General features: G+C 66.1%; 54 protein-coding genes and 1 tRNA gene (1 of these 55 cut by a window edge). 26 read left to right on the forward strand and 29 right to left on the reverse strand.

Annotation, left to right across the window (positions count from 1 at the left end; translation table 11 throughout):
• Both HUW43_RS02575 and HUW43_RS02580 read left to right on the forward strand, forming a co-directional pair.
• Positions 1-142 carry the final stretch of a putative bifunctional diguanylate cyclase/phosphodiesterase gene (locus tag HUW43_RS02575; RefSeq protein ID WP_188235948.1) on the forward strand. The gene continues 2,213 nt to the left of window position 1, outside the view, so the window shows 142 of its 2,355 coding nt (coding positions 2,214-2,355); the start codon falls outside the window, past its left edge; the stop codon is at positions 140-142.
• 340 nt (positions 143-482) lie between these two features.
• On the forward strand, positions 483-1,067 hold the full coding sequence (locus HUW43_RS02580) for a CHAP domain-containing protein (RefSeq protein WP_188235949.1): 585 nt from the start codon (positions 483-485) through the stop codon (positions 1,065-1,067).
• A gap of 104 nt (positions 1,068-1,171) precedes the next feature.
• Here HUW43_RS02580 and HUW43_RS02585 read toward each other — a convergent pair whose 3' ends face one another.
• From HUW43_RS02585 to HUW43_RS15910, 3 genes are all read right to left on the reverse strand, one after another.
• The gene (locus tag HUW43_RS02585; RefSeq protein WP_188235950.1) at positions 1,172-1,474 is read right to left on the reverse strand and encodes a DUF3297 family protein; all 303 of its coding nucleotides are present in this window, start codon (positions 1,472-1,474) and stop codon (positions 1,172-1,174) included.
• Positions 1,475-1,528: 54 nt separating this feature from the next.
• Positions 1,529-2,005, reverse strand: a complete 477-nt coding sequence (locus HUW43_RS02590) for a hemerythrin domain-containing protein (protein ID WP_188235951.1) — start codon at positions 2,003-2,005, stop codon at positions 1,529-1,531.
• 136 nt (positions 2,006-2,141) lie between these two features.
• Positions 2,142-3,002: a helix-turn-helix domain-containing protein gene (locus tag HUW43_RS15910; protein WP_188235952.1), complete on the reverse strand. Its 861-nt coding sequence runs from the start codon at positions 3,000-3,002 to the stop codon at positions 2,142-2,144.
• A 154-nt stretch (positions 3,003-3,156) separates the two neighbouring features.
• Between HUW43_RS15910 and HUW43_RS02600 the strand changes: the two genes are divergently transcribed.
• Positions 3,157-3,930: an SDR family oxidoreductase gene (locus HUW43_RS02600; RefSeq protein ID WP_188235953.1), complete on the forward strand. Its 774-nt coding sequence runs from the start codon at positions 3,157-3,159 to the stop codon at positions 3,928-3,930.
• Positions 3,931-3,950: 20 nt separating this feature from the next.
• On the opposite strand, the gene HUW43_RS02605 is transcribed toward HUW43_RS02600, so the two are convergent.
• From HUW43_RS02605 to HUW43_RS02630, 6 genes are all read right to left on the reverse strand, one after another.
• Complete coding sequence (locus HUW43_RS02605) at positions 3,951-4,505, reverse strand: pseudouridine synthase (RefSeq protein ID WP_188235954.1); 555 nt, start codon at positions 4,503-4,505, stop codon at positions 3,951-3,953.
• Between the two features lie 157 nt (positions 4,506-4,662).
• A complete protein-coding gene (locus HUW43_RS02610; RefSeq protein ID WP_223181210.1) occupies positions 4,663-5,337 on the reverse strand; it encodes a hemerythrin domain-containing protein in 675 nt (224 codons plus the stop codon).
• Positions 5,288-7,120 carry a translational GTPase TypA gene (typA, locus tag HUW43_RS02615; protein ID WP_188235956.1) on the reverse strand — a complete coding sequence of 611 codons (1,833 nt, stop codon included), beginning with the start codon at positions 7,118-7,120 and terminating at the stop codon, positions 5,288-5,290. Before typA ends, HUW43_RS02610 begins: the two co-directional genes overlap by 50 nt.
• 53 nt (positions 7,121-7,173) lie before the next feature.
• Positions 7,174-8,085, reverse strand: a complete 912-nt coding sequence (locus HUW43_RS02620; protein ID WP_188235957.1) for a hypothetical protein — start codon at positions 8,083-8,085, stop codon at positions 7,174-7,176.
• Between the two features lie 17 nt (positions 8,086-8,102).
• Entirely contained in the window at positions 8,103-9,026 is a 924-nt protein-coding gene (locus HUW43_RS02625) for a tetratricopeptide repeat protein (protein WP_188235958.1), read from the reverse strand.
• A 64-nt stretch (positions 9,027-9,090) separates the two neighbouring features.
• Positions 9,091-9,741, reverse strand: a complete 651-nt coding sequence (locus tag HUW43_RS02630) for a 5'-methylthioadenosine/S-adenosylhomocysteine nucleosidase (protein ID WP_188235959.1) — start codon at positions 9,739-9,741, stop codon at positions 9,091-9,093.
• Between the two features lie 140 nt (positions 9,742-9,881).
• On the opposite strand from HUW43_RS02630, the gene HUW43_RS02635 reads away from it, so the two are divergent.
• The 3 genes from HUW43_RS02635 (at position 9,882) to HUW43_RS02645 (ending at position 12,874) form a co-directional block, all read left to right on the forward strand.
• Positions 9,882-10,841 carry a bile acid:sodium symporter family protein gene (locus HUW43_RS02635; protein ID WP_188235960.1) on the forward strand — a complete coding sequence of 320 codons (960 nt, stop codon included), beginning with the start codon at positions 9,882-9,884 and terminating at the stop codon, positions 10,839-10,841.
• Between the two features lie 76 nt (positions 10,842-10,917).
• Positions 10,918-12,129, forward strand: coding sequence for a toxic anion resistance protein (locus HUW43_RS02640; protein WP_188235961.1), 1,212 nt, complete (start codon positions 10,918-10,920; stop codon positions 12,127-12,129).
• Between the two features lie 16 nt (positions 12,130-12,145).
• Complete coding sequence (locus HUW43_RS02645) at positions 12,146-12,874, forward strand: hypothetical protein (protein WP_223181211.1); 729 nt, start codon at positions 12,146-12,148, stop codon at positions 12,872-12,874.
• Here the strand turns inward: HUW43_RS02645 and HUW43_RS02650 are convergent.
• The 4 genes from HUW43_RS02650 to HUW43_RS02665 form a co-directional block, all read right to left on the reverse strand.
• Positions 12,865-13,188 carry a hypothetical protein gene (locus tag HUW43_RS02650; RefSeq protein ID WP_188235963.1) on the reverse strand — a complete coding sequence of 108 codons (324 nt, stop codon included), beginning with the start codon at positions 13,186-13,188 and terminating at the stop codon, positions 12,865-12,867. The two genes, HUW43_RS02645 and HUW43_RS02650, sit on opposite strands and share 10 nt — an antisense overlap.
• Positions 13,185-13,733: an RNA polymerase sigma factor gene (locus HUW43_RS02655; protein WP_188235964.1), complete on the reverse strand. Its 549-nt coding sequence runs from the start codon at positions 13,731-13,733 to the stop codon at positions 13,185-13,187. The genes HUW43_RS02650 and HUW43_RS02655 overlap by 4 nt, the downstream gene beginning before the upstream one ends.
• Positions 13,720-14,325 (reverse strand): hypothetical protein, encoded by a 606-nt coding sequence (locus HUW43_RS02660; protein WP_188235965.1) that lies wholly within the window; start codon positions 14,323-14,325, stop codon positions 13,720-13,722. Before HUW43_RS02660 ends, HUW43_RS02655 begins: the two co-directional genes overlap by 14 nt.
• Positions 14,326-14,585: 260 nt before the next feature.
• Positions 14,586-14,659 (reverse strand) — tRNA-Gln (locus HUW43_RS02665).
• A gap of 155 nt (positions 14,660-14,814) precedes the next feature.
• Between HUW43_RS02665 and HUW43_RS02670 the strand changes: the two genes are divergently transcribed.
• Positions 14,815-16,119, forward strand: a complete 1,305-nt coding sequence (locus HUW43_RS02670; RefSeq protein WP_188235966.1) for an FAD-dependent oxidoreductase — start codon at positions 14,815-14,817, stop codon at positions 16,117-16,119.
• On the forward strand, positions 16,116-16,529 hold the full coding sequence (locus HUW43_RS02675; RefSeq protein WP_188235967.1) for a DoxX family protein: 414 nt from the start codon (positions 16,116-16,118) through the stop codon (positions 16,527-16,529). The genes HUW43_RS02670 and HUW43_RS02675 overlap by 4 nt, the downstream gene beginning before the upstream one ends.
• Positions 16,530-16,542: 13 nt before the next feature.
• On the opposite strand, the gene HUW43_RS02680 is transcribed toward HUW43_RS02675, so the two are convergent.
• Entirely contained in the window at positions 16,543-17,802 is a 1,260-nt protein-coding gene (locus tag HUW43_RS02680; protein WP_188235968.1) for a dipeptidase, read from the reverse strand.
• Between the two features lie 95 nt (positions 17,803-17,897).
• Between HUW43_RS02680 and HUW43_RS02685 the strand changes: the two genes are divergently transcribed.
• Complete coding sequence (locus HUW43_RS02685) at positions 17,898-18,086, forward strand: hypothetical protein (protein ID WP_188235969.1); 189 nt, start codon at positions 17,898-17,900, stop codon at positions 18,084-18,086.
• Positions 18,087-18,107: 21 nt separating this feature from the next.
• Positions 18,108-19,283 carry an acyl-CoA dehydrogenase family protein gene (locus HUW43_RS02690; RefSeq protein ID WP_188235970.1) on the forward strand — a complete coding sequence of 392 codons (1,176 nt, stop codon included), beginning with the start codon at positions 18,108-18,110 and terminating at the stop codon, positions 19,281-19,283.
• Here the strand turns inward: HUW43_RS02690 and HUW43_RS02695 are convergent.
• Both HUW43_RS02695 and HUW43_RS02700 read right to left on the reverse strand, forming a co-directional pair.
• The gene (locus HUW43_RS02695; RefSeq protein ID WP_188235971.1) at positions 19,280-19,876 is read right to left on the reverse strand and encodes an HAAS signaling domain-containing protein; all 597 of its coding nucleotides are present in this window, start codon (positions 19,874-19,876) and stop codon (positions 19,280-19,282) included. The two genes, HUW43_RS02690 and HUW43_RS02695, sit on opposite strands and share 4 nt — an antisense overlap.
• Complete coding sequence (locus HUW43_RS02700) at positions 19,873-20,199, reverse strand: PadR family transcriptional regulator (RefSeq protein ID WP_188235972.1); 327 nt, start codon at positions 20,197-20,199, stop codon at positions 19,873-19,875. Before HUW43_RS02700 ends, HUW43_RS02695 begins: the two co-directional genes overlap by 4 nt.
• A gap of 76 nt (positions 20,200-20,275) precedes the next feature.
• On the opposite strand from HUW43_RS02700, the gene HUW43_RS02705 reads away from it, so the two are divergent.
• Together HUW43_RS02705 and HUW43_RS02710 are read left to right on the forward strand one after the other, a co-directional pair.
• Positions 20,276-20,911, forward strand: coding sequence for a ferric reductase-like transmembrane domain-containing protein (locus tag HUW43_RS02705; protein WP_188235973.1), 636 nt, complete (start codon positions 20,276-20,278; stop codon positions 20,909-20,911).
• A gap of 82 nt (positions 20,912-20,993) precedes the next feature.
• Entirely contained in the window at positions 20,994-22,199 is a 1,206-nt protein-coding gene (locus HUW43_RS02710) for a M20 family metallopeptidase (RefSeq protein ID WP_188235974.1), read from the forward strand.
• A gap of 41 nt (positions 22,200-22,240) precedes the next feature.
• Here the strand turns inward: HUW43_RS02710 and nadB are convergent, their stop codons facing one another.
• Together nadB and HUW43_RS02720 are read right to left on the reverse strand one after the other, a co-directional pair.
• Positions 22,241-23,827, reverse strand: coding sequence for an L-aspartate oxidase (nadB, locus tag HUW43_RS02715; protein ID WP_188235975.1), 1,587 nt, complete (start codon positions 23,825-23,827; stop codon positions 22,241-22,243).
• Between the two features lie 99 nt (positions 23,828-23,926).
• Positions 23,927-24,850, reverse strand: coding sequence for an ABC transporter ATP-binding protein (locus tag HUW43_RS02720; RefSeq protein WP_188235976.1), 924 nt, complete (start codon positions 24,848-24,850; stop codon positions 23,927-23,929).
• Between the two features lie 101 nt (positions 24,851-24,951).
• On the opposite strand from HUW43_RS02720, the gene HUW43_RS02725 reads away from it, so the two are divergent.
• The 14 genes from HUW43_RS02725 (at position 24,952) to HUW43_RS15995 (ending at position 37,597) form a co-directional block, all read left to right on the forward strand.
• Positions 24,952-25,512, forward strand: a complete 561-nt coding sequence (locus tag HUW43_RS02725; protein WP_188235977.1) for a DUF4402 domain-containing protein — start codon at positions 24,952-24,954, stop codon at positions 25,510-25,512.
• 138 nt (positions 25,513-25,650) lie between these two features.
• Positions 25,651-25,848, forward strand: coding sequence for a zinc-finger domain-containing protein (locus HUW43_RS02730; RefSeq protein WP_188235978.1), 198 nt, complete (start codon positions 25,651-25,653; stop codon positions 25,846-25,848).
• Positions 25,849-25,938: 90 nt separating this feature from the next.
• The gene (locus HUW43_RS02735; RefSeq protein ID WP_188235979.1) at positions 25,939-26,496 is read left to right on the forward strand and encodes a DUF4402 domain-containing protein; all 558 of its coding nucleotides are present in this window, start codon (positions 25,939-25,941) and stop codon (positions 26,494-26,496) included.
• A gap of 64 nt (positions 26,497-26,560) precedes the next feature.
• The gene (gene tldD, locus HUW43_RS02740) at positions 26,561-28,003 is read left to right on the forward strand and encodes a metalloprotease TldD (RefSeq protein WP_188235980.1); all 1,443 of its coding nucleotides are present in this window, start codon (positions 26,561-26,563) and stop codon (positions 28,001-28,003) included.
• 213 nt (positions 28,004-28,216) lie between these two features.
• Positions 28,217-29,452, forward strand: coding sequence for a hypothetical protein (locus HUW43_RS02745; protein WP_188235981.1), 1,236 nt, complete (start codon positions 28,217-28,219; stop codon positions 29,450-29,452).
• Positions 29,453-29,532: 80 nt separating this feature from the next.
• Positions 29,533-29,931 (forward strand): hypothetical protein, encoded by a 399-nt coding sequence (locus HUW43_RS02750; RefSeq protein WP_188235982.1) that lies wholly within the window; start codon positions 29,533-29,535, stop codon positions 29,929-29,931.
• A 99-nt stretch (positions 29,932-30,030) separates the two neighbouring features.
• Positions 30,031-30,603: a DUF924 family protein gene (locus HUW43_RS02755; protein ID WP_188235983.1), complete on the forward strand. Its 573-nt coding sequence runs from the start codon at positions 30,031-30,033 to the stop codon at positions 30,601-30,603.
• A 28-nt stretch (positions 30,604-30,631) separates the two neighbouring features.
• On the forward strand, positions 30,632-31,198 hold the full coding sequence (locus tag HUW43_RS02760) for a pyridoxamine 5'-phosphate oxidase family protein (RefSeq protein WP_188235984.1): 567 nt from the start codon (positions 30,632-30,634) through the stop codon (positions 31,196-31,198).
• Positions 31,198-31,410: a DUF2007 domain-containing protein gene (locus tag HUW43_RS02765; protein WP_188235985.1), complete on the forward strand. Its 213-nt coding sequence runs from the start codon at positions 31,198-31,200 to the stop codon at positions 31,408-31,410. The genes HUW43_RS02760 and HUW43_RS02765 overlap by 1 nt, the downstream gene beginning before the upstream one ends.
• Positions 31,411-31,570: 160 nt before the next feature.
• Positions 31,571-32,269 carry an endonuclease/exonuclease/phosphatase family protein gene (locus tag HUW43_RS02770; protein WP_188235986.1) on the forward strand — a complete coding sequence of 233 codons (699 nt, stop codon included), beginning with the start codon at positions 31,571-31,573 and terminating at the stop codon, positions 32,267-32,269.
• Positions 32,270-32,535: 266 nt separating this feature from the next.
• Complete coding sequence (locus HUW43_RS02775; RefSeq protein WP_003043080.1) at positions 32,536-32,874, forward strand: P-II family nitrogen regulator; 339 nt, start codon at positions 32,536-32,538, stop codon at positions 32,872-32,874.
• 18 nt (positions 32,875-32,892) lie between these two features.
• Positions 32,893-34,257, forward strand: a complete 1,365-nt coding sequence (locus HUW43_RS02780) for an ammonium transporter (RefSeq protein ID WP_188235987.1) — start codon at positions 32,893-32,895, stop codon at positions 34,255-34,257.
• Between the two features lie 299 nt (positions 34,258-34,556).
• Entirely contained in the window at positions 34,557-36,917 is a 2,361-nt protein-coding gene (locus HUW43_RS02785) for a TonB-dependent receptor (RefSeq protein ID WP_188235988.1), read from the forward strand.
• Between the two features lie 473 nt (positions 36,918-37,390).
• The gene (locus HUW43_RS15995; RefSeq protein WP_188236007.1) at positions 37,391-37,597 is read left to right on the forward strand and encodes a winged helix-turn-helix transcriptional regulator; all 207 of its coding nucleotides are present in this window, start codon (positions 37,391-37,393) and stop codon (positions 37,595-37,597) included.
• A gap of 38 nt (positions 37,598-37,635) precedes the next feature.
• On the opposite strand, the gene HUW43_RS02795 is transcribed toward HUW43_RS15995, so the two are convergent.
• The 11 genes from HUW43_RS02795 to HUW43_RS02845 form a co-directional block, all read right to left on the reverse strand.
• The gene (locus HUW43_RS02795; RefSeq protein ID WP_188235989.1) at positions 37,636-39,231 is read right to left on the reverse strand and encodes a GMC family oxidoreductase; all 1,596 of its coding nucleotides are present in this window, start codon (positions 39,229-39,231) and stop codon (positions 37,636-37,638) included.
• 112 nt (positions 39,232-39,343) lie between these two features.
• Positions 39,344-40,258, reverse strand: a complete 915-nt coding sequence (locus tag HUW43_RS02800) for a sterol desaturase family protein (protein WP_317450804.1) — start codon at positions 40,256-40,258, stop codon at positions 39,344-39,346.
• The gene (locus HUW43_RS02805; protein WP_188235991.1) at positions 40,251-40,655 is read right to left on the reverse strand and encodes a hypothetical protein; all 405 of its coding nucleotides are present in this window, start codon (positions 40,653-40,655) and stop codon (positions 40,251-40,253) included. Before HUW43_RS02805 ends, HUW43_RS02800 begins: the two co-directional genes overlap by 8 nt.
• A complete protein-coding gene (locus tag HUW43_RS02810; RefSeq protein ID WP_120220836.1) occupies positions 40,652-41,086 on the reverse strand; it encodes a TIGR01244 family sulfur transferase in 435 nt (144 codons plus the stop codon). The genes HUW43_RS02805 and HUW43_RS02810 overlap by 4 nt, the downstream gene beginning before the upstream one ends.
• Positions 41,087-41,229: 143 nt before the next feature.
• The gene (gene recQ / locus HUW43_RS02815) at positions 41,230-43,005 is read right to left on the reverse strand and encodes a DNA helicase RecQ (RefSeq protein WP_188235992.1); all 1,776 of its coding nucleotides are present in this window, start codon (positions 43,003-43,005) and stop codon (positions 41,230-41,232) included.
• A 161-nt stretch (positions 43,006-43,166) separates the two neighbouring features.
• Positions 43,167-44,807 carry a YbaL family putative K(+) efflux transporter gene (gene ybaL, locus HUW43_RS02820; protein WP_188235993.1) on the reverse strand — a complete coding sequence of 547 codons (1,641 nt, stop codon included), beginning with the start codon at positions 44,805-44,807 and terminating at the stop codon, positions 43,167-43,169.
• Positions 44,808-44,867: 60 nt separating this feature from the next.
• Positions 44,868-45,542, reverse strand: a complete 675-nt coding sequence (locus HUW43_RS02825; protein WP_188235994.1) for an aquaporin — start codon at positions 45,540-45,542, stop codon at positions 44,868-44,870.
• A complete protein-coding gene (locus HUW43_RS02830; RefSeq protein ID WP_188235995.1) occupies positions 45,539-46,048 on the reverse strand; it encodes an arsenate reductase ArsC in 510 nt (169 codons plus the stop codon). The genes HUW43_RS02825 and HUW43_RS02830 overlap by 4 nt, the downstream gene beginning before the upstream one ends.
• 1 nt (position 46,049) lies before the next feature.
• A complete protein-coding gene (locus HUW43_RS02835; RefSeq protein WP_188235996.1) occupies positions 46,050-46,529 on the reverse strand; it encodes an ArsI/CadI family heavy metal resistance metalloenzyme in 480 nt (159 codons plus the stop codon).
• The gene (locus tag HUW43_RS02840; RefSeq protein ID WP_188235997.1) at positions 46,526-46,870 is read right to left on the reverse strand and encodes an ArsR/SmtB family transcription factor; all 345 of its coding nucleotides are present in this window, start codon (positions 46,868-46,870) and stop codon (positions 46,526-46,528) included. Before HUW43_RS02840 ends, HUW43_RS02835 begins: the two co-directional genes overlap by 4 nt.
• A gap of 119 nt (positions 46,871-46,989) precedes the next feature.
• Positions 46,990-47,326: hypothetical protein (locus tag HUW43_RS02845; protein ID WP_223181213.1), on the reverse strand; the 337-nt coding region annotated here is incomplete at its 5' end.

Consider the following 47,326-nt stretch of genomic DNA (forward strand, 5'->3'; position numbering starts at 1 on the left):
CGAAACCGAGCTGGAAGTCGAAACGCTGCGCAGCTTCGGCTGCTCGAACATCCAGGGCTATTATTACGGACGCCCGATGCCCGCGGACGACGTGCTGGCGTTGTTCCGCCGTCCCGACGACGTGGCGATCGCCGCCGCCTGACCCGGCTCTCCCTCCCCCTGATGGGGAAGGATAGAAAGGCTTATCGCGAAACGTTCAGGCGACGTTGGATAGGGGTGAGGGTGCGTCCTTGCATCGCCGTCTCAGGCCGGGAGCGCCCCCACCGCTGCGACTGGCCAGCAAGTTGGCTGGTTTCGCTGCCTCCCTGTCAAGCGGGAAGCGCCGACGGATCGAGGCCTTTGCGCGCCGAATCGAACGCCCTGTCAAAAGGTTCCCCCATCCACCGCATCCGTGGCGCGGCTCATCGCTGGACGGGTGGTGGATGCCGTCCGGCGTGGCAAAGACGCTCCCACGCTTGAAAACAAGCCGGGGGTCGCATTCCATGTTCCAACGCCGCTTTCTGACTGCCGCGCTTGCGTCGGCGCTGACGCTTGCAGGACTGTTCGCCAGCGCCCCCGCCGCGGCCAGATCCTATTTGCAATGCGTCCCCTTCGCCCGCGCCGAATCGGGCGTCGATATTCGCGGCAATGCCAAGACCTGGTGGGCGCAGGCGGCGGGCAGCTATGCGCGCGGCAGTGAACCGCGGCCGGGCGCCGTCATGGCCTTTGCGGGCACGCGCGGGATGCCGATGGGCCATGTCGCGGTGGTCAAAAAAATCGTCAGCGATCGCGAAATCCTGATCGACCATGCGAACTGGTCGCCGATAGGCGGCCGCCGTGGCCAGATCGAGCGCGGGGTTCGCGTCGTCGATGTCAGCGACGCCGGCGACTGGAGCCTGGTGCGCGTGTGGTACGCGCCGATCGGCGACCTCGGCCTGCGCGCCAATCCGGTGCAGGGTTTCATCTACGCCGACCGCGAACCGGGCGGCGCAAATCCGGCGCCGAGTTTCGAGGCGCCGGTCTGGGCGCAGCAGGACTGGAAACCCGGCAACGGCCTTGACGTCGTTGCCGCTTCGCTCGGCAACTGAGCCTCCCCCCCCACCTCCAAGGGCTCGACGAGCGACGAAACCATCCGGGGCGGCTCGCCGCTCCGGGTGGTTTTTTCTTTTGAGGCTGAAAGGATTGGCGTCGGTCAGTCGGCGACGGCGTCGCCTTCACCGTTGCTGTTGGCGTCGCCCTTGCCGGCACCCTTACCCGCCACATCCTCGAACCACGCCTCGACCTCGCCCGACAGCTTGATCGTCATCGGCTGGCCAAAGCGATCCTTCGATTTTCCCGCGGCAACGCGGATCCAGCCTTCGGATATGCAATATTCCTCGACGTCGGTGCGTTCCTTGCCCTTGAAGCGGATACCGATGCCACGTTGCAGCACTTCCAGATCGAAATGGGGCGAGCGCGGATTGGTCGACATGCGGTCGGGCGGCGTATCGGTCATGGACAATTTTCCCGTAAAATGATGCGCGGCCCTAGCGGGGTCGAACCGCCACCGTCAATCGCCAAGACGCGCCGCGCCACGGTTCCGCGCCGCAGCCGATGTCGGCGGCAACGCCGACGGCGCTGCCGAATAAAGTTTGTCGGCGAGCGGATAAAGCTCGCGCTCCTCGCGCTCGACGCGGCGCCCCAGCAGGTCAAAGATGATCCGCGTCTCGCGGCAAAAGCCCGCCCAGTCGGCCGCAACGCGCGTAGCGGTCCATTTTTCGTCATAAGCGGTGAAATTGTCGGCGAGATCGCCCATTTCGAGTTCGAATGCACGGGTAAGGCGAACAAGTTCGGGCTCGCCGCTCGCACGCAGGCGCGGATACAGCGCCCAATCCTCGCACTTCAGATGGCGGACCAGTGTGGCGCGCAGCGCCGAGCGGGCCGATGCCAGATCGGCGGGACGCAGCGGCGCGGGATCGTCGATCATCGCCCGGATGACGCGCGCCAGCGCCATCAGCGCCGCATGTTCAGCGCGCAGTCGATCCATTTCCCGGCTCGTGGCCATAATGGTTCCCGCGGCGCGAGCGGTCCCTCGTGTGCGAGCATAGATGGGGAGCGTGAACGGACCGTAAACTCTCTGCCCGCCCGGCGGCGACCGGAACGCCGCCCGCGCGGACGTCCGGTCAGGTCGCACGCCGCCAGCTCGACGGGGGTGCGCCGAAGCGGCGGGCGAAGGCGGTCGCGAAATGGCTGGGCGTCGCAAAGCCCGTGGCGAGCGCGATTTCGGTCACCGGATCGTCGCCCGCGCGCAGCATCCGCGCCGCCGCGTCGAGCCGCGCGCGCAGCACATATTGCCAGGGCGTGACGCCGAACGCCTCGCGGAACGCGCCGGTGAAGCGCCGCACGTCCATGCCGACGAGCGCCGCGAGCGTATCGAGGCTGTGCCGCGCGTCGGGCGCGTCGCGGATCGCCGCGACCAGCTGCACCCGCTGCGATGCCGACAGCGTGCGCCGCGCCCCATGCCGGAAGCGCGATCCATAACGCGCGCGCAGGTGCAGTTGCAACGTATCGCCGATCGCGTGCGCCGCCATGTCGGCCAGGTCGCCGCCCGGCCCGCGCACCAATTCGGCCAGCCGCGCCGCCGATCCGAAGAGAAAATCGTCGCGGTGCCGCACCCGCGCCGCAAGCGGAACGTCGCCGACGAGCGCGGTGGGCACGCGCAGCTCGACAAACTCGGCCCGTCCGCCCTCGGCGAGCGCGGCATAGCGGCACGCCGCGGGGATGATCCATATATCACCGCGCGCCGGCGGTAACGGCCCAGACGGCCCGACCGCAAACTCGCACACGAGCCGGTCGATCCGCCCGCCCAGATGCACGACGATGGTGTGATGCGCCTCCTCGAACGTCCAGTCGGTCGGGCGGTCGAGCCGTTCGGTCGCGGCGACGACGCCGATCGGGCCGATCGCCGTTTCGCGGCGCGCGAGGAGCGTCCGCGGTCGCAGCGGCCGGATGCCGTCCCACACGCCCCACGCCTGCTCGTTCACTCGTCCTCCTCTTCGGCCACTCGACTCATGCGCCGGAGGGAGAAAGCTGCGCCGGAATTGAAAAGCGGGCAAGCCGGAACACGCCTATCATCGGCACGACAGCGCCGCGGCGACCGTCCCGGCGTGCCTCACAGCGTTGCCAAGGAGACCAGCAATGACAGACCACAGCATCAAGGGCAAAGTTGCGCTTATCGCGGGCGGCGGCAAGAATCTGGGCGGCCTCGTCGCCCGTGACCTTGCCGCGCATGGCGCCAAAGCAGTCGCGGTGCATTACAACAGTCCCGCCTCCGCCGCCGAGACCGACGAAACGCTCGCCGCCATCCGCGCTGCGGGCGCCGAGGCCGTCGCCTTCCAGGCCGACCTCACGTCGGCGTCGGCGATGGAAAAGCTGTTCGCAGACACCATCGCGGCGGTCGGACACCCAGACATCGCGATCAACACGGTGGGCAAGGTGCTCAAAAAGCCCTTCACCGAAGTCAGCGAGGCGGAATATGACGAGATGACCGCGGTGAACAGCAAGAGCGCCTTTTTCTTCCTGAAAGAGGCGGGCAGGCACCTCAATGACAATGGCAAGATCTGCACCATCGTCACTTCCCTGCTGGGCGCCTACACGCCCTTCTACGCCGCCTATGCGGGAACCAAGGCGCCGGTCGAACATTTCACCCGCGCCGCGTCGAAGGAGTTCGGCCAGCGCGGCATTTCGGTGACCGCGATCGGGCCGGGCCCGATGGACACCCCCTTCTTTTACCCTGCCGAGGGCGAGGATGCGGTCGCCTATCACAAGACCGCCGCCGCGCTGTCGCCCTTCACCCCCACCGGCCTGACCCATATCGAGGATATCGTCCCGTGGATCCGCATGCTGGTGTCGGAAGGCTGGTGGATGACCGGCCAGACGATTCTGGTCAACGGCGGCTACACGACCAAGTGAGCGCGGCTGGCGGGCGGCCGTCAGGTCGTCCGCCACGCCCCCGGCGCCAGATCGCCAATCTCCCACCCGCCGATCCGCCACCGCACCAGCCGCAGCGTCGGATGGCCGACCGCTGCGGTCATGCGGCGGACCTGGCGGTTGCGGCCTTCGGTGATGGTGAGTTCGATCCATGCGTCGGGCACGCTCTTGCGGAATCGCACCGGCGGGTCGCGGTCCCACAGCTTGGGCGTCCCGATGCGGCGGACGGTTGCGGGGCGGGTCGGACCGTCGTTCAGCGCGACACCGCGGCGGAGCGCGTCGAGCGCGGCGTCGTCGGGTTCGCCCTCGACCTGCACGAGATAGGTTTTGGGCATCTTGTGCTTCGGCGATGAAATCCGCGCCTGCAACGCGCCGTCGTCGGTCAGGACCAGCAGGCCTTCGCTGTCCCTGTCCAGCCGCCCGGCGGGATAGACGCCCGGCACGTCGATATAGTCGGACAGCGTCGCGCGCGGGCCGCCGGTCCCTTCCCCGCTGCCGCGATCGGTGAATTGCGACAGGACGCCGTACGGCTTGTTGAACAGGATCAACCGTCCCAACGCCTGGACTCCCACAGAATGGAAATGCGTCAGCTGATGCGGAGGACTGACGCGCATCGGACCGGAGCGGCGGACGACTCCTCGCTGCTGGCGCTCCGCCCTCATGCGCTTCGCCGGGCTTCAATTCAAGCCATCGTTGGCCGTCCGCCGACGGAGGTCAAAAGGTGGACGGTTGCGCCGTCGCGCCTGTATCGTGGCTGCTGCCGGAGCGCCCGCCTTGGGCATTGACCGCCTCAACGGTCAGCGCCAGCGGATACAGCCCCCCATCCTCGCGCTCGATGCGCGCGGCAAGCGCTTCCAGGATTTCCCTGGTCGCGGCGCAATAGCCCGCCCAATCGGCAGCGAGCGCCTCGGGCAGCCACTGGCGGCTATAATCGGTGAATGCCTCGGAAATATGCCCCATTTCGTCAATATAGTTCTGCGCGGTATTCGCCAGCTCGTGGTCGCCGCTGGCGAGAAGAGAGGGATATAGCACCCAGTCCTCGCGCTTCAGATGTGCGATCAGCTCTGTACGGAACCGCGTGCGCACCGCGTTGAAATCCGCCCACGCTTTTGCATCGCGCGGAGAAGCGCCCGCAATATAGCGCCCCAGATGATCGGCAAGCACGAGCAGCCGACGATGTTCGTTCCTGAGCCGTTCGATTTCCGCGCGCATCATCATCGCGATCTCTCCATGGGCAGGGAGACCGAAGCTATACGGTTCGCGTGAAGAAAGCATTGAACCGCCGGTAACGCCGCGTTCACAAAAAAATGCGGCGTGTCCGGGGCGGTCGCGGCGTGCGTTACGCCGCTTCCTTCTTCCGCGACGCCTTCTTGCGTTCGTGCGGATCAAGGATCGCCTTGCGGATGCGGATATTCTTGGGCGTCACTTCGACCATCTCGTCATCGTCGATATAGGCGATCGCCTGTTCCAGCGTCATGCGGCGCGGCGGGGTCAGGCGGATCGCGTCGTCCTTGCCCGTCGACCGGAAGTTGGTGAGCTGTTTCGACTTCATCGGGTTGACCTCAAGGTCTTCGGGCTTGGCATTTTCGCCGATGATCATCCCCTCGTACAGCGCCTCGCCGGGCGACACGAACAGGATGCCGCGCTCTTCCAGCGGGCCGAGCGCATAAGCGACGGCTTCGCCATTGCCGTTCGAGATCAGGACGCCATTCTTGCGCCCCTCGATCACGCCTTTGTACGGGCCATATTTCTCGAACAATCGGTTCATGATCCCGGTGCCGCGCGTGTCGGACAGAAACTCGCCATGATAGCCGATCAGGCCGCGCGACGGGCCGCTGAAGGTGATGCGCGTCTTGCCGCCGCCCGACGGGCGCATGTCGATGAGGTCGGCCTTGCGCATCTGCATCTTCTCGACGACCGTGCCGCTATGCTCGTCGTCGACGTCGATGACGACGGTTTCATAGGGTTCGGTGCGCTGGCCGTTTTCGTCGGTCTGATAGAGGACGCGCGGGCGGCTGATGCCGAGCTCGAAACCTTCGCGGCGCATCGTTTCGATGAGCACGCCAAGCTGAAGCTCGCCGCGGCCCGCGACATCGAAACTGTCCTTGTCGGCGCTTTCGGTGACGCGGATCGCGACATTGGTTTCGGCCTCGCGGAAAAGGCGGTCGCGGATCATGCGGCTCGTCACCTTGCTGCCCTCGCGCCCTGCCATCGGCGAATCGTTGACGGCAAAGCGCATCGACAGCGTCGGCGGGTCGATCGGCTGCGCGGCGATCGGTTCGCTGACGCTGGTATCGGCGATGGTGTTCGCGACGGTCGCGTTGGTGAGGCCCGCGATCGCGACGATGTCGCCCGCGCGCGCTTCGTCGACGGGAACACGGTCGAGCCCGCGGAAGGCCAGCAGCTTCGACGCGCGGCCGGTCTCGATCACCTTGCCGTCCATGTCGAGCGCATGGATCGGCTGGTTGACCCTGACCGTGCCCGACTGGACCCGACCGGTCAGGATGCGGCCGATGAAATTGTCGCGGTCGAGCAGCGTCGCGAGGAAGGTGAAGGGCGCATTCTCGTCGAGCCCCGGCGCGGGAACATGGCTGACGATCGTCTGGAACAGGGGTTCGAGCGTGCCTTCGCGCGCTTCGGGGTCGGGCGAGGCATAGCCGCCGCGGCCCGAGGCATAGAGGATCGGGAAATCAAGCTGTTCGTCATTGGCCTCGAGCGTCAGGAACAGCTCGAACACTTCGTCGAGCACTTCGGCCGCGCGGGCGTCGCTGCGGTCGATCTTGTTGACGACGACGATCGGTTTCAGGCCGAGCGCGAGCGCCTTGCCGGTGACGAACTTGGTCTGCGGCATCGGCCCTTCGGCCGCGTCGACAAGCAGGATGACGCCGTCGACCATGGACAGAATGCGCTCGACCTCGCCGCCGAAGTCGGCGTGGCCCGGCGTGTCGACGATGTTGATCCGCGTCGCCTTGTCGCCCTCCCCCCATTCGACGCTGGTGCATTTCGCCAGGATGGTGATCCCGCGTTCCTTCTCCAGGTCGTTGGAATCCATGGCCCTTTCCTCGACACGCTGGTTGTCGCGAAAGGTGCCCGACTGGCGGAAGAGCTGGTCGACCAGCGTGGTTTTGCCGTGATCGACGTGCGCGATAATGGCGATATTGCGAAGCGACATGGAAAAAGAGGCCTTTTGTGGAGATGAGCGGCAGCGCCGTGGCTGCCGCGCCCTTAGCGATTATCCTGCTGCGGCGCAACAAAAGCGAGGTTGGCCGGATTGTAGAGGGATCGCGCCTCGTGGCGGCGCAGCCGCTGTGCCAGGCCATTCTCGAACCCTGCCCGCCACGTCGAAAGCGCAGTCGTGAAACCGTCCCCATCGGCCGCTTTTCCGTCCAGATCCGCCAGCGCGCGCGAGGCCGCCAAAAGGTCGCGCCGCTCGGCGCCGAACGGCGGGGCCGGATAGCGTTCGGCGATCAGCCCAAGCTGATGGCGCGCCGCGGCCAACAGCGCGCGCGCCGCCGCGGCATCGCCGCGCCGCGCCATGCCGATCGCGCCGCGCAGCGCAGAAACGGTCAGCCGCAGCTGATCGTCGAGCGCGCGTCGAACGGGCGGGTCGCCATCGGGACAGGGGGCGATCGCGCGCACATAGGCGGCAATGGCGGCAAGCATCGCCGGTGTCGGTTCGCGGCCGGCAAACTCGTCAACAATCAGGGCGCGGACAAAGGATTCCAGCGCTCCGCCGGCCGAATCGCGCGACACCTTGCCCGGCCGCGCCAGGTCGGGGATGGCGACGGGGTCAAAGCGGCCATTGCCGCGCGCCGCGCCAAAGAAACTGTGCGTCACATCGGCCGTGCCAGCCCGATCCGAAACGGCTGCCATCAGGAAATGTGCATTGTCGCGCCCGTTGACGTGGCAACCGGCGCAGCTCAGCCCGGCTTTGGCGGCCTGGCCGCCCAGCAGTCGCGGGCTGTTGAACAGCGCCTCTCCCGCCTGTATTTCGACCGAAGCGGTGCCCAGGCATGCCGCGGGCTGGGTCGTAAGGGCGGCAAGCTCGGCTCCCGGCGCCGTCCAGCGCAACGTCTCGAACGGCGGCGGCGCGGCGGCAGGGACGGCGGGAACGGCCAGAGCCAGCGCGCCCGCCACGCCGCCGGTGCACCGGTTCAGCCTGCCGATGGCGCTTTCTCCTCGATCCAGCGTCGCAGTTCATCGGCTTCGTTGCAGCCGAATCCGCAGATCGCATCGAGTCGCGCCAGATGCGCCCTCGCCCCGGCAAGGTCGCCCCGTTCGAGCTTCAGTTCGCCATAATATTCGATCGCGCCGCGGTGCGTCGGCGCGATCGCAAGCGCGTCGCGATAATAGGCTTCGGCGGCGTCGTGACGCCCGAGCTTGCGGTTCGCGAAGCCAAGATAGGTCAGCACATCGGGGTGTGGCCCCGCCGCCCACAGCGCCGCATCGAGTTTTGCGATCGCCGCTTCGTAACGGCCTTCGTTGATGAGCGCGACGGCCGCGACATAGATCGGATCGAGCGCGGCAGCGGATGGCAGCCGCATATCGGGCGCGACCGCGGCCCGCGCCTGCGGTCCCGCAGCGATCGCGGCTTCCAGCCGGGCGATCGCATCGGCAAGCTTTGCCGCATCGGAGCAGCCGACCGCGCACTGTTCCTGCATCATCCTGAGCGCTTGCAGCTCCCTGTCGGCCTTGTCGGCCTTGCCGAGCCTTGCCTGCACGACGCCAAGATCGCGACGCGCCTCGATCATTTTTCCGTCATGGCGCACCGCTGTTTCGAGCGGTTTTACCGCGCGGGAATAATCGCCCTGCGCCAGATGGCTGGCGCCGAGCAGATAATTGGCCTGCGGGTTCCTGGGGACGGCCGCGACAACCCTTTTCAGCGCCTTCGCCGCCTCGGCATAGCGGCCAGCGGCAAAGGCTTCGGCACCCTTTTTATAGTCGATCGTCGGGTCATAGCTGCTCTGGCTCGGCGGCGCGCCGCCTCCCCCACCGCCGCCGCCCGCCGCAAGAGCGACAGGCGCCGCCAGCGCCGCGCAAGCCGCGAGCAGGGACAAGGATGACCGGTAGTACCGCATGGCGTGTCGCTCCTCTGTCCGGAGACGGATCAGTCTACCACAGAAGCGACCGGGGCGAAACGGATCAAAGCATCGCGACCAGTCGCTCAATCTCTTGCCCCGCGGCGCGCGCGGCGCGAGCAAGGTTCGCCTGGAAATCGCCGCCGCTGTCGCCATTCGCCTCGTCGGTCACCGCCTTGATCGCCGCCCATGGCTTGCCGAGCCGCATCGCCGCCTGCGCGGCCGCGCCAACCTCCATATCGACGAGCGTAGCGCCAAGCGATTTGAGGTCGGCGGCGACTTCGGGCGAGGCGATGAAGCTGTCGCCGCTGGCGATGCGGGCGTGAGGCAGGCCGAGGCCGGGGTCGGGCGCGGCGACGAAATGCGCTTCGCCCGGCTCGCCCATCGGCCAGTCGCCCGCACGATACCGCCGGAACGAGCCGGGATGCGCCGCGCCATAATCATGCTGCAACGCTTCGCTGATCCAGTAAACCCCCGGCGCCGCGCCAAGCGCGCCGCAGGTGCCGGTCATCAGAATGAGGTCGGCGTCGCCGCCGAGCACGCCGGCGGCGAGCGCGGCGTTGACCTTGCCCAGCCCGCAGGTGGCGATGGTGAGGCTGTGGTTCGCCGCGGTCAGGCGACGGACGGCGAAGGGGCCATCCACCCGGTCCCCGATGCCGGGGAACAAGGCGTCGCTCTCTTCGGCAAGTGCGGCAAGGATCAGAACAGCGTTCATCGGTTTCCTTTAGCGTCGGCGCGCGCGGATGGAAAATTATTGCGAATAGCCGGTCGAATGCGGTCAATAGCTGCCCTCGCACCAAGCGGCGCGATGGTCCGGCCCTTGCCAAGCGCCGCCCTCCTCGCCATCGCTCCTCCATGCTCGCGCGCCTCTTGCCCGACCGTTTCCTTCTCCTGCTGCTCGCGACGATTCTGTTCGCGAGCCTGCTGCCGGTGCGCGGGGCGGCGGTTCCGGTCGCAGAGGCGTTGTCGACGGCGGCGATCGTCCTGCTCTTTTTTCTGAACGGCGTCCGCCTTCCGCGCGACGAGGTGCTGCACGGCGTGCGCAACTGGAAACTTCAGGGCGCAGCGCTTCTTTTCTGCTTCGGCGTCATGACCTTGCTGGGCCTCGCCGCGCAGGCGGCTCTTGTCCCTCTGCTGCCAGCGACGCTCGCACTCGGTTTCCTGTTCCTCGGCATCCTGCCCTCGACCGTTCAGTCGGCGACCGCGGCCACGTCGATGGCAGGGGGCAATGTCGCCGCGAGCGTCGTCGCCGCGGCGCTGCTCAATCTGATCGGCGTCGTCCTGTCACCGCTACTCTTCGCGCTGCTCGCGGGCAGCGCGGGCGCGATTCAGGGCGCGGCGGTGCTGCGCATCGTGGCGGTCCTGCTCCTTCCCTTCCTGGTCGGGCAGCTTTTACAGCGCTGGCTTCGTCCCTGGGCGCTCGCGCACCGCGGACTTGCGACCGCCATGGATCGCACGGCGATCGCGATCGCCGTCTATGTCGCCTTTTCGGCCGCGGTTGTCGCGGGCATCCGGGACCAGCTCGACCAGCGTGAAATCGCCATCATTCTCGGCGTCACCGCGTTGATGCTGGCGCTGTCCTTCGGGGGGGCCTGGACGCTGGGCGGACTGCTGAGGCTTGCGCGACCCGACCGCATCACGCTGCTCTTTGCGGGCGCGCAGAAAAGCATCGCGGTCGGCGCGCCGCTGGCAGCGACGCTGTTCCCGCCCGCAATCGCCGGCATGGTGCTGGTGCCGATCCTCGTTTATCATATGGCGCAACTGATCGTGTCGGCATGGATTGCGCCGGGATTGAAAAGGACCGGGCAAGTGTAATGCTTGTATAATACAGTGCCGCATGCCATATAGGCGGGCGGCCCTGAAATCTCTCTTGGGGCTGGAAGGAAGACGAATGAGCGAAGTGACCGCAACGGCGACCGCGACCGACGAGCTGAAACTGACGCCGCCCGAACCCGTGCCCGCCGTAACGCCCGACAAGGCGGCGGGCCTCGTGCCGCTGTCGACCGAGCAGAAATCGAAGCTGGAGGAGCGTGTCGATGGCTTCATCGACGATCTGGTTGCGCAGGACGTCAATTCGCCCGCCTTCGGGCAAAAGGTCGACCAGATCACCAATATGGGCCGCAAGGAAATGCTGGAGGCGGCGAACCAGTCGAACCGTTTCCTCGACCGCCCGATCAAGGCGATGGACCGTGACACCGACATCGGCCAGAATCTGATCGAACTGCGCAACACGGTCGAGCGGCTCGACCCGTCGGCGAACGGCAAGCTGATTTCCAAGCGCGGCCTGCTCGACAAGATTTTCGGCAGCAGCGTCACCAATTATTTCGCCAAATATCGCAGCGCCCAGTCGCATATCTCGAGCGTGCTGACCGCGCTCGCGAACGGCAAGGACGAACTGTTGATGGACAATGCCGCCATCGACGTCGAGCGGCGGAAATTGTGGGAAGCGATGGGCAAGCTGGAACAGATGGTCCACATCGCCCAGACGCTCGACCGCAAGCTGGAGGAAAAGGCGGCCGAACTCGACGGCGTCGACCCCGCGAAGGCCAAGGTGCTGCGCGAAAATGCGCTCTTCTATGCGCGCCAGCGGACGCAGGATCTGCTGACGCAGATGGCGGTGACGGTGCAGGGCTATCTCGCGCTCGACCTGGTCAAAAAGAATAATATCGAGCTGGTGAAGGGCGTCGAGCGCGCCAGCACCACCACCGTCGGCGCGCTGAAAACCGCGATCACCGTCGCACAGGCGATGACCAACCAGAAGCTGGTGCTCGAACAGATCACCGCGCTCAACACCACCACCGCGAACATCATCGACGGCACGTCGAAGATGCTGAAGGACAATAGCGCGCGCATCCACGAGCAGGCGGCGTCGAGCACGATCCCGATGGAGACGCTGCAGCGCGCGTTCCAGAATATCTACGACACGATGGATGCGATCGACACATTCAAGCTGAAGGCGCTCGACAGCATGAAAACCACGGTCAACACGCTGGAAAGCGAAGTCGCCAAGTCGAAGGGCTATATCGCGCGCGCCGAGGGCGCCGCCCAGGCGCAGGCGAGCGTCGGCGGCGGCGACAGCCCGCTTGCGGCGATCGAAGGGTGACGGCCGACCGATGAGCATGAGCGAGGTCGACAAGATCCGCCTTTCGGCCGAAGCCGCGATCGAACGGTCGCGCGAGCGACAGCGACCGATCGGCACCAAAAGCGTCGCGCTGCGCCGCCAGCATCTTTACAAAAAGCTCGGCCGGATGCTGATCGCGGGGGGCGTGCTGCTGCTTGGCGCCGCACTGTTCGGCGCGCTGATCCAGCCGCTCGGCTTCACCGGACTGCTCGCGCTGTTCGTCCTGCTGATCGGCGTCGCGGTGCTTTTCGGCAAATGGCCGCCCTTCCCCGAACCGCGACAGGCGGACCTGCCGAAAACCGACCTGAAACAGCTCGCCGGGCGCACCGAAATCTGGCTGGAAGCGCAGCGCCCGGCGCTCCCCGCGCCCGCGCGCCAGCTGGTCGACGGCATCGGGGTGCAGCTCGACCTGCTTGCGCCGCAGCTCCAGACGCTCGATCCCGCGACGCCTGCCGCCGCGAACATCCGCAAGCTGGTGGGCGAAGACCTGCCCGAACTCGTCGCGGGTTATCAGCGCATCCCGGCCGGGCTGCGCAAGGAAGCGCATGCCGGACGCACCCCCGACGAAACGCTGCTTGGCGGCCTGAAAATGCTTGAAATCGAGATCGGCAATGCCGCGCGCAGCCTTGCCGCGGGCGAACTCGACAAGCTGGCGACGCGCGAACGCTATCTCCAGCTCAAATATCAGGGGATCGACGACGAACCGGCGCCGGGCGGTCAGGCCTGACGCCAGCGCTGCGTGCCGAGCCAGAGCAGCAGCACAAGCAGCAGCGGCGGCGCGAGCTTCCACTCGCCCGGACCGGCCAGCGGCGCGAGCAACGGTGCCGACGACAGGAGCCAGAGCGCGGCCAGCAGCGCACCCGCCGCGGCCACTTCAAACACAAAGCTGCGCCAGAAACGCCCGCGCGCCCGCTTGTACGCCGCCTGCGCGTCAATCGAACGGTCGATGCGCTGCACGAACCCCCGGTCGCCCGGCCGATCGGGCGGCGCCAGTATCGCCGCCAGAAGAGTGTCGGCGTCGGCTTCGCTTGGCTGTGTCATGGCGTCGATTCTCCGGCGATCATTTTCTGCGCCTTCGCGCGGCCGCGCAAGACAAGCGATTTGAGCGTGCCCAGCGGCACGCCCAGGATCGCCGCGGCCTCGCCATGCGACCAACCGTGGCCGAAACATAAGGTAAGCGCCGCGCGCTCCTGCGGCGACAGCGCCGCCAGCAGGCGGTCGGCGTCGACGGCCGCGTCGCTGGCCGACCGCGGGTCGGTCGACGTCGCGCGCGCTTCGTCATCGCGTGCAATGGCGGCGCGCCGCCGTGCGGTGCGCCGCTGGTCGAGGAACAGGCGCCAGCCGATTCCCATGACCCAGGCCGCATAACGTCCCTGCCCCCGATACTCGCCCGCCCGCTGCCACGCGCGAACGAACGCCTCCTGCGCCAGATCGTCGGCGTCGCATCCCGCGGCCCGCGCCAGGAACGCCCGCACCCGCCCCTCGTGCCGCAGCACGAGGAGCTGGAATGCGGCGCGATCGCCCATCGCGACACGCTGGCTGAGCGCCCAATCTTCATCGGCCTCTCCCCCGTCACGCAGCGGCACGCTCCTCGGCAGCGGCGCTGCGCGCCAGACGGCGACGGATCAGCAGCGCCGCTCCGACAAAGGCAGGGAAAAGCGCGGCGCCCGCCGAAATGCGGATCAGTTGCTCGTGCCCCTGGATCAATCCGAAACCCGCCATCGCGAGACCGATCGCGATCAGGACCAGCGCGTTTCGGTCGTCGCCGGGCGCATCGGTGCGCTGGCCGCCCAGATGCTCATATGGCTTGTTGAGCTTGTCGATCAGCGGGTTCACGGCCTCCGATTTGGCATCGAGCGCCCGGTGGATCGAGCGATGGAGCATCCACGCATGAATCAGCCGCGCCAGCAGGAAAAATCCGACGATGAAAAGCGCAACGAACGTCGCATTCTCGACGGTGTTGAAAAAACTGTCGCTGATCGCCACCAATTCGGTGGTCGGCGGCGGCGGCGGCAGAAAGGCGGCTATATCCCGCGGGTCGATATAGGCCGCGACATCGGCCGGGCTGATTGACTGTGCGCCGGCGACAGGCACGGCAACGGCTGGGGCGGGCGGCGCGGCGGCCGACATGGCGGGGGCGCTCGACGCCGTGGCCGCGGTGGTGATCAACTGGTCCATCAACGCATATTCTCCTTAACACCGGACAGTGTGGCGAAAACGGGTGGCGGCCCGCGCCGGGGCACGGATGTTCTGCACCGGGGAGCACAGCTTCCATGACCGCGCAAGGCCGCCGCCCGGATCGGCAAGCGCGCCAATCATCGACTGGACGGTGCGGCCACGCGTTTCGGATGCACCTGGGCGGGATTTTTTTGCAAGATCACGGCGCACCTGCATACCGCGAACGGCGGCAGGATCGGGGCTGGCCTGTCAGGAGATAATGGATGCCCCGCGAGGATTCGAACCTCGATAGACGGAATCAGAATCCGTAGTCTTACCATTAGACGACGGGGCAAAGAGGGGCGCGCAATATGATCCGGCGCGCGGGCTGTCAAGGCCGCTGCGCCCATCGGCAACAGTCTGCTTGCCCTGCGGCATTTCGCCGCTAGCATCGCCCGCATAACAAGGGGGCCGCGCCCCGGCGCAGGCGCCCGCATCTGGAGTGGGCTGATGCGTCATGTCGCGATCGTCGGGTCGGGTCCGGCGGGCTATTATACCGCCGAAACATTACAGAAGGCGGACGACATCGCGGTCGATGTCATCGACCGGCTGCCCGTCCCCTATGGCCTGATCCGCACCGGCGTCGCGCCCGATCATCAGTCGATCAAGGCGGTGTCACGCCGTTATGAGGGCGTCGCGCTGACCGACAATGTCCGTTTCGTCGGCCATGTCGCGGTCGGCACCGACGTCAGCATCGACGAGCTGATGGCGCTATACGACGCGGTCGTGCTGGCGACGGGCGCACCGAACGACCGACCGCTCGACATCGCCGGCGCCGACCGGCCCGGCGTGATCGGCAGCGCGGCCTTCGTCGGCTGGTATAATGGCCACCCGGACTTCGCCGACCTCAACCCGCCGCTCGACGCCCCCGGCGTCGCGGTGATCGGCAACGGCAATGTCGCGCTCGATGTCGCACGCATCCTTGCCAAGACGCCCGCCGAGTTCGCCGGTAGCGACATCGTCGCGCACGCGCGCACCGCGCTCGCCGCCAGCGGCGTGCGGCATATCCACATCCTCGGCCGCCGTGGCCCCCACCAGATCGCGATGACGCCCAAGGAACTGGGCGAACTCGCACATCTGGAGCGCGCCAGCCCGCGCGTCGACCCCGCCGACCTGCCCGACGAGGGCGACGACGCGCTGCTCGAACCGGGAATGCGCAAGTCGGTCACGCACCTGCGCAGCTTCGCTGCCAATCCCGTCGCCAAGCCGGTGACGATCGATTTCGACTTTTTTGCCATGCCGGTTGCGATCGAGGGCAGCCAGGAAAATGGGGGGCGCGTCCAGCGCGTGATCGTCGAAAAGACCGCGCTCGACGCCGATCTGCGCAGCCATGGCACGGGGGAAACCTATGCCATCGACGCGGGACTGGTGATCAGTTGCATCGGTTATCAGACGCCGCCGATCCCCGGCGTGCCGTATGAACATGGTCGCGGCCGCTTTGCGAACGACGAGGGGCGGATTTTGCCCGGCCTTTATTGTGTCGGCTGGGCGCGGCGCGGCCCGTCGGGGACAATCGGCACCAACAAGCCCGACGGCGCGCGCATCGCCGAAATGGTGCTGGACGACATCGGCCGCGGCGCGGGCAAGGCGGGACGGCCGGGGCTCGACGCGCTGCTCGCCAGCCGGGGCGTCGCACCCGTCACCTTTCGCGACTGGCGCCGGATCGAAGCGGCGGAAGTCGCGGCGGCGCTCGACGGCAACCCGCGCGAAAAGTTCACCAGCGTCGAGGCGATGCTCGCCGCGATCGGGCGGTGACCGGGCGCATCCGCACCGCGCTGCGCTGGCTGCTCGCGCTTGCCTTCGGCTATGCGGGCTGGCGGCATCTGACGACACCGGAACCTTTTGTCGCGATCACGCCGCCGTGGGTGCCGCGGCCCGATCTGGTCGTCGCGGCGACCGGGATCGCCGAGATCGCGGGCGCGATCGGGCTGATGGTCCCCGCCACCCGCAAGGCCGCGAGCTGGGGCCTCGCGCTCTATGCGCTGTGCGTCTGGCCCGCCAATTTCCACCACGCGCTCGCCAATGTCGCGATCGGCGGCGAAACGTTCGGCTGGTGGTATCACGGCCCGCGCCTCGCCGCGCAGCCGCTCATCATCTGGTGGGCGCTGTGGGCGGGCGGTGCGGTCGAATGGCCGTTCGGGAAAATGAAAGCGCCTCGCCCTTGATGGGGGATGGCTGTTATTTCGCTGCCGGTGTCTCGACCGGCGGCTGCGCCTTCTGGCTGGCCGCATAGGCTTCGACCGCCTTCAGCACGCGCAGCATGTTGCCGCTCGCGATCTTGCGAAGCTCGCCTTCGCTATAGCCGCGCCGCGCCAGTTCGACGAACAGCGCCGGATAGCCCGCGACATCCTCCATCCCCACCGGCGCCGAATCCATGCCGTCATAGTCGCCGCCAAGCCCGATATGGTCGACGCCGATCGTGCGTTTCAGATGGTCGATATGGTCGGCGACCTTGGCGATCTGCGTTTTCGGGGCGGGGTTCGCGTCGTCCCATGCCTTCAGCATCGCCGCGGCCGCCGCGGGATCGCCGGGATACATGGCCTTCAGCCGTGCCTCTTCGGCAGTGCGGCGAAGGCCGTGCGCGCGGACATCGGCATCGAGGAAGCCGGGCAGGAACACGACCATCACGATCCCGCCGTTCGCCTTGACCGCGGGCAGCACGCTGTCGGGGACGTTGCGCGGATGATCGTTCACCGCGCGCACGCCCGAATGGCTGAACATCACCGGTGCCTTCGACGCCGCGAGCGCGTCCTTCATCGTCGCCTCGCTGACGTGGCTCAGGTCGACGATCATCCCGATACGGTTCATCTCCTGCACCACCTGACGCCCGAAATCGGTGAGCCCGCCGTGCTGCGGCGCGTCGGTCGCGCTGTCGGCCCATGGCACATTCCTGCCGTGGGTCAGCGTCATGTACCGCACCCCCATGCCGTACATTTCGCGCAGCACCGCAAGGCTCGATCCGATCGAATGGCCGCCCTCGATCCCCAGCATTCCGGCGACCTTGCCCGCCTTCATTGCCTGTTCAAGCTGGGCGGAATTGTCAGCGAGCATCAACTGGGCGGGATAACGCGCGACCAGCCGCCGCATCACGTCGATCTGTTCGATCGTCTGCTGCACCGCTTTGGCTTCATCGGTGGTCGAGGGGACATAGACCGACCAGAATTGCGCGCCGACATGCCCGCGGCGCAACCGGTTGAGGTCGGTGTGCATCGCGATCCGGCCGCCGGTCGCGGTATCGGTCGTATCGACGAAATCGAAATCGTTGATGACGTTATCGACACGCACGCGCAGCGCCCACGGCACATCATTATGCCCGTCGAACACCGGCGCCTTCTGGAGCGCGGCCTCGGCCACCGCCTCGGGCGAGCTCTGCGCGGCGGCGGGAGTGGCGACAAGGGCGAAAGCGGCAAGGCCGGCGAGCAGGGAGGCTTGGTTCATGGCGCGTGACCCTAACCACTTGTTTGCGCAGCGCAAGCGTGCGGCCGCAAGGTCGCGCCTGATTGTCCCGCGCAAAGGCACGAACAAGCAAGGGAATGGCGATCTCGCGCGAAGATACAGGGCGCGCAGCGGACGAAAATGCCGACCGGGCAAGCATCGGCGCGACGCGCCATACGGGTCGCCTGCGGCGACAGAATATTGTTCGCACGCGTTCATTGCGTCCTTCTTCAGGATTTTTTGCTTCGCCGCGTCTGGTGACCAAACGCGCCTTGACGTTCACGTAAACCCCGCGCAGCATCGCCCCCATGACAGCTTTCGACGACTGGCGCGCCCGTTCGCCCTATTATGACGAGACCCACGACGCGCTGGCGCAAAGTGTCCGCCGCTTCGTCGAGCGCGAGATCGCGCCCGGCATCGACCGCTGGGAGGCCGAGGGCGAGCTGCCGCGCGAGCTGCACAAAAAGGCGGCCGAGGCGGGCATCCTTGGTCTGCGCTATCCCGAGGAATATGGCGGGCATTCGCAAGGTTTCGACATATTTCACGGGCTTGTCGTCACCGAAGAACTCGCCGCGGTCGGCGCGGGCGGCCTCGGCGCGTCGCTGATGACGCATGGTATCGGGCTGCCGCCGATCCTTGCCCTGGGTTCGGAAGAATTGAAGCAGCGCGTTGCGCCGCCGGTGCTCGCGGGCGAGAAGATCATCGCGCTCGGCATCACCGAGGCGGGGGGCGGCAGCGACGTTGCGAATCTGAAGACGACCGCGCGGAAGGACGGCGACAGCTACATCGTCAACGGCGGCAAGATGTTCATCACGTCGGGCATGCGCGCCGACTGGCTGACCACGGCCGTCCGCACCGGCGGGCCGGGCGCCGGCGGCATCTCGCTGCTGCTCATCGACATGGATTCGCCAGGCGTCGAACGCACGCGGCTCGACAAGATGGGCTGGCGGTGCAGCGACACCGCCGCCATTCATTTCAGCGACGTGCGCGTCCCCGCCGCCAACCTGATCGGGCAGGAAAATGCCGGTTTCATCGGCATCATGCGCAATTTCAACAGCGAACGGCTTGGCATGGCGATGGGCTGCTGCGCCTATGCCCGCGTTGCGATGGCCGAAGCGGCGGAATGGGCGCGTGGGCGCGAAACATTCGGCAAGCCGCTGGTCGGCCACCAGTCGATCCGCATCAAGCTCGCCGACATGGAACGCCAGATCGAAGCGACGCAGGCGTGGGTCGACCTTTGCGCCTGGCAGGTCAAGGAAGGCAAGGACCGCCCCGCCGATTTTGCGATGCTGAAGGTGCAGGCGACACGGATGCTGGAGCATGTCGCGCGTGAGGCGGCGCAGATCCTGGGCGGCGCCAGCTACATCACCGGCAGCAAGGTCGAACGCATCTACCGCGAAGTTCGCGTCAATGCCATCGGTGGAGGCAGCGAGGAAATCATGCTCGACCTTGCGGGGCGGCAGTTGTTCGGGGGAAAGCGTTAGGGGGCCAGGCGTCGCGCGTAGCGATCGAGCCGCGCAAGCTGTGTCATCAGCACTGCGAGAAGCACCAATTCGACCAGCCCCGTTGCGACGATCAGCGCATGCGCCCTATCCTCGCTCGCGCCCTGAAATGCGCGCACCAAACTCGCCCCGACCGATAACGCCAGACTCCCGGCGGCGAAATGCAGCCAGCGGCGCACCGGCGCGATCCGGCGACGCGGTGCAATCCACCACGCCGCGCCGATGCACATCAGCGCCGCCAGCAACCCGCCGCGATCGAACCAGGTCAGCGGATCAGCGCTGCCCTGAATATCGAGGACGACCGTCCGCAGCCGCATCAGCAGCAGGGTCCCGCCGCCGAGCATGGCAGCGGCGACGCACGTGCGCCGCAGACGGTCGGGCAGTGCCGCCTCGGCATAAGCGCGCGCAATGTCGGCGGGCCGCCCGAAGCGCCGCACCGCAGCGGCCTCACCCACCCGGTCGGCGGTATCCCGGAGATGCGATTCGATCTCGTCGCGCACGCGGCGCGACAGGCTGGGGTCGAACGCCAGAACATCGTCGAGTTCGTTGAGATAGGCGGCGATCGGCCCGTTCATGCTCGCGCGCCCAGTACCCGGTCGATGCCGGTGGCAAAGCTTTGCCAGCCCGCGCGCCGTTCGACCAGCGAGCGGCGACCGCTGTCGGTTAGTGAATATACCCGGCGTTTGCGCCCACCGTCGGGCTGAACCCAGCGGCTCGCGAGCAGCCCGGCAAGTTCGAGCCGGTGCAGGGCCGGATAGATCGTGCCCTCAGGCAGGTCGAAATGGCCGCCGCTGCGCGCGCGGATGGCCTCGATGATCGCATATCCGTGCAACGCGTCATCGCCGATCGTGGCGAGCAGCACGGCATCGAGGTGCCCCTTGAGCATTTCGGCAGACATGTCGACCGATTTAGCTTTGCAACGCTAGGTATGCAAGTTATACCTAGCATTACTAGGCTTAAGGAAGGAGGATACGATGACCGCGACGACAAGCGGAAAACCGGCGACAACAGGCTGGACCGAGGGCTGGGGGCTGTTCTGGACGCTGACGCTGGCGCTCGCTGCGATGGCGCTCGCCTTCCTCGTCGCCATCGGCTGGGACACCGAAGGCTATCGGATGGTGATCCGCGCCACCGCGCGCACTTCGCTGGCGCTGTTCCTCGCCGCCTTTGCCGCGTCGGCCGCCTTCAAGCTGTGGCCCGGCCGCTTCACCCGATGGCTCCGTCGAAACCGCCGCCAGATTGGGCTTGGCTTCGCCATGTCGCACTTCATCCACGCGCTGGCGATCATCGCGCTGTGGAGAACCGATCCAGGCATGTTTTGGCTGCTGTCCAATCCCAGATCGATCGCCATCGGGGGCGCCGCCTATGTCGTTATTGCACTCCTAGCCGCAACATCGTTCGACCGCATGGCAACGCTACTCGGTCCCAAGCTGTGGTCGCGGCTGCACTGGTGGGGAGCGTGGATCGTCGCGCTCAGCTTCATCTTCACCAACGGCAAGCGCATCCCGGTGAGCGGTTGGTACGTGCTACCGGTCGCGCTGGTCGTCGCAATCATCATATTGCGCGTCAGTGCGGGACGAAAGCAGCGTGAAGCGGCGACGCCGGCCTGAACGATGGCTTCAGCGTCCGCGCGCTCGACTTCGCGGCGGATCGGCGGCAGAATGCCCGCCACCCCGGAATGAGAGGCCGCGCATGACGCTTAACACCACCAGTCCTTGGCCCGCCGAGGCCGAAACCCTCCTCGACGATCTTGTCGACCTGCGCCGCGCGATCCACCGCGAACCCGAACTGGGCCTGCAAAATCCCAAGACGCTGGCAAAGATCAAGCAGGCCCTCGCCGGGCTGCCGCTTGAATTGCGCGAGGGACCGTCGACCACGGGGCTGGTCGCGATCCTGCGCGGCCCGGCCAACGGGCGCACGGTGCTGCTGCGCGGCGACATGGACGCGCTGCCGCTGGTCGAGGAAACGGGACTTGATTTCGCCTCCGAAACGGCTGGCGCGATGCACGCCTGCGGGCATGACACGCATGTCGCGATGCTCGTCGGCGCGGCCAAGCTGCTGTGCGCGGCGCGCGATCGCTTGCCCGGCACCGTCATGTTCATGTTCCAGCCGGGCGAGGAGGGACATCATGGCGCGCGCTTCATGCTGGAGGACGGGCTGATCGACCCGCTACCCGATGCGGCCTTCGCGCTCCACATCATGCCCAACGCGCCGCATGGGATTTTCGCGGGGCGCGCCGGGCCGCTGCTCGCTTCGTCCGATGTGCTGTCGATCACCGTCAAGGGCGCGGGCGGCCATGCGTCGATGCCGCACGATGCGGTCGATCCGATCCCCGTCGCCTGCGCCATCGTCACCGCGATTCAGACGATGGTGACGCGCAGGGTTTCCGTTTTCGATCCCGCGGTCGTGACGATCGCAAAGATCGCGGCGGGGACGACGAACAATATCATTCCCGAAAGCGCCGCGATGCTCGGCACGATCCGCACCCTGTCGCCAGAGCGCCGGGCGATGGTGGCGCGCGAGCTGAAGCGCCTCGCCCCCGCGATCGCCGAAGCGCATGGCTGCACCGCCGAGGTCGCAATCGAGCAAGGTTTCCCCGTCACCATCTGCGACAGTCGCGCCGCCGCTTTCGGCCAGCGCGTCGTCGAGGATATGTTCGGCGAAGCGGCGTGGCTGACGATGGACAATCCGGTGATGGGCGCCGAGGATTTCGCCTACGTCCTCGAAAAGGTGCCCGGCGCGATGTTCTGGCTCGGCGCGAGCCAAGAGGGTAGCGACTGGCGCCAGTGCTGCGGCCTCCACAGCAACCGCATGATACTCGACGAAAAGGTGATGGCGCGCGGCGCGGCCTTGCACGCGGCGCTGGCCGAGCGGTTTTTGAATAAGGGGTTTGCGTAGATATATCTTACGCAAAGCCGCGAGATTTCCTTACGCCAACCTCATGGCACCAGCACCGTATCGACCGGCTCGGCCAGCATGCCGGGGTAATCGAGGGTATAGTGCAGCCCCCGGCTCTCCTTGCGGTGGAGCGCGCTCCGCACGATCAGTTCGGCGCACTGCAGCAGGTTCCTGAGCTCGATGAGGTCGGTCGTGACCCGGAAATGGCCGTAATAATCCTCGACTTCGTCGGTCATCATCTTGATGCGATGCTGCGCGCGCTCCAGCCTTTTCGTCGTGCGCACGATGCCGACATAGTTCCACATGAAGCGGCGGATTTCGGTCCAGTTCTGCTTGATGACGACCTCTTCGTCCGAATCGGTGACGCGGCTTTCGTCCCATGCGCGGATCGCGGGCGGCGGTTCGAGCTGGTCCCAGCGCGCGATGATGTCCTTCGCTGCCGCGTCGCCGAACACGAAACATTCAAGGAGGCTGTTCGACGCGAGGCGGTTCGCGCCGTGCAGCCCGCTTTCGGTGCATTCGCCCGCCGCATAAAGGCCCGGCAGGTCGGTGCGGCCCGCCAGGTCGATCAGGATGCCGCCGCACGTATAATGCTGCGCGGGCACCACCGGGATCGGCTGCTTCGTCATGTCGATGCCGAGGCCGAGCAGCTTTTCATGGATGTTGGGGAAATGCCCCGCGACGAAATCGGGATCCTGATGGCTGATGTCGAGGTGGACATAGTCGAGCCCGTAACGCTTGATCTGGTCGTCGTTCGCGCGCGCCACCACGTCGCGCGGTGCCAATTCGGCGCGCGGGTCGTAATCGGGCATGTAGCGGTGCCCGGTTTCGGGATGTTTCAAAATCCCGCCTTCGCCGCGCACGGCCTCGGTAATCAGGAAATTCTTGACCTCAAGGTTGAAGAGGCAGGTCGGGTGGAATTGCATCATTTCCATGTTGCCGACGCGGCAGCCCGCACGCCACGCCATCGCGATGCCGTCGCCGGTCGCGCCCCTGGGCGCGGTCGAGAATTGATAGACGCGCCCGGCGCCGCCGCTGGCGAGGATCGTCGCGCGGCCGACATGCGCACGCACCTCGCCGGTCGCTTCGTCGAGCGCATAGACGCCCCAGACGCGTCCCGACCCCGAATAGCGCGTCTCGTGCCGCCCGGTGATGAGGTCGATGCACGCCTGCCCCGGCAGCAGGGTGATGTTCGGATGCGCCTCGGCGGTCTTCAATAGCGCCGCCTGCACCGCCCAGCCCGTCGCGTCGTCAACATGGACGATGCGGCGGTGCGAATGCCCGCCCTCGCGCGTCAGGTGGAGCGCGCCTTGCTCCATGTTGAAGGGCACGCCCATCCGGGCGAGCCGCTCGATCGCCTGCGGCGCGTTTTCGATCACGAACTCGACCGTCTCGCGTCGGCTCAACCCCGCACCCGCGACCATCGTATCCTCGATATGATTTTCGAACGTGTCGCCGGCGTCGAGCACCGCGGCGATGCCGCCCTGCGCCCATGCGGTCGAGCCGCCGATGAGACTGCCCTTGGCGAGCACGAGCACGCGGCAATGGTCGGCCAGGCTGATCGCGGCGGTCAGTCCGGCAGCGCCGGAGCCGACGATGATGACGTCGTGGGAAAATTGTTCGGCCATCAAAACTCCGTTCGCATCGAGCGAAGTCGGGATGCCCCGCGACCTTGCCCTGTCCTTAGGGGTGTCTCGATTTCGCCCGGCACGAAGAGAAGCCGGGGTTCACCCATTGGCCGCGCGCGTCAGATTGAGGAACACATCCTCAAGGTCGGCCTCGCGCGTCGACACGTCGACGATCCCGTGCCCCATGGCGTTGACCGCAGCGAGCACCTCGCCCGCATTGGTGCGGTCCTTGTTGTAATGGATGGCCAGCCCCCGTTCGCCCTCGCGCTCGACCTTGTCGAAAGCAGGGTGCGACGGCAGTTCGGTCACGTCCGCATCCAGGGTCACCACGACGATCTTTTCGCGCGCCATATCGACCAGCTCGCGCGTCGGCTTGTTCGCGATCAACCGGCCATGGTTGATGATCGCAATCCGGTCGCACAGCTCCTCGGCCTCTTCCAGATAGTGCGTCGTCAGCACCACCGTGACGCCGCGGTCGTTCAAGGACTGCACATAATCCCAAAGTTGCTGCCTGAGCTCGATGTCGACCCCCGCCGTGGGTTCGTCGAGAACGATGATCGGCGGCGAATGCACCATCGCCTTGGCGACGAGCAGGCGCCGCTTCATGCCCCCCGACAGCGTGCGCGCATAGGCGTCGCGCTTGTCGGACAGATGCACCGCGGCGAGCAGCTCGTCCGAAATGCGCCTCGCCCTCGGCACGCCATAAAGCCCCGCCTGATTCTCCAGCGTCTCAAAGGGCGTGAAGAAAGGATCGAAGACGATCTCCTGCGGGACGATGCCAATGGAGTATTTGGCGTTTCTGGGATCGGCGTCGATGTCGAAGCCCCAGATGCTCGCATGGCCGCTGGTCTTGTTGACCAGCCCCGCCAGAATGTTGATCAGCGTCGACTTGCCCGCGCCATTGGGGCCGAGCAGCCCGAAAATCTCCCCCCGCGGCACGTCGAAACTGACCTTGTCGAGCGCCTGCTTGCCGCCGGCATAGATTTTCGAGACGGCGTCGATGCGGATCGCGGCTTCGGTCATGGCCGCTTCCATAGCGGCGCGGCCGTGTCGACGAAAGGCGGCATTTGATACCGAACTTGCCGTTAACGATATATTGGAAACTCGCGGCTAGGAGCAGGGCTGTGAGGACCAGCCACATCTTTTGCCCGCTGCCCGTGCGGCGCGGCCTGACCGCCTTTGCGATTCTGATAGCGTCCGCGGCCGCACCGCCGGTTGCCGCGCAGACGGATACGCAGGCCGAGGCCGAAGCGATCGTGCTTCGTCCGCTTTCCTTCTTCAAGGTCAACGATCTCGACTTCGGCGACATCGTCCCGTCGGCGAGTGCGGGCACCGTGCGCATCCACCCCGACGGATCGCGCAGCCGCACCGGCGGCGTCACGCTGGCAGGCGATGGCGGCGAACCAGCGCGCTTTGCCGGGCTCGGCGGTTTCAACCGCCAGGTCAATATTTCGCTGGGATCGAACAGCATCTGGATCACCGGGCCGGGCACACGGATGCGCGTTCGCAATTTCGAGATTGGCAGCACGCCGACCGCGATCCTTTCGACTTCCCCCACACGCTTTCGGATCACCTCGCCACTGGGCAACTATAATTTCCCGGTCGGCGCGACGCTCGAGGTGGGGGCGAACCAAGCGCCGGGCGAATATAGCGGCACCTTTTCGATTACGCTCAACTATCTCTAGATTTTCTGTGGGGGGACGACGGCACCGGGGGACCACGGGCACCCGGACGGGGGCTTGCACCGGTGCCGTCATAGTCCTCCCCACGCGATGCGCGCAGCCGATTGCCCAGCCTTCGCGCGCTTGCTATGGGCGCCGTCGATGACCCAGCCCGCACCCGAAACCATCCGCACCCCCAGGACACGCATCGCCTGCGACGGCACCGGCGACGGCCTCGCCGATGCGGCGCTTGGCCATCCGCGTGTCTGGCTCGAAATCGACCCGGACACCGGCTTTGTCGATTGCGGCTATTGCGACCGCCGCTTCATCCTGATCGGCGGGGTCGCCGACCAGGCCTGATGGCCCAAGGGTAAAGACCCGCTTTACCAAAGCTGTGCATCACCGATGAACGCGCCGCTGGCATATTTGTGTCAGACAGGAGCAGAATCGGTGGGGATTCAAGGGACCAGGATTTTTGACAGGGCACGCTATATCCTGTCGGTCGCCGTTCTGGCCGCAACGGGCGCCATGTCGCCCGTTCCGGCAGCAGCGGCGAATGGCAACGCGATCGCCAACGCCGCGGTCGTCCGGCCGAACACGCTCATCAAGACCGACGATCTCGATTTCGGAACGCTGGTCAGTGGTCCGACGGGCGGGACGGTGACGGTCAACCCCGTCACCAACGCGCGCACCACTGGCGGCGGCGTCACGCCGGTCGGCGGCGGTGCGCATCGCGCGGCGTTTGTGGGGACCGGCGGACGGCTGCTGATCTTCGTATCGGGCAGCACGTCGGTCACGCTGACACGCGCGGGCGGCGGCGCGGCGCCGATGACCGCCAGCCTCGTCCGCGCCGCGACGACCAGCGGCGGCGGCGTCGCCCTGCTCGGCGCGACCTTGCTGCCCAGCGGGGTGCAGACCTATTATATCGGCGGCACGCTGACCGTGCCTGCCAACCAGCCGCCGGGCGATTACAGCGGGACGTTCACATTGACGGTCAATTATCTCTAGTCAGGGTCCGGGCCGAACCCGAACAGCCTTTGCGCCCACGGCGCGACGTCCCTATATCGGTTCGATGACAAGCCCGACCGACCCCCGCCGCTTCCTCTACCGCGCCGATGCGCTCGACCCCGATCTTGCGCAAAAACTTGCGCGCGAGGCCTTGGCCAAGGCCGATGATGGTGAACTTTACCTGCAATATCGCGCGACCGAGAGTTTCGGCTTTGACGACGGGCGGCTCAAGACTGCCGATTATTCGACCGACGCGGGCTTTGGCCTGCGCGCCGTGTCGGGGGAGATGACGGGCTTTGCCCACGCCAGCGACATCAGCGCCGGGGCGATCCGCCGCGCCGCGGAGACGCTTGCCTTGCTCGATCCGGCGAAACAGGCGCCCGCAGGTCCACCGCCGCGCACCAACCGCCATCTCTATGACGAGGCGAATCCGCTCGACCTCATCCCCTTTGCAAAGAAGGTCGCGCTGTGCCAGCAGGTCGACGCCGCCGCCCGCGCGCGCGATCCGCGCGTCGTGCAGGTATCGGTCGCGCTCGCGGGCAGCTGGTCGGTGGTCGAGATCGTCCGCGCCGACGGCTTCCTCGCAACCGACATCCGCCCGCTCGTCCGCCTCAACGTCTCGATCGTGGTCGAAGAAAATGGGCGGCGCGAAAGCGGCTATTTCGGCCTTGGCGGCCGCTACATGTACGATCATCTCTTCGCGGAAGCGCAGTGGAACCGCGCGATCGACGAAGCGCTCGCCCAAGCGCTCGCCAACCTGCGCGCGGTCGACGCGCCCGCGGGGGAATTGACCGTGCTGCTTGGCCCCGGCTGGCCCGGCGTGCTGCTCCACGAAGCGGTGGGCCACGGACTCGAAGGCGATTTCAATCGCAAGGGCACCAGCGCCTTTTCGGGACGAATCGGGGAACGCGTCGCCGCGCCCGGCGTCACCGTGGTCGACGACGGCGCGATGGAGAGCCCCGTCGGCGGCGGCCGCCGCGGCTCGCTCAGCATCGACGACGAAGGCACGCCGACGGGCGAAACGGTGCTGATCGAGGACGGCATTTTGAAGGGCTATATGCAGGACCGCCTCAACGCGCGGCTGATGGGGGTCGAACCCACCGGCAACGGCCGCCGCGAAAGTTTCGCGCATGCACCGATGCCGCGCATGACCAACACCTTCATGCGGGGTGGCGAGGATGATCCCGCCGAACTGCTGAGCCGCGTCAAGACCGGCATCTTTGCCAAGAGCTTCGGCGGCGGACAGGTCGACATCGTGTCGGGCAAGTTCGTCTTTTCCTGCACCGAGGCGTACAAGATCGAGAATGGCAAGCTGGGCGATCCGATCAAGGGCGCAACGTTGATCGGCGACGGGCCGAGCGTGCTGACCAGAGTGATCGGTATCGGCAATGATATGGCGATCGACGAAGGCATAGGCGTGTGCGGCAAGGCGGGCCAGAGCGTCCCCGCGGGCGTCGGCCAGCCGACCTTGCTGGTGAGCGGACTGACCGTCGGCGGGACGGCGTAGAGCCGATAATCTTTCGCCATGCCGGACTTGACCCGCCATCCAGGCAGCGGCAGCGTCGCGGACCCCGGATCAGGTCCGGGGTGACGAGATTGGGTTTTGCTTCCTGTGACCGCCTTCACTTGGCGTTCGCCCGTTCCGCGCATATAAAAGCCAGACAAGAACAGCTTTCGGTCGCATCATCCGCGGGAGCACCCCCGCAACAGGGAGGTTTGCATGCGTTCGAGTCTGCGTTTCGTCTCCGTCGCCGCCATCGCCGCGATGCTCGCCGCCGTTCCGGGGTCGGCGCAAAAAACCACCGGCCCCAGGGAACGCTATGAAATGGACGTTGCGACCGCGTCGGGCTTCGCCGCGATGACCGCGGGCGGACGCAAGCCCGGCGTCGGCGGGATGATGGGGATGATGTTCGGCGGCGGCCCCGAAAATCAGGTCGCGCGCACGATCGAACTGCGCCTGGGATCGTCCCAGCCGCCGACCAGGCCGCCTGTCCGTGCCGATCATTTTTTCCCGCCGCAGGCCAGGCTCGGCGCGTCGCTGCCGCTGTGGGGGCCGGAGCCGGGCCAGCCGCGCCCGCGCGAGGACGGCAACGAGATGCCGGACAATGTCGAGCGTCCGAAGGGCCGCCTGCTTCTTTATTGGGGTTGCGGCGCCAAGGCCGGGCCGGGCCAGCCCGTTGTGATCGACTTTGCCAAGGTCGCGGCGGGGCAGATGCCGCCCAATCTGTTCACCACCGCCGTGCCGCGCATCCGCGAGGTGATGGCGTCGAACAGCGCTTCCTATGCCGACTGGCCGAACCGTAAATCGTCGAAAGCCGTGCCGGGCGACAGTTCGCTGCTCGGCGCACACCGCATCGCGGGCAATGTCGGGCCAGAGATCAATTTTACGCTGACGCAGGATTATATGCCCGCACTGAATGCCTCGACCGCGATGCAGAGCGACGGATCGGTGATGATCCGCTGGAACGCGCTCCAGCCTGCGACCGGCTATGTCGCCTGGGCGTTCGGCGGCATGGACCGCGGCGGCGGCAATGCCGATATGGTGTGGTGGACCAGCAGTGCGTCGCAGCATTTCGGCGGCGGGCTGTGGGACTGGCTGCCCCCTGCGACGGTCGCCCGGCTCGTCGCGCAAAAAATCGTGATGCCGCCCGCCCAGACGAGCTGCCAGATCCCCGCCGAGGTCAAGAAGGCGTCGGGCGAAATGATGTTCGGCAACCTCAACGCCTTTGGCCCCGAAGCGAGCTTCGCCTATCCGCCCAAACCCGCAGGCAGCGCGGTCTGGAACATCGACTGGACAGCGAAGGTCCGCTTTCGCTCGCACACCATGCTGATGATCGGCGCCGATTTCGGCGGAATGGGCGGGATGAACGGTGACAGCGATGCACCCGCCGAAAAGCCGAAGAAAAAGAGGTGCAGGGGCCCGCTTGGCATCCCTCTCCCCGACGGGGCGTGCTGATCGCGCGGTCAGCGCCCGTTCACACCCGCTGCGCTAAACGAATCGGCGGTAGGGCCATGTTTGTAGACAGGAGTCGAACCATGCGTCATCTGATCCGGGCGCTGATCGCCGCCGCCGCGCTCGCGGCCACGCCCGCCGCCGCAGCCGAAAAACCCGACCCCGAAGCCAGGCTCGCCAGGCTGCTCGAAGGCCGCGTCGCGGGCGAACCGCAAAAATGCATCACGCTGTCGAACGTCAGCAGTTCGCAAGTAATCGACGAAACCGCGATCGTTTATCGCATCGGCAGCACCCTCTGGGTCAATCGCCCCGAAGGCGGGGCGGAGTCGCTCGACGATGACGATATTCTCGTCACCAGGACGATCGGCAGCCAGCTGTGCAATATCGACACCATCGAATTGCGCGATCGCAGCAGCCGGATGTATGCCGGTTTCGTCTCGCTCGGCGATTTCATTCCCTATCGGCGTCCAGCGACCAGATAGCCCGGTTCCGGCATCGCGGGCGCAGCAGACCGAAGGCGGCCGCAGGCGAACCAATCCAGGGTTGTGCAAACCGCTCGGCTTTGCTTCGCTGCGGTCGCCATGACGAACGATTCTGAAACCACTCCTCCCCCCGCCGACTGGGCGCGGCAACTGCTCGCCTTCTGGTTCGACAATCACACGATGGACGATTGGTATGGCGGCGGCCCCGATTTCGATGCCGAAGTCCGCGCACTGGCCGAAGACTGGCACCAGGCGCTGCGCGCGCAGCCGGCCGAAACCTTCCTGACCGATCCCGACACCGCGCTCGCCGCGACGATCCTGTTCGACCAGGTGCCGCGCAACATCTATCGCGGCCATGCCGATGCCTTTGCCACCGACAGCCTCGCTCGCGCGATCGCGCGCGGGATCGTCGAACGCGGCTGGCACCGGAATTGGCCCGACGAGCGCCGCCAGTTCGCCTGCCTGCCCTTCCAGCACAGCGAGGACATCGACGACCAGCGCGAATCGCTGCGCCTCTTTGCGCGCTTCGACGACCCCAGGTTCCAGGATTATGCGCAGAAGCATTTCGACATCGTCGAACGTTTCGGCCGCTTTCCGCACCGCAACGCGGCGCTCGGCCGCACGAGTCGGCCCGACGAGCAAGCGGCGATAGAAGCGGGCAGAAATTGGTGATAGGCAGGCCGCAACCGGGAGACAGGCCATGGCCGAATTCACCGATACGCTGACCGACAAGCATATCGCCTTCATCGAAAAGCAGCCGGTCTTCTTTACCGCGACCGCCGCAAGCGAAGGCCGCATCAACCTGTCGCCCAAGGGCTATGCCGACAGTTTCAGGATATTGTCCGAAAGCCAGGTCGCCTATCTCGACCTTGGCGGGTCGGGGAACGAAACGCACGCGCATCTCGTCGCCGACGGGCGCATCACGATCATGTTCTGCGCCTTCGACCGCACGGCGCTGATCCTGCGCATCTATGGCCGCGGGCGGCCGGTGCTTCCGCAAGACGCCGCGTGGGACGCGCTCGCGGCGCATTTCACCCTGCTCCCCGGCACCCGCCAGATTTTCGTGATCGACGTCGACAGCGTGCAGACGAGCTGCGGCTGGGGCGTGCCGATGATGGAATTGCAGGCCGAGCGCGAAACATTGCGAAAATATCATCGGCAGGCCGATCCTGTGCTTTGGGTCGAAAAGTTCAGCGAACACACCAAAAGCATCGACGGCCTGCCGACGCGTCCGACCGACCGCTTCATTGCCGGGGAGTCTGGCTGATGGCGCTGGTCGAGCTTATCCGCATGCCCAATGGCGCCGAGGCCGAATTGCTGCGCGGCCGCCTCGAAAGCGCCGGTGTCCACGCGGTCTGCTTCGACGCAGGCATGAACATCGCCGAAAGCGTCGGCCTGATGATCCCCGTGCGCATCATGGTGCTTGACGAGGATCTGGACGAAGCACAAGCGCTGATCACCGAGTTCGGGGTGCGCTGACGCAACCATGTCATTGCGAACGTGTCGAAGCGTTCCAGGCCGTGCGCGGACCGCCCTGGAATGCTTCGCTACGCTCGCGAGGACGCGGAAAAATGGGCAACCGAATCCGCCATTCGTTCGTCTGGAGCACGAAAAGACAAGGAAAGCCGCCATCTCTCCCATGTTCAAGGTCGCCAGCTATAATATGCGCAAGGGCATCGGGCTCGACCGACGCCGCGATCCCGGCCGCGTGCTTGCGGTGCTGCGCGAACTCGACGCCGACGTCGTCGCGCTGCAGGAGGCCGACCGCCGCTTTGGCACGCGGGCGAGCGCCATCCCGCCGCACATGTTCGAGGAGCACAGCGACTATGTGCCCGTCGACCTGATCCATGGACGCCCCTATGCGATCGGCTGGCACGGCAATGCGCTGCTTGTGCGCAAGGGCGCCGAGGTCGAGGAAAGCCACGCGCTCCACCTGCCGACGCTCGAGCCGCGCGGCGCGGTCGCCGCGACCGTGCGCATCGGCGGCACGCGGCTGCGCGTCGTCGGCATGCACCTCGACATTTCGGGGCTGCGCCGCCGACAGCAGGCGCGCGCGATCCTGCATCATATCGCCGAGGGCGAAAAACTGCCGACAATCCTGATGGGCGATTGCAACGAATGGCGTCCCACGGGCGGCTGCCTGGCCGACTTCGGCGCCGAACACCGGCTGGTCGATACCGGGCACAGTTTTCACAGCCGCCGCCCGGTCGCCAAGCTCGACCGCATCTTTGCCTCGCCCGACCTCGATCCGGTCGATGCAGGGGTGCACCGCAGCCCGCTGGCGGCACGCGCGTCCGATCATCTGCCGATTTGGGCGCGGTTCAGGGCAGTGGGTTAAAGATTGTCGCCCCCGCAAAGGCGGGCGCCGCCGTCGGCCTTTTCCCGCGTCGCTGCGCAAACCGACAGCGAACCCGGCACTCGCGGGACAATGATGCGCCGCCTGCCCAAAAAATAGGCAAAACCCCGCCTCAACTGCCCACCGAACGCACGATCCGGTGCCTGAGTGGCCCAAAAACCGTCACAAAATGTTAACTTTCGCCTCATGTGCGCAATCTGGCACGGCTGTTGCACCGCAACATGGCGCCATTAGCAAAAGGGGGCATCATGAAGCTGATCCTGGCAATCATCAAACCGTTCAAGCTCGACGAGGTGCGCGAAGCGCTCACCGGGCTGGGCATCGCCGGCATGACCGTGACCGAGGTGAAGGGGTTCGGGCGGCAAAAGGGGCAGACCGAAATCTATCGCGGCGCCGAATATGCCACCAACATGGTGCCCAAGGTGAAGATCGAGCTCGTCTGCGACGACGCGCTCGCACCGCGGGTGGTCGAAACGCTGCAGCAAAGCGCCGGCACCGGATCGATCGGCGATGGCAAGATTTTCGTGCTCGATGTGGGTCAGGCGGTGCGCATCCGCACCGGCGAGACCGGCGAGGCGGCTCTGTAAATGACGAAGGGGGAAATTATGACGTTCGCAAAGAAAATTGCGGCGGGCGCCGGGGCCGCGGGCCTTTCGCTGTTCGCCGCGCTGCCCGCCTGGGCGCAAGAGGCGGCGCCCGCCGTCGCCGAGGCCGCCGCGCCGACGCCCGACAAGGGCGACACCGCGTGGATGATGATTTCGACCGTGCTCGTCATGGCGATGATCGTGCCGGGCCTTGCGCTCTTTTACGGCGGCCTCGTCCGCACCAAGAATATGGCGTCGGTGCTGACGCAGATTCTGGCGGTCGCCGCGCTCGCGATGATCATGTGGGTGATGTTCGGTTACAGCCTCGCCTTTGGCGGCGATGCCAACCAGTTCGTCTCCGCGGGCAAGATGTTCCTCGCTGGCGTCACCGTCGATTCGACCGTCGCGACCTTCACCGACGGCGTCGTCATCCCCGAATTCGTGTTCATCGCTTTCCAGATGACCTTCTCGGCGATTACCGTCGCGCTCGTCCTCGGCGGCCTTGTCGAGCGCATGAAATTTTCGGCGGTGATGGTGTTCGCGATCGTGTGGCTGTCCATCGTCTATTACCCGATCGCGCACATGGTCTGGTATCTCGGCGGCACCGATGAAGCGACCGGGCTGATCTTCGGCTGGGGCGCGCTCGATTTCGCGGGCGGCACCGTCGTCCACATCAATGCGGGCATCGCCGCGCTCGTCGGCTGCCTGATCATCGGCAAGCGTGCGGGTTACCAGAAGGACATCATGGCGCCGCACTCGCTGACCATGACCTTGATCGGCACCGGCCTCCTCTGGGTGGGCTGGTTCGGCTTCAACGCCGGCTCCGCGCTCGAAGCCAATGGTTCGGCGGGTCTTGCGCTTATCAACACCTTCACCGCCACCGCCGCCGGCGTCCTCTTCTGGATGCTCACCGAACGTGCGCTCGGTCACAAGGGGTCGCTGCTCGGCGCCTGTTCGGGGGCGATCGCCGGCCTTGTCGCCGTCACCCCGGCCGCGGGCAATTCGGGACCGTTCGGCGCGATCCTCCTGGGCGCCGTCGCGGGCATCATCTGCTGCTGGTTCGTGATGAAGATGAAGCCGAAGCTTGGGTTCGACGACTCGCTCGACGTGTTCGGCATCCACGGCCTTGGCGGGATCATCGGTTCAGTCGGCACCGCGGTGACGATGCTCGCGGCGCTCGGCGGCCCGGCGGGCGACGACTATGTCCTCGGCAGCCAGCTGTGGATCCAGGTCAAGTCGGTCCTCGTTGCGATCCTGTGGTCGGGCATCGGTTCGGCAATCGCCTTCTATGCCGCGAAGCTGGTGACCGGCGGGCGCGTCTCGGCCGAAGTCGAACGCGAAGGCCTCGACCTCGGCGAACATGGGGAGCGCGCCTACAATTACTGACGACGAGACAGGATACCCGTCGCCGCACGTCTCTCTCCTTTCAATCGACGGCGGCGGGATCCTTACCGGGTTCCTCCTGCGAACCACTGGCCGGGGTTTCACCCCGGCCATTTTTTAACTGTGAACGGAACGGCCACGGGGCGGGACGAAGGCCCCGGCCATGTTTCGACCGTGTCCCGGATGCAACAGCGTCGCGCCAATCGGGCGCGACCGATTCGTGCGCCATTGCGCAATTGTGACAAGAGGCGCACCTTCGCCGCCGGACCGACGCCAGATCGGCCACCAGGAGGAGGATTAATATGAATGCACGGGCATCATTGCTCGCGAGCCTGTCGTCACTTGCGCTTGTCGCGACCCCGGCCATGGCGCAGGACGCCGCTGCCGAAGATGACGGCAACATCATCATCGTCACGGCGACGAAGCGCGACGCCAATCTTCAGGACATTCCCTTTTCGATCAACGCGCAAACAGCCGAAGACATCCAGAAATCGGGCGCGGTGACGCTTGAGGATCTGTCGCGCAATGTCGCGGGCCTGTCGGTGCAGAACCTTGGCCCCGGCCAGAGTCAGGTGTCGGTGCGCGGCGTATCCGCAGGGCAGGTCGTGCGCGATCAGCCGGGGGTCAAGGAACAGGTCGGCGTCTATCTCGACGAAAGCGTCATCTCGCTTTCGCTCTTCACCCCCGACATCGATCTTTACGACCTCAACCGCGTCGAAACGCTGCGCGGACCGCAGGGCACGCTGTTCGGATCGGGATCGGTCGGCGGCACGATCCGCTACATCACCAACCAGCCGGAAATCGGCGTGATGGAAGGCAGCGTCGAGGCGAACCTCAACCTCGTCGACGGCGACGACATCGGCGGCCATCTGAAGGGCGCGGTCAATGTGCCGATGGGCGACAATGCCGCAATGCGCGCGGTCGGCTATTACACGCGCTACGGCGGCTTCATCAACGCGATCGGCCCGGCGGGCAAGGAGGACGTGAACAGCGGCGAACGCTATGGCGGCCGCCTCGCGCTGACCTTTGAACCCGGCGACAATCTGTCGATCACCCCGCGCATCGTCTATCAAAAGGTCAAGGCCGACGGGTTCAACCGGCAGGAAATCTACAACCTCTATGCCAATGAGTTCACGACGACGCGCCCCAGGGTGACCTTTGACGAGCGCGAGCAATATCTGCTGCTGCGCGAGGCGTTCGAGGACGAGACGCTGATCGCCGACCTCAAGATCGACGTCGGGCTCGGCGGCGCGACGCTGACCTCGGTGACGAGCTACATCAACCGCGACATCCTTGTCAGCCGCGACGCGAGCGCGCTCACCGGATCGGTATCGGTCGACCTGGGGTTCCCCGACGCGGGCGTGCTGCTGCCCTCGAACCTGCTCGACACTACCGACCTCGAAACCTGGACGCAGGAAGTCCGCGTGGCGTCGGACAATGACGGGCCGTTCCAGTGGCTCGTCGGCGGTTTCTATTCCAAGATCGACCGTGTCTATGCCCAGCGGCTGCCAACGCCGGGCTATGACGCCTTCACCGATGCAAGGCTGGGCGCCGGCACTTCGGCGGCAGTGGCAAATGGTTTTCCGGCCGATTCGCCCTACAACGCCGATCTGCCCTATGACATCAAGCAGTTCGCGATTTTCGGCGAAATCAGCTACGATATAAGCGACGCCTTCACCGCCACCGCGGGCGGGCGCTATTACGACTTCAAGGAAACGCGCAGCTTCGTGTCGGGCGGGCTGTTCGCCAACGGCGACAACCGCACCGACAGCACCAAGTCGAGCGGCTTCACCCCGCGCTTCCTGCTGTCATACGACGTCAGTGACAATGTTACGGTGAACGCGCAGGCGTCGAAGGGCTTCCGCCTCGGCGGGGTCAACGATCCCCTGAACCTGCCGCTCTGCTCACCCGACGACGAAGCGCTGTTCGGCAGCTTTCAGGATTATGATGACGAAACGCTGTGGAATTACGAACTGGGTGTGAAGACGCAGGGGCGCGGGTTCACCTTCAATGCCGCGGGCTTCTACAACGATATCAAGAATCTCCAGGTGACGCTCGACGCCGGAACCTGTTCGTCGCGCATCGTCTTCAACGTGCCCAAGGCGCATTCGATGGGCGTCGAGTTCGAACTGGGGCTGTCGCCCGCCGACGGGCTCGACTTCAACCTGTCGGGCAGCCTGATCGAGGCGGAGTTCGATTCGACGCTTCCGGCGCCGCTGACCACCGCAACGGGCATCCGCGACGGCAATCGCCTGCCGTCGGTGCCGAAGTTCCAGCTGTCGGCGTCGGGCAGCTATGAATGGCCGATCAGCGACAGCGCGAGCATGTATGTCGCGGCGTCGTTCCAGCATGTCGGCACGCGCTATACCCAGCCGGCGGATCAGGAAAACAATCCGCGCACCTTCGTCCACGGCCTGCCCTTCGGCGGGGCGCCCGCCGGGGCATCGACGACGGTCGACCTGCAACTGCCCGACTATCAGCTCGTCAACTTGAGCGCGGGGGTCGATTTCGACAATGGCCTGTCGCTGATCGCCTATGTCAACAATGTCTTCGACGAAAATGCGCTGCTCTCGTTCGATCGCGAGCGCGGCGGACGCGCGCGCCTCGGCTTCAGCGTCGGACAGCCACGCACGTTCGGCATCACGGCGCGCAAGACATTCTGACCGGGGGTGAAAGGGGGCGGGCCGCGCCGACGGTTCACCCCCTTTCTCAACGAAAATGCTGCATATTTTTTGTGCAGCGGTGCCGCAATTTTGGCCTTTCCAACATGACATTAATGTGGCATTCATTGCGTCAACAGTTTCAGGAGGGGAGAGCCTGAAAGGCTGGGCCGGGATGAAAATCCCGGCCCTCTTTTTTTGTGCGCAACACGGATCCCTGCAAAAATCTTTGGTTTTCAGTCTCTTTTTGCAGCGACAGCGCAGCATGGAATCGCCGAATCACACACTATCGCCAGGGCCTGTTACCGCGCGGCCCATAGGCTGACGACGCCCACGAGCCGCAGAAACGACCGTCGCCCCGATGACGACGAGACCGATTCGCGCCGCAAAGCGGCGGGGGATCATGCCGCCGTCCTGCCGCACGCCCTCGACGTCGAGATGCGCTTTCGCGTCCTCGATATCGGCAATCTCAACACATTGTCGCGGGGATCGGTGCGGGGCACGACCGCTTCAACGCGCTGTCGCGCCTGCTGGCGCCCGCCACGCCTCGTGCGCTGTCGCAGGGACTGAGTGCGCTCGGCACGCACGGGCTGGTTCGGCGCGAGGTGCTGGATAGGCGCCCCCCGGCGAGCCGATACGATCTGACGCGAAACGGACTCGTCCTGGCGGAGGCATGCTTATAACCGTCGTCATCCCGGCGAAGGCCGGATTGACCACAAAATCAACTCAACGCCGCTTTCACGAAATCCGCTGCCCTTTCGCCGATCATGATGCTCGGCGCGTTGGTGTTGCCGCTGACCAGCCGCGGCATCACGCTCGCGTCGGCGACCCACAGGCCATCGACGCCGTTGAGCCTCAGCGTCGGGTCGACCACGGCATCCACGTCGCTCCCCATCCGGCACGTGCCGACAGGGTGATAGACGGTGTCGGCGCGGCTGCGGATCAGATTGTCGAGCGCCGTGTCGTCACCCATGTCGACGGGATGGCGGTCGACCCCGGCATAATCGGCGAGCGGCGGCGCCGCGACGATGCGGTGCATCATTCGCACTCCGGCGCGGAGCGTTGCCATGTCGCGCTCGTCGGTCAGGAAGCCGGGGTCGATCGCGGGTGCGGCGGCGGCGTCGGGCGACGCCAGCCGCACCGTCCCGCGGCTTTCGGGGCGCAGCACGCAGGCGTGGCACGAAAAGCCATGCCCCTTCACCCTGGTGCGCCCATGATCCTCGAGCATCGCGGGGACGAAATGATATTGCACGTCGGGCGCGGGCAAGTCGGGGCGCGATTTCCAGAATCCGCCCGCTTCGGCGAAACAGGTCGTCATGATGCCGGTCCGCCGGCTGCGGTGTTCAACGATCGCTTTCACCATCCGCCAGGTGCCGCCGGGGCTGTTGCCGAGCGGGTCGGTCGAGCGCGTCTGCCAACTCGACACATAGTCGATATGGTCCTGAAGGTCCGCGCCCACCGCCGCGCGGTCGGCAATCACCGAAATGCCCTGATCGCGCAGATGCGCCCCCGGCCCGATCCCCGACAGCATCAAAATCTGGGGCGACCCGAATGCTCCCGCCGACAGCACCACCCCGCCCCGCGCGCGCAGCGTCTCGCGGCGGCGCCCGCGGCGGATCGCCACGCCCACGGCGCGCCCGTCCTCGATCAAAATCTTTTCGACCAGCGCCCCGGTGCGAATGTCGAAATTGGCACGCCCGCGAAGCGGCTCGACATAGGCGCGCGCCGCCGACCAGCGCTCGCCGTCCTTCTGCGTCACCTGGTAAAGGCCGAACCCTTCGTTATCGGGGCCGTTGAAATCGGCAGTGCGCGGCAATTGCAGCGCCTGCGCGCTTTCGATGAAGCGGCGGCTTGTCACATTGGGCCAGCGCTGATCCATCACATTCAGCGGCCCGTCGGCGCCATGCCATTCATCGGCGCCGCGCTCATTGCCCTCGCTGCGCTTGAAGTAAGGCAGCACGTCGGCATAGCTCCACCCGGTCGCGCCCAGCGCCGCCCATTGGTCGTAATCGAAGCGGTGGCCGCGGATATAGACCATCGCGTTGATCGCGCTCGACCCGCCCAGTCCGCGTCCGCGCGGCTGGTATCCGATGCGGCCGTTCAGCCCCTTTTGCGGCACGGTCTCATATCGATAGTTCGACGATTTGGGGATGAAGGGCATGAAACCCGGCGTCTTGACGCGCATGATATCGTTCGTCCCGCCCGCTTCGACCAGACAGACGGTGCGCCTGCCATCCTCGGCCAGCCGCCCGGCCGCCGCGCTCCCCGCGCTGCCGCCGCCGATGACGATGATGTCGAACTGATCCCCAAGACTCATGCGCACCGCTCCCCTCGCCACCGGTTCGGTGGTCCATCGCGGCTTACATGAATGTCATTAAGCGATGTGGCAAGCCTGTACATGGCCCCCGCCTTGGCGGGAGCGATGCTCGTTATTCCGCCGCCTCGTTGCGCGTTTGCCCCGCGGCCCAGCGCGCCTTGATCATCGCGCTCGTCGCGCGGCTGCCGTCGTGGCTCCAGCCGGGTTCGCGCCAGATATAATCCAGCTTGTGCCGCCACGGCGCGGCCCACACATCCTTCGCGATCCCGACCCATTCGTGGACCGCGGCCCACAGGATATTGAAGCTGCCGAGCTGTTTGACGATGCCATACCGCACCGGCTCGTCGTCGCGTTCGGGAACGAAGCTGCCGAACATGCGATCCCAGATGATGAACACCCCGGCATAGTTGGCGTCGAGATAGCGCGGGTTGACACCGTGGTGGACGCGGTGGTGCGACGGGGTGTTCATCACCGCTTCGAACCATCTGGGCATCCGCCTGATCGCCTCGGTATGGATCCAGAACTGGTAGATGAGGTTGAGGCCCGCGCAGAAGAACACCATCGCGGGCGGAAAGCCGATCAGAAACAGCGGGAGGCGAAAGATGAAGGCGAGGCTGAAAAAACCCGTCCACGTCTGCCGCAGCGCGGTCGACAGATTATAATGCTGCGAGCTGTGGTGGATGACATGGCTCGCCCAGAACCAGCGGACCCGGTGCGCGCTGCGGTGGAAGGCATAATAGGCAAGGTCGTCAAGGAAAAAACAGAGAATCCACGCCCACCACCATGTCCCGAACGCGATGCCGATGTCGAACAGCCGGAACTGGTGCACCCACACCGCCATGCCGATCACCGCCGCGCCGACCAATGCCCCCGCGACCTGACTGCCGGTGCCAAGCAGAAGCGATGTCAACGTGTCGCGCGCCTCGTATCGGCTGCGGTCCTGCCGCCGCGAGACAATCATTTCGACGATCAGCAGCAGGATGAAGCCCGGCACGGCATAGGCGACGGGATCGGGCAGTTCAGGCACGCCCCACCCCCCGCATCCGGCTTGCCCATGTTCCCGCATCCTTACCCAGCTGCAACGTCACCGCGCCGAACATTTTTTCAGGCATCGTCAGCGTCAGGAAATCCTTGTCGAGTCGCCCGATCACGCGGGCATCGACGGGCCGTGCGGCAAAGAAACTGCCATGCGCGCGGATCAGCAGCATCCGGCCCTCCGCATTGCGCACGATCGCGGCAAAACCCGCGCGGTCGCGCGCGACCTCGATTCCGCGAAAACCGGCCTCGGCCTCTTCGGCAAGGCGGATCGCATGACCCTCGTCCTCGATCCGCGGATCGGCGCCCAGCCCCAGCCGCCTGACAAGCCAGGCGACGAACAACACCGCGACGAGCGAGGCGCCCGTCTGGACGATCAGCGCCGTCACCGCTCCCCCGCCAGCGCGTCGAGCATCGGGCGCAGGCCGGTAAGGTCATAGCCCGCCTTTGCCGCGGCTTCGACGATCGCGCCGACATCGTCCCCGGCGCGCGCACGCGCCAGCGCCCACAAATGCGTCGAACGCGTCCCCGACCGGCAATAGGCCAGGATCGGCCCCGTCGCGTCATGGAGCAGCTTGTCGAGTGCATCGATCTGCGCATGGCTGAACCCGGCATGGCCGATCGGGATCGCGGCATAGGCCAGTCCCTCGGCGGCGCAGGCATGCGCGATCTGCTCACCCTGCGGCGCCGCGGGTTCCTCGCCGTCGGGGCGGTTGTTGACGACCAGCGCAAAGCCCGCCGCCTTTGCCGCGGCGACATCCTCGATGTCGATCTGCGGTGCGACGCTGAACTGGGCGGACAGGGGACGAAAATCGCTCATGTCCGCGATCTACTCCCGCCGCGTGGCTGCTGACAAGCGTGAAGGTGCCAAGGCGGTTTATGACAGGATATTTGGGCTGGCAAGCTGCCAATCCTCCCCCACAGGGGAAGATATTTGGGCGACTGGCGCCCGCTTCCGAACGGTCAGAATTGCCGGATCACATTCAGAAACGCATCGCCCCACGCATCGAGCTTCTTCGCGCCAACCCCCGGTATCGCGGCCAGGTCGCTGCGCGTCGCCGGACGTTCGCTCGCCATCGCGCGCAGCACCGCGTCGTGAAAGATGACATAGGGCGGCACATCCGCCTCGGCGGCCAGATCGCGCCGGATGCTGCGCAGCGCCTCGAACAGCGGGTCGCCGACGGGATTGGCTGCGGCCCGGTTGCTTCGGCTGGACCGCTGCGTGCGCTTCACCGGCGGCTCGGCGATCAGCACCGGCGCCTCGCCCTTCATGACCGCGCGGCCCGCGGGACCGAACATCAGCCCGCCATGCTCGGTGGTCGCAAGTGCCTCGCGTGCCATCAGCGTGCGCACCAGCGGCTTGATGAGCCGCGCTTCTTCGCCCTCGACGATGCCGAATACCGAAAGCTTGTCGTGCCCGCGGCTGACGACCCGCGCGTCGCGCTTGCCGGTCAGCACCGCCTCGACATGCCCCGCGCCGAAACTCTGCCCGGTCCGATAGACCGCGCTCATCAGTTTCTGCGCAAGCACCGTCGCGTCGAGCTGTTCAGGCGGATCGAGGCAGGTGTCGCAATTGCCGCAGCGTGTCGGTGGATTTTCGCCGAAATGACGCAGCAGCAGCGCGCGGCGGCACTCGGCCGTTTCGACCAGGGCGGCGAGCGCATTCAGCCGCGCCCGCTCGCCCGCGACGCGCGCCTCCGGCAGGTCGGAAAGCCGCGCCCGCGCCCGCGCGAAATCGTCGGCTGCCCACAGCATCAGCGCCTCGGCGGGATCGCCGTCGCGCCCCGCGCGGCCCGTTTCCTGATAATAGCTCTCGATCGATTTCGGCAGCCCGGCGTGCGCGACAAAGCGCACGTCGGGCTTGTCGATCCCCATGCCGAAGGCGACCGTCGCGGTGACTATGCCGTCCTCTGACGCCACAAAATCATGCTGCACCTGTGCGCGCCGTTCGGGGTCGAGCCCGGCGTGATAGGCGGCGACGCTGCGCCCCGTCGCCGCGGCGAGCCTGCCTGCCATCCGCTCGGTCCCGTCGCGCGTCGGGCAATAGACGATCCCCGGCCCCGGATTGGCGGCGATGAAATCGGCGAGCTGTTTCGTCGGGTTGATGCGCGGCATCACCCGGTAGCGGATGTTCGGCCGGTCGAAGCCCGCGAGCACAAGGCCGTCGGCGGGTATGCCGAGCTGGACCAATATGTCCTCGCGCGTATGCCGGTCGGCGGTCGCGGTGAGCGCCAGACGCGGCACCGAGGGAAAGGCGTCGAGCAGCGGGCGCAGCAACCGGTAATCGGGCCGGAAATCATGCCCCCACTCGCTGACACAATGCGCTTCGTCGATCGCGAACAGCGCAGGCGCGCGCGCGTCCATCAGCGACCGGAACCCCTCCCCCGTCGCGCGCTCGGGCGCGATATAGAGGAGGTCGAGCTGCCCGTCGCGATAGGCCTGGCGCGTATCGGCGAAATCGGCATCGACGCTGGTCAGCGACGCCGCTCTTATCCCCGCCGCCCGCGCCCCGCGCAACTGGTCGTGCATCAGCGCGATCAGCGGCGATACGACGACGACGCAACCATCGAGCGCCACCGCGGGCAGCTGATAGGTCAGCGACTTGCCCGCCCCCGTCGGCATCACCGCCAAGGTGTGCTCGCTTGCCATCACGCGGGCGACGACGTCGGCCTGACGGCCGCGAAAATGATCGAAACCAAAGGTGGATTTGAGCAGGGGGAGAAGCGCGTCGGCAGACATTGTGAGGTGGCGATAGGGAGTTTGCCGGAGCGGGGGAAGCCCCGACCTCAACCATTCCGATCCAATTCCTGTTCGCATCGAGCGAAGTCGAGATGCCTTTGTGCGTAACGCTGTCCGATGGGTATCTCGACGTCGCTCGACACGATCGGAATCTGGAGCGCCTACGCCCGCACCCGCATCGCCCGCTCGGCCATCCGCGCCGCGGTCTCGCGTTCGGCCATGACGACATAGTCGGCGCCGCGACGCACCAGATCATCGACCTCATCGTCTGAATGCGCACGCGCAACGATCACCAGCTTGGGATTGATCCTCCGCGCCCGCCGCACGATTGCGCCCGCCTCGACCCCCTCGGGAATCGCAATCAGCAGTGTTGATGCCGTTTCGAGCCCCGCCTGTCGCAACACGCTTTCCTTGGTCGCATTGCCGACGATCACCGTCGCCCCGCTGGCCCGCGCCGCCGCCGCCATATCCTTTTGATCCTCGATCACCGTCAGCCCGTCGCCGCGCCCGCAAATCAGCGCGCCGATATGGCTGCCGACGCGGCCGTATCCGATCAGCACCACCCCGGCATTGCGCGGCGCAGACATTTCGGCGTCGCCCGCTGCCGCGGGTTCGGGCGGCGCGTCCGAACGAACGCGCTTGACGACCAGCGTGAACAGGATAGGGTTGACAAGGATCGACAGCAAAGCGCCTGCCAGGATCAGGTCCCGCCCGGTTTCGGGCAGCACCGCCAGCCCCACCCCCAGCCCGGCCAGGATGAACGAAAATTCGCCGATCTGCGCCAGGCTGACCGACACGGTCAGGGCGGTCTGGGTCGTGTGACCAAAGGCGCGGACAAGCGCAAAGGCGGCGAGCGATTTGCCGACCACGATGATCGCAACGGTCGCCAGCACCGGCCCCGGCTGTTCCAGCAGCACATGGGGATCGAACAACATGCCGACCGACACGAAAAACAGCACCGCGAAAGCATCGCGCAGCGGCAGCGTCTCTTCGGCGGCGCGGCGACTGAGCTGCGTTTCGCCCAGGATCATCCCGGCAAAGAAGGCACCGAGCGCGAAGGACACGTCGAAAATCACTGCGGCGCCGAACGCCACACCCAGCGCGATCGCCAGCACCGCGAGGCGAAACAGTTCGCGCGAACCGGTGTGCGCGACCCAGTGCAGCACCCAGGGCAGGATGCGCCGTGCAACGACAAACATGAAGGCAACAAAGCCGACGACCTTGAACAGCACGATCGCCGCCGATTGCAGCAATCCCGTGCTGTTGCCTTCATCGCCGCGGTCGCCAAACATGGCCGGGAGCAGAACGAGCGCGAGCACCATCACCAGATCCTCGACGATCAGCCAGCCGACCGCGATCCGCCCCTTTTCGGTCTCGATCATGTCGCGCGCCTGGAGCGCGCGCAGAAGCACGACGGTCGAGGCGACCGACAGCGCCAGCCCGAACACCGCGCTGCCCGCGACCGACCAGCCGAGCCACAGCCCGAGCATGATGCCGAGAGCCCAGGCGACCGCAATTTGTGCAATGGCCCCCGGAACCGCGATCTTGCGAACCGACAGCAGGTCCTTCAGCGAAAAATGGAGGCCGACCCCGAACATCAGCAGGATGACGCCAATCTCGGCCAGCTGCATTGCCAACCCGGTGTCGGCGACGAACCCCGGCGTGAACGGGCCGACAAGGATTCCGGCGAGCAGATAGCCCGCAATCGGGGAAATCCGCAGCCGCTGCGCCAGCGCCGCCATCAGGAACGCGACGCCGAGCCCGGCGACGATGGTCCCGATCAGGGTCGTGTCGTGCGGCATGGTTTCTGCCTAGGGGGAGCGAGCGCCGGGGGTAAACCCGCTCGCTCGTTCACAGCGCCACTAAATGCGGGTGGCCGCCTCGTCGTCGCGTTCCGTGAACAGCCAGCGACCGCATAGCCAGGCCGCCACCGCGCCGCCGAGTTGGGCCGCCACGAATGCGGGCACATCAGCGGGCGCGATCCCGGCGAAACTGTCCGACAGGCTGCGCGCCACGGCAATCGCGGGATTGGCAAAGCTGGTCGAGGAGGTGAACCAATAGGCTGCGGTGATATAGAGCGCGACGCTCGGCGCCACCCAGTCGGGACGGTGCCGCACGGTGCCAAGGATGGCCAGGATCAGGCCAAAGGTCGCGACAAACTCGCCCGCCCATTGCCCGCCGCCGGTGCGCGCCTTTGCCGAAAATTGCAGCAGCGGCAGGTCGAACATCAGATGCGCGGCCCAGACGCCCAGGATGCCGCCCGCAAGCTGCGCCGCGACATAGAGAACCGCAGTACGCGGCGCGATGCTGCGGCCAAGCGCCATCACCAGCGTCACCGCCGGGTTGAAATGCGCGCCCGACACCGGGCCCAGCATCGCGATCAGCACGAACAACATCGCCCCGGTTGCGATCGCATTGGCGAGCAGCGCGACCCCGACATTGCCGCCCGACAGCGTATCGGCCATGATTCCCGATCCGACGACGGTGGCGAACAGGAAAAAGCTGCCGATCGCCTCGGCGGCGAGCGCGCGCTTCACGCCGCGCCCTCCATTACGCCAATGCTGTTCAGCGCCGCGCGCCGTTCGGCCGCGGACATGGTTTCGAGCGGCAGCGCCAGCATCGCCCCAACCCGCATGTCGAGCAGGCGCCAGGTCTCGGCAAAGGCGGCATCGACCGCTGCCTCGTCGCCCTGGACGTCGGCGGGATCGGGCAAACCCCAATGCGCACGCACCGGCGCGCCGGTGAACAAGGGGCAGGCCTCGGCCGCCGCATTGCCGCACACGGTGATCGCGATGTCGATGCGCGGCGCGCCCGGCGCGGCGAACTCGTCCCAGCTTTTCGACCGGAAGGCGGCGACGTCAAAGCCCTCGCGCGCCAGCAGGCGGAGCGCGCCGGGATGCGGCACGCCCTTTGGCTGGCTGCCTGCGCTGAACGCACAGACCCGGCCCGCACCCTTGCGGGCGATCAACGCCTCGCCCAAAATGCTGCGCGCCGAATTGCCCGTGCACAGCGCCAATATGTTCAGCCCCCCGGTCGCGCTCATGTCAGCAGCAGCCGACCTTGGCGGGCGCCGCCTGCGGCATGGCGGGAACGCAGCATGCACCCTCGGCGGCATTATCCGACGCCAGCGGCGCGAAATCAGGGCTGTCGCCATACACCGTCGCTTCGCCATTGGTCAGGAAGGCTTCCCACACCACCCCGTCGGGATCGGCGATCCAGCTCTTCTCCGATTTGGCGTAGCAACAGGTCGTCGCGCCTTCCTCCAGCACCGGGGCACCGGCGTTCTTCAGTCGCCCATAGACCGCCGCCAGTTCGGCTTCATCCTCGACCTGCAACCCGACATGTTCGATCCCGCGATGCGCGCCGTCGCGCACCGAGATCGCAAAATTGATCTGCGGATCGTCGAGCATCCATTTGGCATAATCGGGCTTGGTCACGGTCGGCGCGGCGCCGAACAGCCCCGAATAAAAGGCGATCGACTTGTCGAGGTTGGCAACCCCGACATGCATATGAAACCGGCTCATGCGGCAGTCCTTTCCTTTTTGTCCTTGGTGTCACAGGGGGCGGCGGGCGCGCACACCGCGCCGCCGCAGCAATTTTCCATCAGAAAGCCGAGCAGCGCGGTCATCGCGCCATAATCGGCCGAATAGATCAGCGACCGCCCGTCGCGACGCTGCGCGATCAGTCCGGCATTGTTCAACTGTGCAAGGTGAAAGCTGAGCGACGACGCGGGCACCCCCAGCGCCTCGGCAATCGCGCCCGCGGCAAGCCCATCCGGCCCCGCCTGTACGAGCAGCCGGAACAGCGCCAGCCGATGCTCCTGCGCCAGCGCGCTTAACGCGCGAACAACCGCTTCCGACTCCATCGCCACCTCCCTGATTCGATGATTGTCGAAATATGGAAATTAGAGGGAGGCGTCAACAGATATTTCGATAATAATCGAAATATAGCACAAACCCGTCCGCAACAAAGGAATCGTTCGCGCTACCCGGTGCGTAGCGATTCATGGATCGGAGCACCCGGCCCGTTTGATCCCGGAAATTGCCATCCCATGGTGGTCACCGTGTTGATGATCGCACAGCAGAGCTCGGTAACATGTCGCTGAGTTTGATTGAGAAAATTGATATCGATCGGCGTTTCAAAATACTGCCCTTCCCTGTTCACGAAGAAGGGTACGGAGAAACCATTGGTGTCTGGCGGACGCTGCCAAGAACCATGACAAATCACGTTTCTTACGACCGATGCGCTTTTGAGGTCGGCAAGAAGAGAATCGGTCGCGTCCGTCAAGGTGGTGTAATTTCGGCTGTGGCCGTGGGCCATC

The organism is Sphingopyxis sp. LK2115 (assembly GCF_014595975.1).
Classification (GTDB): Bacteria; Pseudomonadota; Alphaproteobacteria; order Sphingomonadales; family Sphingomonadaceae; genus Sphingopyxis.

Coding starts and splice junctions, on each gene's coding strand:
- HUW43_RS02580 (WP_188235949.1), top strand. CDS start 483: ATGTTCCAACGCCGCTTTCTGACTGCCGCGCTTGCGTCGGCGCTGACG.
- HUW43_RS02585 (WP_188235950.1), bottom strand. CDS start 1,474: ATGACCGATACGCCGCCCGACCGCATGTCGACCAATCCGCGCTCGCCC.
- HUW43_RS02590 (WP_188235951.1), bottom strand. CDS start 2,005: ATGGATCGACTGCGCGCTGAACATGCGGCGCTGATGGCGCTGGCGCGC.
- HUW43_RS02600 (WP_188235953.1), top strand. CDS start 3,157: ATGACAGACCACAGCATCAAGGGCAAAGTTGCGCTTATCGCGGGCGGC.
- typA (WP_188235956.1), bottom strand. CDS start 7,120: ATGTCGCTTCGCAATATCGCCATTATCGCGCACGTCGATCACGGCAAA.
- HUW43_RS02625 (WP_188235958.1), bottom strand. CDS start 9,026: ATGCGGTACTACCGGTCATCCTTGTCCCTGCTCGCGGCTTGCGCGGCG.
- HUW43_RS02630 (WP_188235959.1), bottom strand. CDS start 9,741: ATGAACGCTGTTCTGATCCTTGCCGCACTTGCCGAAGAGAGCGACGCC.
- HUW43_RS02635 (WP_188235960.1), top strand. CDS start 9,882: ATGCTCGCGCGCCTCTTGCCCGACCGTTTCCTTCTCCTGCTGCTCGCG.
- HUW43_RS02640 (WP_188235961.1), top strand. CDS start 10,918: ATGAGCGAAGTGACCGCAACGGCGACCGCGACCGACGAGCTGAAACTG.
- HUW43_RS02645 (WP_223181211.1), top strand. CDS start 12,146: ATGAGCGAGGTCGACAAGATCCGCCTTTCGGCCGAAGCCGCGATCGAA.
- HUW43_RS02650 (WP_188235963.1), bottom strand. CDS start 13,188: ATGACACAGCCAAGCGAAGCCGACGCCGACACTCTTCTGGCGGCGATA.
- HUW43_RS02660 (WP_188235965.1), bottom strand. CDS start 14,325: ATGGACCAGTTGATCACCACCGCGGCCACGGCGTCGAGCGCCCCCGCC.
- HUW43_RS02670 (WP_188235966.1), top strand. CDS start 14,815: ATGCGTCATGTCGCGATCGTCGGGTCGGGTCCGGCGGGCTATTATACC.
- HUW43_RS02680 (WP_188235968.1), bottom strand. CDS start 17,802: ATGAACCAAGCCTCCCTGCTCGCCGGCCTTGCCGCTTTCGCCCTTGTC.
- HUW43_RS02685 (WP_188235969.1), top strand. CDS start 17,898: ATGGCGATCTCGCGCGAAGATACAGGGCGCGCAGCGGACGAAAATGCC.
- HUW43_RS02690 (WP_188235970.1), top strand. CDS start 18,108: ATGACAGCTTTCGACGACTGGCGCGCCCGTTCGCCCTATTATGACGAG.
- HUW43_RS02695 (WP_188235971.1), bottom strand. CDS start 19,876: ATGAACGGGCCGATCGCCGCCTATCTCAACGAACTCGACGATGTTCTG.
- HUW43_RS02700 (WP_188235972.1), bottom strand. CDS start 20,199: ATGTCTGCCGAAATGCTCAAGGGGCACCTCGATGCCGTGCTGCTCGCC.
- HUW43_RS02705 (WP_188235973.1), top strand. CDS start 20,276: ATGACCGCGACGACAAGCGGAAAACCGGCGACAACAGGCTGGACCGAG.
- HUW43_RS02710 (WP_188235974.1), top strand. CDS start 20,994: ATGACGCTTAACACCACCAGTCCTTGGCCCGCCGAGGCCGAAACCCTC.
- nadB (WP_188235975.1), bottom strand. CDS start 23,827: ATGGCCGAACAATTTTCCCACGACGTCATCATCGTCGGCTCCGGCGCT.
- HUW43_RS02720 (WP_188235976.1), bottom strand. CDS start 24,850: ATGACCGAAGCCGCGATCCGCATCGACGCCGTCTCGAAAATCTATGCC.
- HUW43_RS02730 (WP_188235978.1), top strand. CDS start 25,651: ATGACCCAGCCCGCACCCGAAACCATCCGCACCCCCAGGACACGCATC.
- tldD (WP_188235980.1), top strand. CDS start 26,561: ATGACAAGCCCGACCGACCCCCGCCGCTTCCTCTACCGCGCCGATGCG.
- HUW43_RS02745 (WP_188235981.1), top strand. CDS start 28,217: ATGCGTTCGAGTCTGCGTTTCGTCTCCGTCGCCGCCATCGCCGCGATG.
- HUW43_RS02750 (WP_188235982.1), top strand. CDS start 29,533: ATGCGTCATCTGATCCGGGCGCTGATCGCCGCCGCCGCGCTCGCGGCC.
- HUW43_RS02755 (WP_188235983.1), top strand. CDS start 30,031: ATGACGAACGATTCTGAAACCACTCCTCCCCCCGCCGACTGGGCGCGG.
- HUW43_RS02760 (WP_188235984.1), top strand. CDS start 30,632: ATGGCCGAATTCACCGATACGCTGACCGACAAGCATATCGCCTTCATC.
- HUW43_RS02765 (WP_188235985.1), top strand. CDS start 31,198: ATGGCGCTGGTCGAGCTTATCCGCATGCCCAATGGCGCCGAGGCCGAA.
- HUW43_RS02770 (WP_188235986.1), top strand. CDS start 31,571: ATGTTCAAGGTCGCCAGCTATAATATGCGCAAGGGCATCGGGCTCGAC.
- HUW43_RS02775 (WP_003043080.1), top strand. CDS start 32,536: ATGAAGCTGATCCTGGCAATCATCAAACCGTTCAAGCTCGACGAGGTG.
- HUW43_RS02780 (WP_188235987.1), top strand. CDS start 32,893: ATGACGTTCGCAAAGAAAATTGCGGCGGGCGCCGGGGCCGCGGGCCTT.
- HUW43_RS02785 (WP_188235988.1), top strand. CDS start 34,557: ATGAATGCACGGGCATCATTGCTCGCGAGCCTGTCGTCACTTGCGCTT.
- HUW43_RS02795 (WP_188235989.1), bottom strand. CDS start 39,231: ATGAGTCTTGGGGATCAGTTCGACATCATCGTCATCGGCGGCGGCAGC.
- HUW43_RS02810 (WP_120220836.1), bottom strand. CDS start 41,086: ATGAGCGATTTTCGTCCCCTGTCCGCCCAGTTCAGCGTCGCACCGCAG.
- recQ (WP_188235992.1), bottom strand. CDS start 43,005: ATGTCTGCCGACGCGCTTCTCCCCCTGCTCAAATCCACCTTTGGTTTC.
- ybaL (WP_188235993.1), bottom strand. CDS start 44,807: ATGCCGCACGACACGACCCTGATCGGGACCATCGTCGCCGGGCTCGGC.
- HUW43_RS02830 (WP_188235995.1), bottom strand. CDS start 46,048: ATGAGCGCGACCGGGGGGCTGAACATATTGGCGCTGTGCACGGGCAAT.
- HUW43_RS02835 (WP_188235996.1), bottom strand. CDS start 46,529: ATGAGCCGGTTTCATATGCATGTCGGGGTTGCCAACCTCGACAAGTCG.
- HUW43_RS02840 (WP_188235997.1), bottom strand. CDS start 46,870: ATGGAGTCGGAAGCGGTTGTTCGCGCGTTAAGCGCGCTGGCGCAGGAG.